This is a genomic window from Telluria antibiotica (genome assembly GCF_011682055.1).
Taxonomy (GTDB): Bacteria; Pseudomonadota; Gammaproteobacteria; order Burkholderiales; family Burkholderiaceae_D; genus Telluria; species Telluria antibiotica.
In genome coordinates this window covers 114,917-172,587 of sequence record NZ_JAAQOM010000006.1, presented here as the reverse complement: position 1 = coordinate 172,587, position 57,671 = coordinate 114,917, and the positions used below count along the sequence as shown (strand labels likewise).

Genomic DNA, 57,671 nt, shown 5'->3' with positions numbered 1-57,671 from the left:
ACGCGGGCACGCTGCGCGCGCAGAAGCTGCTCGTGGACGTCGTCGACAAGCCCGCCGTGCAGCGTGCGTTCAACAAGCTGAAAGGCTCGATCCCGGTGCGCCTGGATGCGGACGACAGCGGCTTCGACGCCTGCGCGCGCCAGGGCATGGCGATCCTGCGCGATCCGCGGCGGCCCGTGGGCGTGCCCGAAATCTATCTGTCGCCCGACCAGAACGGCGCGTTGCAGGACGTGCTCACGGCGTTCTGGAACACGGACATGCCCGTCGAGCGGGCCCAGAACAGCATCGCCTCGGCGCTGCGCTACTGACATGGCGCGCCGCTCTCTGTCCCGTGCCACGCCGTACGCCGCGCTGCTGCCGATGGCCGCCGTCGCGGCGCTCGGCTACCTCGGCGCCGGCCTGTGGACCTTCTATATTTCGCTGACCGGATCGCGTACGTTCCCGTCCGGGCACTTCATCGGTTTCGCCCAATACCACCGGCTGTTCGACAACGAGCGCTGGATGCTGTCGCTGCACAACCTGGCCGCGTACGGCGTGCTGTTCGTGCTGGCGAGCCTCGTCATCGGCTTCCTGCTCGCGGTGTTCGTCGACCAGAACGTGAAAGGCGAGGGCGTGTTCCGCACGATCTTCCTGTATCCGTATGCGATGTCGTTCGTCGCGACGGGCCTCGTGTGGCAATGGTTGCTCACGCCGGGCGACGGCGTCGACGGCGCGTTGCGCGCGCTCGGGTTCGCGCACGTGCGCTTCGACTGGATCGTGTCGCAGGATTACGCAATCTACACCGTCGTCGCCGCGACCGTGTGGCAGGCGTCCGGCCTCGTGATGGCGTTGATGCTTGCCGGATTGCGCGGCATCGATCCGGAAATCTGGAAGGCCGCGCGGCTGGACGGCATTCCCGCCTGGCGCGTGTACGCACAGATCGTGCTGCCGATGCTGTGGCCGACCATCGCCACGGTCCTGCTGTTGCTGGCGACGGCCGTGGCGAAACTGTACGACGCCGTCGTCGCCATGACGCAGGGCGGGCCGGGCATCGCCAGCGAAGTCCCCGCGAAGTTCATCATGGACCATCTGTTCCTGCGCTCGAACGTGGGCCTCGCCTCGGCCGGCGCGATCGTGCTGCTCATGCCGGTGCTGGCGCTGCTCGCGCCGTACGCGTATGCCCGCAGCCGGTACGCCCGCAGCAGCAAGGAGGCCGCATGAATCCGCACACGACCGCACCGCCGTTGGCGGCGCCGGCACCGGCCGCGCACGACCAGCCGGCGCCTGTCGTGCGCCGTGCGCGCCTGCGCCTCACGCCTGCACGCATCGGGCTGTACGTCTTCCTGTTCGGCGCCGCATTGTTCTTCCTGCTGCCGCTGTACGTGATGGTGGTGACGTCGCTGAAGACGATGGACGAGATCCGCCAGGGCGGCATCTTCGCGCTGCCGCACGCGGCCACGCTCGAGCCGTGGCGCCTCGCGTGGAGTGGCGTGTGCACGGGCGCCGCGTGCGAAGGCGTGCGCACGGGTTTCTGGAATTCCGTCGCCATCACCGTGCCGTCGACGTTGCTGCCTATCCTGCTCGGTGCCGTAAACGGCTACGCGCTGTCGTTCTGGCGTCCGCGCGGCGCGAACGTGCTGTTCGGAATCCTGATGGCGGGCGCTTTCGTGCCCGTGCAGGTGATGATCTACCCGCTCGTGCGCGTGCTGGCGCTGGCCGGCATCTTCGGCAGCCTCCCGGCGATCGTCCTCGTGCACCTCGTCTTCGGCATGCCTGTGATGACGCTGCTGTTCCGGAATTACTACTGCGGCGTTCCGCACGAGCTGTTCCACGCGGCGCGCATCGACGGCGGCGGCTTCTGGCGCATCTTCCTGCAGGTGATGCTGCCGATGTCGCTGCCTGTCGTCGTCGTCGCCGCGATCATGCAGGTGACCGGCGTGTGGAACGATTACATCCTCGGCCTCGTGTTCGCGGGACGCGACCACATGCCGATGATGGTCCAGCTGAACAATGTGATCAACACGACGACGGGCACCCGGCAGTACAACGTGAACATGGCGGCGACGATCCTCACGGGCCTCGTGCCGCTGGCGCTGTACTTCGTCTCGGGCCGCTGGTTCGTACGCGGCATTGCCGCGGGTGCCGTGAAAGGATAAGGGATGGCCAACGTCTCGCTGCGCAAACTGAACATCGTCCTGGGCGGCAAGCCCATCATCCGCGACCTCGACCTCGTCGTCGAACCTGGCGAATTCCTCGTGCTGCTGGGGCCTTCCGGCTGCGGCAAGTCGACGCTGCTGCACAGCATCGCGGGCCTGGTCGACACGGATTCCGGCGCCGTCGAGATCGGCGGACGCGACATGACGGATGCGGACCCCAGCGAGCGGGGGATCGGCATGGTGTTCCAATCGTACGCGCTGTATCCGACGATGACGGTGGAAGACAATATGTCGTTCGGCCTGCGCATCGCGGGCACGCCGAAGGCCGAGATCCGCCGCCGCGTGGACCGCGCCGCCGCCATGCTGCAGCTGGATGCGCTGTTGCGCCGCAAGCCCGCGCAGCTGTCCGGCGGGCAGCGCCAGCGCGTCGCGATCGGGCGCGCGCTCGTGCGCGAGGCGCAGGTTTTCCTGTTCGACGAGCCGCTGTCGAACCTGGACGCCAAGCTGCGGGCCGAACTGCGGCGCGAACTGAAGCTGCTGCACCGGACATTGGGTTCGACGATGATCTACGTGACGCACGACCAGGTCGAGGCGATGACGCTTGCGAGCCGCATCGTCGTCATGCAGGCCGGAGAGATACAGCAGATCGGCACGCCGCTGGACGTATACGAGCGCCCCGCGAACCGCTTCGTCGCCGGCTTCCTCGGCGCGCCGGCGATGGCGTTCGTCGACGGCGTGCTCGATGGCGCCGGACGTTTCAGGGGAGACGGTATCGAACTCGCATGCGTGCCGGGGAGCGCCGCGCAGGCGGCCGTACTGGGTGTGCGCCCCGAGCACGTGACCATCCGCGCCGACGGCCCCATGACGGCTGATGTGACCCTGGTCGAACCGATGGGCAACCACCACGTCGTGTGGCTGCGCTGTGGCGCCGCGACGCTCGCGTCGCTCGTGCATGACGGGTGCCGCCACGAGCCGGGCGACCGCGTGGCCTTCGCCATCGATGCGGCGCGGGTATCGCTGTTCGATCCGCAGACGGGAAATCGGCTGTGATGGGCACGGATGCAGTATCCTTCGGGTGCGCCGCGTCGGCGGCCCGTGAAACGTAAGCATTGAGGAAGAGTTTGTGGCGACTATCAAGGACGTAGCGAAGCTGGCCGGCGTCGGCCTCGGCACCGCGTCGCGCGTGGTGAGCGGGAAGGGATCGGTGTCGCCGGCGACGTTGGCCCGCGTGAAGAAAGCGATCGACGAGCTGGGCTTCCGTCCGTCGCACGCGGCGCGCGCGCTGCTGTCGGGTACGAGCCGCATGGTCGGCGTGTACATCCCGGTGCTGAGCGGAACGTTCTACACTCCGATCCTGCAGATCATCGACACGGAGTTGCGCACGGCCGGTGTCCACATGGTGCTCGCGTTCGGCGTGGGTCTCGGCGACGAGCGCCGCCAGGCCGTCGAGGGCATCGAGTTCCTCGTCGAGCGGGGCTGCGACGGTCTCGTCGTGATGACGAGCGCGCTGCAGGAGGAGGACGTCGCCGCGCTGGGCGCGAAGGCGGGCCAGCTCGTCGCGTTGAACCACAGCTTCGATTCGATGCCGGACCAGTGCTTCACCGTCGACCACACGCTGGGCGGCCGCCTCGCCGCGCGCGCGCTGCTGGACCACAAGCACCGCAAGATCGCCGTCGTCGAAGGCCCGCGCCAACTGGAGGACAACCGCGCCCGCATCGCCGGCTTCATGAGCGAGCTGCGCGACAACGGCATCGACCCGGACAAGGTATGGCGCCTTGAGAGCGACTTTTCGCCCGCGGGCGGCTGGTCCGCGGCCAAGCAGTTGCTCGATTCCGGCTATCCGTGCACGGCGCTGTTCTGCGCGAACGACGAGATGGCCGTGGGCGCGCTGTCGTACTTCCAGGAGGCCGGCATCCGCGTGCCGCACGACCTGTCCGTGCTGGGCTACGACGACACGCCCAGCGCCGAATTTTCCGCGCCGCGCCTGACGTCCGTGCACATGCCGTGGCGCGAGATGACGCAGAACGGCATCAACGCCTTGCTCAACCTGTGCTACGACATGCGCCGGCCCGTCACGCGCGAATTCCCCGTGAGCCTGACGTTGCGGGCGTCGCTGGCCACGGCGCCGAGCGGGAGGCGCAAGGCCGCGTGACACCGCGGCCGCAGCCAGGGCGCGCGTTCGCTTGCGCGCTTTTTTTTGGCGCTTGCATGGAAAGCTTTCCAAATACAATCACAATACACCGACTACGATGACCAACGACGATCTGCTGCAGGGTGCCGCCGGCCCCGAACCCCATGCGCCCCGGCGCGCCAACTTCGGCGCCGATTTCCTGTGGGGCTGCGCCACGTCCTCGTACCAGATCGAGGGCGCGGGTGCCGAAGACGGCCGCGTCGAATCGATCTGGGACCGGTTCGCGGCGACACCCGGCGCGATCCGGGACGGGTCGTCCGGCCACGTCGCGTGCGACCACTACCACCGTTGGCCCGAGGACCTGGACATCGGCCGCGACCTGGGGCTGAACGCCTACCGCTTCTCGATCGCGTGGCCGCGGATCTTCGACGGCACGGGCGGCAGGCCGAACGAAAAAGGCCTCGATTTCTACTCGCGCCTCGTCGACGGCATGCTGGAGCGCGGGCTGCAGCCGTGGGCCACACTGTACCACTGGGACTTGCCGCAATGGCTGCAGGACCGGGGCGGCTGGGCCGCGCGCACCACGGTCGACGCGTTTCTCGACTTCGCCGACGCGATGACGCGCCGGTTGGGCGACCGCGTGTCCCACTGGATCACGCACAACGAGCCATGGTGCACGGCGATCCTCGGCAATTACGAAGGCTGGCACGCGCCAGGGCTCACGGACTTCGGCACGGCGCTGCAGGTGGCACACCACGTGCTGCTATCGCACGGCAAAGCGGTCCCGCTGGTCCGGGCGAATGTGCCCGATGCGAAGGTCGGCATCGCACTGAGCCTCCACCCGCTGCGCCCCGCGAGCACCAGTCCGCGCGACGTCGCGGCGATGGAACGCCACGACGGCCTGCGCTACCGCTGGTTCCTCGACCCGCTGTACGGGCGCGGCTACCCGGCCGCCACGCTCGCGCAAGTGGGCGACGCGGCGCCCGTCGTGCTGCCCGGCGACATGGACGCTATCGCCGCGCCGACGGACTTCCTTGGCGTGAACTACTATTTTCCCGAGACGGTCGCCGACGCGCCCGGCCACGGCCCCCTGGGCACGCGCCTGCTGCCGGCGGAAGGGGAGACGACGGCGCTGGGTTGGCCCGTGGCGCCGCAAGGCCTTGCGGAATTGCTGGCCCGCGTCGACCGCGACTACCGTCCCGGCCCGATGTACGTGACGGAGAACGGGGCGTGCTACGACGACGTCGTCGGTGCTGACGGCGCCGTGCGCGACACCCAGCGGCGGCGCTACCTGATGCGCCACCTGGCTGCGCTGCGCCAGGCCGTCGCGGACGGTGTGCCGGTGAAAGGCTATTTCGCCTGGAGCCTGCTCGACAACTTCGAGTGGTCGGAAGGCTATCTGCGCCGTTTCGGCCTCGTGCACGTGGACTATGCGACGCAACAGCGCCGGCTGAAGGACAGCGCGAAGTGGTATCGCGCGTTCCTGGGGCACGACTGATCCGACCTCCTTTCGCAACGGGTGATTGACAGCGCGGGTGTTTGCATTGAATAATCTGCGAAGGGATTGGAATCGTTTCCAATCGTGACCGCAGATCCATAACGACACCACTGGAGACACCCGCATGACCATCCACCGCACCCGGGCGGCGCACACGCGCATCCCGCTCCGCCTCGCCGCCGCGTGCGCACTGGCGCTGGCCGCCTACGGCACTGCCGCCGCGCCGGCCGCGCCGGCGCTGACCGACTGGCCGCGCCTGCACAGCGCCATCCGTCCGAACGCCGCGCTCGAGGCGCGCGTGCGCGAGATCGTCGCCCACATGACGCTCGCGCAGAAGATCGGCCAGATGACGCAGGCGGAAATCAAGAGCGTGACGCCGGACGACGTCCGCACGTACTACCTCGGATCCGTGCTGAATGGCGGCGGCAGCTGGCCCGGCAACGACAAGCACGCGCACGCCGCCGACTGGTTGAAGCTGGCGGATGCGTACTACGACGCATCGATGGCGACGGACATGGCGATCAATGTGCCGATGATCTGGGGTACCGATGCCGTCCACGGCCACAACAACGTCTACGGCGCCACCATGTTCCCCCACAATATCGGCCTCGGCGCCACGCGCGACGCGGAGCTCGTGAAGGCGATCGGCGCCGCGACGGGCAAGGCCGTGCGCGCGACGGGCATCGCCTGGGCGTTCGGCCCGACCGTCGCCGTCGTGCGCGACGACCGCTGGGGGCGCACGTACGAAAGCTATTCGGAAGACCCGCAGCTCGTGAAGCGTCTGGCCGGGCCATACGTGACAGGGCTGCAGGACACGTTCAAGAGCGACGCCAACGTCATCGCCAGCATCAAGCACTTCATGGCGGACGGCGGCACGGAATTCGGCGTGAACACGGGCGTCGCGAAGGTCGGCGAGCGCGACATGATGAACATCCACGCGCAGGGTTATTACGCCGGTATCGAGGCGGGCGCACAGACCGTCATGGCCTCGTTCAATTCGTGGAACGACGTGGCGGCGGGACGTGACCACGGCAAGGTGCACGGCAGCCGCTACATGCTGACGGACATCCTGAAGGACAAGATGGGCTTCGACGGCTTCGTGGTCACCGACTGGAACGGCATCGGCGAAGTGCCCGGCTGCCGCAACGACAGCTGTGCCCAGGCCATCAACGCCGGCGTCGACATGGTGATGGCGCCCACCGACTGGAAGGCGTTCATCGCCAACACGGTCAAGGACGTCGAGGCCGGACGCATTCCCATGGCGCGTATCGACGACGCCGTCAGCCGCATCGTGCGCGTGAAGCTGCGCGCCGGTGTGTTCGCCAAGCGTCCATCGCAGTCCGCGTGGGCCGGCCGTGACGACGCGCTGCTCGCCAAGGACCTGGGCCGCCGTGCCGTGCGCGAATCGCTGGTGCTGCTGAAAAACGAAGGCCCGGTGCTGCCGCTGGCCGCCGGCAAGCGTGTGCTCGTCGTCGGCAAGGCTGCCGACAGCATGGCCAACCAGACGGGCGGCTGGGCGTTGACGTGGCAGGGCACGGCGAACACGAATGCCGATTTCCCGAAAGCCGACACGATCCTGGCGGGCCTGAAGGCGGCCGGAGCGGACGTCACGTACAGCGCCGACGGCGCGGACGTCGATCCTGCACGGTTCGATGCCGTCATCGCTGTGATCGGCGAAGCGCCGTACGCGGAAGGCGACGGCGACATCGTACCTTCCGGCACGCTGCGCCACACGAGCCGGTACCCGGATGACCTGGCCGTGCTGCAGAAAGTGCACGGCAAGGGCAAGCCGGTGGTGACCGTGTTCCTGTCCGGCCGCCCGCTGTGGGTCAACGACTTGCTGAACTTGTCCGACACGTTCATCGCGGCGTGGCTGCCGGGCACGGAAGGCAAGGGCGTGTCCGACCTGCTCGTCGCGGGCAAGGACGCGAAACCCCATGAATTCACGGGCAAGCTGTCGTTCTCGTGGCCGAAGGGCGTGTGCCAGACGCCGCTGAACGTGGGCGATGTCGGCTATGCCCCGCTGTTCGCCTACGGCTATGGATTGAAGCGCGGCGAGCGCTCGCACCTTGGAATGCTCGACGCCACGTACGCGGCCGGCGGTTGCAGCAGCGCCGATACGTATCCCGTGTTCGGCCCGGCCGACCGCGCCAGCTTCCCGCTGCGCATCGTCAGCGGCACGCAAGCCGCGCCGCTCGGTGCAGACCTGAACGCGGGGGCCAGCCTGCCGGGCATCGCCGTGGCCATCGCGCAGATCAAGACGCAGCAGGATGCGAAGCTCGTCACGTGGACTGCACCGGCGACGTTCGAGGCGCACGGCGCCAAGCCGCTCGCCTTGCCGGCCGCGCTGGCGGACAAAGGTGTGCTGCGCTTCGACACGCTCGTGCAAGGCGCCCCCGCGGCCAAGGTGACGATCGCGATGGCCTGCGGCGGCACGCCTTGTGGCACGCCGCTCGACGCAACCCGCCTGTTCACGCGGCTGGCCGGCAAGGGCCGCCAATCCGTCGCCATTCCGCTGGCCTGCTTCCGCGCGCACGGCGTCGACCTGGCGCGCGTCGACACGCCGCTGCGCGTGACGAGCGAGGGCCCGTTCGCGGCCGCCTTCGGCAACGTCGACGTGACGACGGCGACGGATGCCGTGGCTTGCGAGGACCTGCAATGACCGCGTTCCGCCTGCTGGCCGACATCGGCGGCACGAATGCCCGTTTCGCGCTGCAGGCGCCGGGCGACGGATGCGCCGACATCGAGGTGCTGGCGTGCCGCGACTACGAGCACGTCAAGGACGCGATCGATGCCTACCTCGCCCGCGCCGCCGCGCGCGGGCACGCGACTGACGGCATCCGCCATGCCGCGATCGCCATCGCGAATCCGGTCGAGGGCGACATGGTGAGCATGACGAACCACCACTGGCACTTTTCCATCGTGGCATTGCGGGAGGCCTGCGGGCTCGCCACGCTGCTCGTCGTGAACGATTTCGCGGCGCTGGCGCAAGCCTTGCCGCACCTGGATGCCCGTGGACGCGAACGCATCGGCGGGCTGGATGCCGCAGTGGTCGAAGAGCGTCCGCTGGGCCTCATCGGGCCGGGCACGGGGCTGGGCGTGTCCGGCGTCATGCCTGCGGGCGGCGGGCGCTGGATCGCACTGGCGGGCGAGGGCGGGCACGCGAGCTTCGCGCCCGTCACGCGTACCGAGATGCGCCTGCTGGACGCGCTGTGGGAAGAACACGGCCATGTGTCGGCCGAGCGCCTGCTGTCCGGACCGGGCCTGGAAGCGATCCACCGCGTGCTTGCCGGCGAACGTCTGGCCGCCGCGGACATCTCGGCGCGTGCGCTCGACGGCAGCTGCGCCGCATGCCGCGCGACGGTCGACGCATTCTGCGCGATCCTCGGCAGCGTTGCAGGCAACGTCGCGCTCACGTTGGGCGCGACGGGCGGCATGTACATCGGCGGCGGCGTCGTGCCCCGGCTCGGTCCGCTGTTCCACGCGTCCGCGTTCCGTGAACGCTTCGAAGGCAAGGGCAGGCTGCAGCCTTATCTGGCGCGCATCCCGACCTGGCTCGTCACCGAACCGTATCCCGCACTGCGCGGCGTGGCCGCGCTGCTCGACACCGCAACACGATAACCACAACAAGGAGATTCCATGGCAGCTACCCCCAACCCGTCCGCGACCGTGACGGCGGCACCCACCGCCGGCGCGACGAATACCGGACCACTCGTGATCGTCACGATCCTCTTCTTCATGTGGGGCCTGCTCACGTCGCTGAACGACGTGCTGATTCCGCACCTGAAGGCGATCTACACGCTGAACTACCTGCAGGCGATGCTCGTGCAGTTCTGCTTCTTCGGCGCCTACTTCATCGTGTCGCTCCCGGCTGGCGCCCTCATTCGCCGCCTCGGCTATCAGAAAGGCGCCGTCACGGGCCTGCTGATCGCGGCAGGTGGCTGCGGACTTTTCTACCCGGCCGCGCAGGGCGGCTACGGCCTGTTCCTGTTCGCGTTCTTCGTGCTGGCGGCGGGCATCACGATCCTGCAGGTCGCGGCGAACCCGTACGTGACGGTGCTCGGACCGGCCGCGACGGCATCGAGCCGCCTCACGCTCACGCAGGCCTTCAATTCGCTGGGCACGACGGTGGGCCCGGCGCTGGGCGGCATGCTGATCCTCGCGGGCGCCAGCGCGCTGACGGCGGACCAGGTCGCGGCGCTGGACGCGGCCGGCCAGGCGGCGCACCGCGCGCATGAAGCGGCCACCGTGCAGGGCCCGTACCTCGCGCTGGCGGCGGCGCTCGCGATCCTCGCCGCGCTGTTCGCGCTGGCGCGGCTGCCGCGCATCGACCACGCGGCCGCGGACGACACAGTCGCCGCATCGGCCGGTTCGGCCTTGCAGTACCGCCACCTCGTGCTGGGCGCCGTCGCCATCTTCCTGTACGTGGGCGGTGAAGTCAGCATCGGCAGTTTCCTCGTCAACTTCCTCGGCGAGCCGAACGTGGCCGGGATGACGGCGGCGCGGGCTGCAAGCTACGTCAGCGTGTACTGGGGCGGGGCGCTCATCGGCCGCTTCATCGGCTTTGCCGTGATGCGTGTCGTCAGCCCGGGCAAGGCGCTCGCGTGCAACGCGGTCGCCGCGATCGTGCTCGTGCTGTGCGCCATCCTCGGTCATGGACAGGCAGCGATGTGGGCGATTCTCGCCGTCGGCCTGTGCAACTCCATCATGTTCCCGACGATCTTCAGCATGGCGCTGCACGGCCTCGGACGCCACACGGGCCAGGGTTCCGGCATCCTGTGCATGGCCATCGTGGGCGGCGCCATCGTGCCGTTCGCACAGGGCTGGCTCGCCGACCACGTGGGCGTGCAGCCGTCGTTCTTCATCCCCGTCGCGTGCTACGGCTTCATCCTGTTCTTCGGCCTGAAGTATGCGAACCTGCACCGGCAGGGCGCGACGACCGCTTGACGGTGGCGATGCCGGCGGCTTTGCAGTAAAATGCCGGCATCCCATTGGGGAGTAGCCTGCTTCCGCACCCGGCGGAAGCGCCCGTATCAACATACTCGCCGGCATACAGCCGACGTGGTGCGGGCAGCCGTTTCGGTTGGCAAGACCTTTGGTATGCCTGCGCGTTCATCGGGCCGCGCCGGCATGCCATCGTCATTGCCCGACTGGAACCACAATGAATTTCCTCGCCACCGCCGCACTCGCCCTCGCCATGTCCACGGACGCATTCGCCGTCGCCGTCGGCAAGGGCGCCGCGCTGCAACGTCCCCATCTCCGCGAAGCCCTGCGCACGGGCGCCATCTTCGGCGTCATCGAAGGCCTCACGCCCGTCATCGGCTGGGCGCTGGGGCATTGGGCCGCGCCCTACGTCGAGGCGTGGGATCACTGGATCGCGTTCACCCTGCTCGTGATCCTTGGCCTGCGCATGATCCGCGAGGGCTTGTCCGGCGCGGATGACGAGGACGCGAAACCGACGTCGCATTCTTTCTGGCTGCTCGCGGTGACGGGGTTCGCGACGAGTATCGACGCGCTCGCGGTCGGCGTCGGCCTCGCGTTCATCGACGCGAACATCGTGACGGTGGCCGGTGCCATCGGCTTCTCGACGTTCGTCATGGTCACGCTGGGCGTGATGGTGGGCCGCGGCCTCGGCAAGCTGGTGGGCAAGCGCGCGGAACTCGTGGGCGGCCTCGTTCTGATCGCGATCGGTGCTGCGATCCTCTACGAGCACATCGGACGCGCTTGATCAGCTGTTGGCGGCCGGCGCGGCGAGCGCCGGCTTGCGCTCCATCCAGCGCTGCGTGAGCCAGGCCCGCACCGGTTCGTCGTAGTATTTCAGCAGCAGCCACGCCAGCGCGACGCACGCGGCGAAGGTTGCGGCCGCGACGGGCAGGCCGTCGCGCAAGGAGACGTGGTGTTCGTTGGTCCACGCGGTGTAGGTGTACACGAATGGATAGTGGACGATGTACAGCGGGTACGACAGCCCGCCCAGCGCGGCGCATGCGCGGCCCGTGTGCGCACCCGCGCGTGCGCTCGCGCCCAGCCACACGACGAGCGGGAACAAGACCACGATGCACACCGCCTCGTACAGGCCGTTCATCCACAGGGTCGCCGGGCCACCGATGCGCGGCAACGCCATCGTGGCAAGCAGGATCGCGGCGGCGAGCGGGAAGCCGTAGGCGATGTGGCCCGGACGCACGACGCGCGACAACAGCAGCCCCGCGCAGAACGGATACGCCAGGCGGGTGAAGCCGAGCCGGAACTGGACGGGCTCCAGCGACCAGCCGCCGATGACGTCGCCGTTCGGCCCCGCCACGAGGTAGTGGACGAGCACCGCGCCAGCCAGCAGCGCGAGCACGGCGAGCATGCGGTTCGGCAGGCGGCGCAGCACGAGTGCGTACACCACGTTCGCCACGTATTCGAAGAACAGCGACCACGCGGGCCCGTTCAGCGGATGCATCTCGCCCCAGCCGCGCAGGTCCAGCGCCGGTGGCACCGGCAGCAGCGTCATGCCGACGACCATGATCAGCAATACGCGCCACAGCGGCGTGTCGGCGATCATCGGGAACAGCGTCCCGCCCTGGACGTAGAAGGCGAGGGCGCCGACCAGCATCGCGACGACGATCATCGGATGCAGGCGGATCAGCCTGCGCTGGAAGAATTCGCCCAACGACATGCGCCGCCAGCGGTCGTCGTAGGCATAGCCGATGACGAAGCCGGACAGCAGGAAGAAGAAGTCCACGGCCAGGTAGCCGTGGTTGATCACCTGGGCGAAGCGGTTCGGCGCATGCGCTTCGCACAGGTGGAAGGCGACGACCGTCAGCGCCGCGAAGCCGCGCAGCCCGTCGAGCACGGGATAGTGGCGCCTCGTGTCGGCGAATCCGGCCGCCGCCCCGCTCACGGCTTGCCCGCCGGGCAGTAGCGCTCCACGTACTGCTGGTGCGGCGGCAGCTGGGACGCGGTGCGGCGGACGCCGTTGCGGATGCCGTCCAAAAAGCCGCGCAGCTCGTCGTCGCCCATCAGGTCCGCGCTCGGGTGCCACCGTGAAGGCAGCATGCCCTGGCCCAGCATCACCTGCACCCACGAGTTTTCCGCGAACAGCTCGTTCCCTTCGCGGAACACGCGTCCGCTGTCGCCGAACAGGTCGATGCGGTGCTGCAGGCTCGCGGGCACGGGCATCGTCGCGGCGTCGTGCCAGTACGGCGTGTCGCGGCGGTTCGTGACCTTGTAGTGCAGGATGATGAAGTCGCGGATCGTGCGCAGGTCGTCCTCGGTCTGCGCGTTGAACTCGTCGACGTCGGACTGCTGGATGCCGTGCGTCGGGAACGTCTGCAACAGGCGCACGATGCCGCGCTGGATCAGGTGGATGCTCGTCGATTCGATCGGCTCCAGGAAGCCTGCCGCGAGGCCGAGGCCGATGCAGTTGCCGGCCCAGACGCGCTGGCGCTGGCCCGGCTTGAAGCGGATCACGCGCGGCTCCGTCAACGCCTTGCCCTCGATATTGCCCAGCAGCGCGGCGCGCGCAGTGGCTTCGTCGACGTGGCGACTGGAGAACACGATGCCGTTACCCGTGCGGTGCTGCAGCGGGATGCGCCACTGCCAGCCCCAGTCATGCGCGATCGAGCGCGTCAGGGGCACGGCGGGACCCGTCGATTCCGTCTGCACGGCGATCGCCGTGTCGTTGAACAGCCATTGCGACCAGTCGTCGTACGCGACGCCCATCGTCTGGCCCAGCAGCAGCGAGCGGAAACCCGTGCAGTCGATGAACAGGTCGCCGTCGACGCGCGTGCCGGAGTCCAGCACGAGCGCCGCGATGTGGCCCGTAGCCGGATCCGTGTCGACGCTGGCGATCTTCGCCTCGATGCGCTCGGCGCCGAAGTGCTCGGCGAAGCGGCGCAGGTAGCGCGCGTAACGCGTCGCGTCCAGGTGGTAGGCGTAGTTGATGCCCTGGTTCGGCAGGTGACCGAAACGCTTTTCCTGCGCCGCGACGAGCTCCAGGCAATAGTCGCCGTAGTCGCTCGCGAGGCCGCGGTCGCGGCCCTTCAGCCAGAAATGCTGGAAGCCCGCGGTCCAGTGGTCGGTGCCCGTCATGCCGAACGAGTGGATGTAATCCTCGCCCCGCGCGCGCCAGCCCTCGAAGCTGATGCCCAGCTTGAAGGTGGCCTGCGTGGCGGCCATGAATTCCTGCTCGCCGATGTCGAGCAGGCGGTGGAAATGCACGAGGCTGGGGATCGTCGCCTCGCCCACGCCCACGGTGCCGATGTCGTCCGATTCGACGAGCTTGATGTCGATGACCTTGCCCAGCGTGCGCGCCAGCGCCGCCGCGGCCATCCAGCCTGCGGTGCCGCCGCCCGCGATGACGACGCGGCGGATCGGGCGTCCAAGGCCCGTTTGCTTGTTATTGTCCATGTCTCCTCCTGGCTTTACCTGTTGATGCGACGCAGCAGCTGCCCGCGCAGCACGCGTGCGCCATCCTCGTCGAGCGGCGACAGCGCGTAGCGCGCGTCTTCCGGCAGGTGCGCGAGGGTCGCGGCATCGGGTTCGAAGATGTAGTGGCGGAAGATCTCCTGCCACGCGCGCCGCTGCGCCGGCGGCAGGTCGCGCATCGTCAGCAGCGCGAGCATCAGGGCGTTCGTCGGCGTGTCCATCCAGTCCGGCGACTGGCGCCACCAGTAGTTCACGAGCACGTTGAACGCGGACAGCGCTTCCACGTGGTGCCACCACATCGACGGCACGAACAGCGCGTCGCCCGGGCCCATCTGCGCGACCTGCGCGTGTTCGAGCGCCTCCGCGTAGCGCGGGAAGCGTTCGAAGTCGGGTTCGCGGACGTCGACGAGGCTGATCGCCTGGCCGGCCGGGTTGAAATCGAGTGGCCCGACGTACAGGTTCTTCAGCTGGTCCGGCGGGAACAGCGTGAAGCGACGCTCGCCGACCGCGACGACGGCCAGGTTGTCCGGCAGGTCGTAGTGCGTGGCGACGACGGTGCGGTTGCCGATCCAGATGCTGGCCAGCGCATCGCGCCCGCCCAGGTCGACGTCGTTCGCGGCACGCAGGCCGGGCAGGGCGGTGTCGACCGACGTCGAGCCCACATAGACCGCGCCCGGTTCGGCGCGTCCGCGTTGCACGGCGAGTTCGTCCAGCACCTGGTCGAGCCGCGCCCGCACGCTCTGGAAGTTGAAGCCGGTAATGCCCTCGTTGTAGAAGAAGCGGCCGTCGATCTGCGGCGGGCCGAGCATCGCATTCACGGTCGCGTCACGATAAAACTCGCGCAGGTAGGCGTCCGCCGCTTCCGGAGACTCCCGCCCGGCGCGCACAAGTGGCCAGTCGGTGGCGAGGCCGCGCACGATGTACGGCGCCGTCGCGCGCAGCATCTCGTCCGGCAGGCGGCCGTCGACGGCCGCGACCTCGCGGACGGGTTTAGCGCAGGCTGCCATTGGCGCGGTTCTTCCGTTGGATCAGCGCGCGGAACTGGGCCAGCGACGCGACGGCCATGTAGATCGCCTGCAGATAGCCTTTGGCGTGCAGGGCCGCCAGCTGGTCGGCCGACAGTTGCGCGAGGCGGTCCTCGTTGATCGTGTAGAAGCCGGCCAGGCGGTTCTGCGAGCCGTCGTCCAGTTCCACGTCCAGCACGAACGATTCGATCAGTTCCAGTTCGACGAGCGCGGTGACGAAGGCACGCGATGCGGCCAGGCCGTCGTGGATCGTGCGCAGCACGGAGCTGATGCGCTCCATGTATTCGCTCGTCCCGCCATAGGTCAGGAACAGCGCCTCGCCCTCGATGCCGCCGTCGCGCACGCGCGGGCTGTCCAGGTCGATGTGGACGGACAACTCGTCGCCGCGCCCGATCATGAACGGCTGGCGCTCGACGGTCAGCGGGATCGCGGGGGCGTCCCAGCCGTTCGGGCCGAGGAACAGGTTCTCGCCCTGCTCGAAGCCCAGCAGGGCGATCGCGTCGTAGCTGCCGTTGCCGTCCTGGGCGAAGACGATCGGGTAGCAGGCTTGCAGGTCGCGGAATTCGGCGGGGAAGGTCAGCGCCGACATCACGGCGTCGCCGTATTGCGCGCCGCGGGTGGTCACCACACGCAGGTTCTTGTGGTCGACGTTGTTCAGGGGTGCATGGTTGGCCATCGTTCGTAGTCTCTTCGTTGTCGTTATCGTGGTGGTGCCGGGCGCGGTCGCTAGCCCGCCGGCATGCCGTATTGGCGGATGTGGTCGAGCATCGCGCGGTTCGGGGGAAGCTGCGGCAGCATGCGGGCGGTGAGCCGCGCGGCGTCGCGGAAAAACTGCTCGGCGCGTTCCGGCAGGTCGGACGCACGCTCCGGCAATTCGGGCCGGAAGCCCATCCCGTACAGCACATACTGCCAGCTGGCGGAAGGGAAGATCTCCTCGATGCGCGGGAAGTCGCGCCACGCCGGCGCGCGCGTGCGCCACAGCGCAAGCAATTCGGTCAGGCGCGGCGACCGCGTGCGCCCGCTGCGGTGATCCGTCCAGTAGGCGGAATCCGTGCGCTTCGACAGCACGTAGTGCAGCTTCAGGAAATCGATGATGCGCTCCCACCGATACGTGAACGCATCGTTGAAGCGGGCGGCGACGGCATCCATCTGCGCACGCGTGGCAGGCAGGTCGTCCGCGAGCCAGCCGGCCGACAATTCCACGAGCGCGAGCGCGGACGCTTCCAGCGGCTCGATGAATCCGGCGGACAGGCCCACGGCCACGACGTTGCGCTCCCAGAAGCGCGCGCGGTAGCCCGGGTCGAACGCGATGCGGCGCGGGGCCGGGATGTCGCCGTCGACGCCGGTCGCGGCGAGGTAGGCGCGCACCGTGCGCTCGGCCTCGTCGTCGCCGCAGTGGACGCTGGAATACACATAGCCGACGCCGCGCCGCGTGGGCAGGCCGATGTCCCAGATCCAGCCGCAGGCCTGCGCCGTGGACGTGGTCTGCGACGCGATCGGCGTGTCGGGCGTCGGGTAGGCGACTTGCACGGCGAGCGCGCGGTCGTTGAACAGCACGTCGCGCTGCGACACGAGCGGCACGCCATAATGGCGGCCCAGCAGCAGCGACGCCATGCCCGTGCAGTCGATGAACAGGTCGCCCTCGATGGCGCCCGCTTCGCGCGTGCGCAGCGCGGCGATGTCGCCGTTGTCGAGCGAAACGATGTCGGTGACGTGCGCCTGCACGTGGCGCACGCGCAGCTCGTCGACGCAGTGACGCTGCAGGAACAGGCCGAACTTGCCGGCGTCCAGGTGGTAGCCGTAGTTGGCGACACCTGCGAATTCCGGCGTCTGCGGCTGTTTCGGCGCGCAGCCGGCGCGGCACAGGTGCGGCTGGTAGCTCACGAGGTCCGCGAACGGCGTGTCGCGGTGCGCCCGCTGCCATGCGGCCGCGAGGTTCGCGTCGCCGTGGCCCTGGGGCAGGGAAAAAGGGTGGAAATAGGTATCGTCGGAGCTGCCGTCGACCCAGCCGTCGAAGCGCGAGCCCTGCTTGAACGCAGCGTCGCATTCGCGGAAGAACGCGGCTTCGGAGACGCCGATGCGCTGCAGTGTCTCCCGCATCGACGGCCATGTGCCCTCGCCGACGCCGATCGGGGCCACACCGGGGGACTCCACCAGCGTGACGGACAGGCGCGGATGCTCGGCCGCGAGGACGGCCGCCGTCAGCCAGCCGGCGGACCCGCCGCCGACCACCACGACGTGTTCGATGGGTTTACTCATCACAGCTTCCTTATCTCCGGTGGGCCGCATGAGTCTACCTGAAAATGCTGTATTTGGAACAACTTTTTATACGCTGAAACCGATTGCGGTAGGCTACTCGTCCGCCACGGGACTGCGGCTGCCCCGTGGCGGAACGAAGTACAGGGTACGCTACATCAGAACTTGTAGCGCGCCCCCACCATGTAGCGCGGACCCGACTGCGTCACGTACAGCGCCTGGTGCTGGTCGCGGCCGTGGACGCGATTCGTCGAGTTCGTCAGGTTGATGCCTTCGAACTGCAGGCTCAACTTCGACGTCAGATTGTAGCCCACTGAGAGGTCGAACTGGCCGTACGGTTCCACGTAGTTCGGATTCGGACCGGCGCCGTCGAACGTCGACGACAGGAACTCGCCGCGCCAGTTGTACGCCGCACGCACGTTCCACTTGTCGTTCTCATAGATGCCGACGAGGTTGGCGGAGTTCGACAGGCCGACCAGCGCGAACTGCTCGCCCGTGCTGCCGTTGTCGTAGCGCAGGCCCGAGTGCACGTACGTGTAGTTCGCCGAGACACCGAAGCCGGTGTTGCCGAACATGTGCTGGAGGTTGAATTCCAGGCCGTTCAGGCTCGCCTTCTTCTGGTTCGAGAACGTCGTGATCTGGAAGTGCGCGACCGGATCGCCCGGCTGGCCGACGATGTTGCCGGACGGGTTGCCGCTGCTGTCCACGCCCGTCACCGTCACGCCCGGCGCCGTCGGGTGGTGCGTGAAGATGTAGTTGCGGATGCAGACCGTGTCCGCGCCGCAGCCCGAGGCCGACGCTTCGTTCCACAGCGCGCCGCCGACCGGCGTGTGCAGGTTGAAGGGCGTGGCGTCGACCTTAGACTGGCCTGCGTAGTTCTCCAGGTCCTTGTAGAACGCGTTGACGGAGAAGAAGCTGTTCTGCGCGTAATACCATTCCCACGACAGGTCGAAGTTCTTCGACTTGACGGGCTTCAGCGCCGGGTTGCCCTGCGAACCCGTGCCGCCGTCGATGCGTGCCAGCGTATTCAGGATCTGGCCGCCGGCGATCTGGTCGTAGCGCGGACGGCCGATCGTCTCGCCGTAGCTCGCACGCACCTTCATGTCGTCGCGCAGGTCCATGTCCCAGTCGATCGACGGCAGCAGGTTGTGGTACTTGCCGGTCAAGGTGGTGAACGAGGGCGCGCCGAATTGCACGGGGAATTCGTTCGCGGAGACCATCGTGATCGACGTCGCCGTCGGCACGAGGGCGGTCGAGACGACGTCCGTCTTCTCGTAGCGCACGCCGATCGCCGTGTGCATCGGCAGCGCGGTATCCCAGTCCGAGTTCAGCTGGAGGAACAGGTTCTTCGACTTTTCCTCGGTGCGCTGGTCGGTGTCGAACGTATTCTTCGGCAGGTACTTCTCGGGCATGCCGGACGCTTTCGCCACGGTGTCGCGCACCTGCGCGAAGTTGAAGGTGTAGAACGTGTTGAACAGGTTCGGGTTGCGGCTGCCGGACAACTGGTCGAAGTATTGGCGGACGCTGTCGGCGTGCCACAGGCTGCTCGGGTAGTCGGACGGCTTCGTCGCGCCGCCCCACGAGTCGCGCTGCTGGTTCGAGAACGCGGAGCGGTTCTTGACGTTGACGGCACCGACACCGAAGTTCAGGTTCGATGCTTCCAGCACGCGCAAGCGGCCCTTGAACTGGACCTGGCTCACGTCGCCCTTCATGTAGCCATTCTGGAACACGGAGCCCGTGACCTGCTGCGGCGCGTTGACGAAGTCGGCGCCCTTGATCGACAGGACGGGGAAGTCTTCCGTGAAGTCGGCCGTCGTGTCGCCGCGCGAGAAGCTCGCCGTGCCCAGCGTGTTGTTGGAGCCGAACGGGCTGTCCGCCTTCGATTCCGCGGTCGAGTGGTGCGCGTCCAGTTCCAGCTTCAGGTCGCGCGTGGCGCGCCACTGCGTGTTGAAGCCGAGCGACTTGTTCTGCGTCTTGGTGGCGAAGTTCGCGCCGCCCATCGCGATGTCGCTGTTCCCGGACGGGATGAATTCCGTGTAGACGAGCGGCGCGGCGACCGGGCCATTGGTCCACGTCGACGCGGACGGGCCGAAGTTGAACCACGCGGAGACGTCGTTGCGCTTCGTCTGCAGCTTGTTTTCCGAGTACGTGTAGTCGAGGGTCGTCGTCAGCTCTTTCACCGGCTGCCATTGCAAAGTGAGCTGGCCGTTGGTGCGCTGGCGCTTCACGCCCGTCATGCTGTAGTTGAGGTTCTGCGGCACCTCGTAGATGTCGGTCGGCTTCGGATGGTTGACGACGTTCTGCGAACCCGGCGCGCCGGCGTTCGGAATCGTGCCCCAGTTGTTCTCGTCGCCGCGGAACGGACCGCGCCACCCGTTGCTCACGGACGCCTGGTTGAAGCCCAGGTTGCGCTCCTGGTAGCTGGCGGAGACGCCCAGGCCCCAGTGGCCATCTTTCGACGTCGTCGAATAGATGCCCGAGAATTCAGGCGTCGTCGATGAGCTGGCCTTCTCGTCGCCCGGCAGCTTGTTGTTCGACGTGTCGTGCACGGCCTTGATGCCGATGCTCGAGTAGGTGCCAAGCTTGTCCAGCGGACGCGCCGTGATCACGTTGACGGTGGCGCCGATGCCGCCTGCCGGGTTCTCGGCACGGCTCGTCTTGTAGACCTGCAGCTGCGAGATCGCTTCCGACGCCAGGTTCGAGAAGTCGAACGAGCGGCCGTTCAGGTCGCCGAGGTTCGACGTCGGCATCTGGCGGCCGTTCAGCAGCACCATGTTGAAGTCGGGACCCACGCCGCGCACCGTGATCTTCTGGCCTTCACCGTTCACGCGGTCGATCGACACGCCCGAGATGCGCTGCAGCGATTCGGCGAGGTTCGTGTCGGGGAATTTGCCGATGTCCTCGGCGACGATGCCGTCGACGATGCCGTCCGACTGGCGCTTCAGGTTCAACGACGAGGCCATCGACTGGCGCAGGCCCGTCACGACGACTTGCTGGACGGCCGTGGTGGGGATGTCGCCGCCGCGGCTGTCCTCGGTGGTCGCTTGCTGGGCGTAGGCGGGGATGAAGGCGGCGCAGGCGCTCGCCACGGCCAGAGTGATCAGTTTTGGGTGTGCCTTGGGGTAATGCATGGGGTCTCCTGTGTTTTTATCTGTGTGTACTTCGGCGCTCGCGCACGGGTCGTTCTCAAATCCGTCTTTCCTCCTCGTTATTTCCGCTTCCAATCACATGGAAACGTTTCCATATCGTGCTTGAATCTTATGGTCAGAAGAAACTATTGTCAACGGATTGTTCTGTTGTCCGCCACTGCGATGCGCGCAGCGCGTGCCGTCCGCGCAACACCTGTCACCGCAGGCGCCCTCGCGAATGACGACGCCGGAGTCGGGCACAGGGCGGGCGTCCCGTTTGACACCGAAAAAATGGCGATGCTATATTGGAAACGGATTGGTAGCGTTTCCATTTTCAAGCCGTCTCGCGCCAGGTCCGCAAAGGAGAAAAAATGACAACGCGCAGGATCGCGGCCGTGCTAGCCGCGGCATGGATGTCCGTGGCGGGTGCGGCCCAGGTGTCCCCAGCGCCGGCGGCGCCGCCCGGCTGGGTGCTCGATTGGAGCGACGAATTCGAAGGCCATGTGCTGGACCGCACGACATGGGTGCCGGAGACCGGAGGCAACGGCTGGGGCAACGACGAACTGGAGTTCTACACGACGCGGCCGGAAAACCTGCGCGTGGACGGCGGCAACCTCGTCATCGAAGCGCGCCGCGAGGACTATGGCGGCCGTCATTACACGTCGGCCCGCATCAAGACGGCCGGCAAGGTCGAGCGCACGTTCGGCCGCTACGAGGCGCGCATCAGGATTCCGCGCGGGCAGGGCATCTGGCCCGCGTTCTGGCTGCTCGGCGCGAACGTCGACAAGGCCGGCTGGCCCCGCTGCGGCGAGATCGACGTCATGGAAAACATCGGGCGCGAGCCGGGCACCATCCACGGGACCATCCACGGCCCGGGCTACAGCGGCGACCACGGCATCGGCAAGCCGTCCGTCCTGGAGCGGGGCACGTATGCCGACGGCTTCCATGTCTATGCCGTCGAATGGGAACCGCGCGAGATCCGCTGGTACCGCGACGGCATCCTGTACCACACGGCGCGGGCCGATAGCGTCAAAGGCGACTGGGTGTTCGAACACCCGTTCTTCGTGATCCTGAACCTGGCCGTCGGCGGTGGGTGGCCCGGCAATCCGGACGCCACGACCGCGTTCCCGCAGCAGATGCTCGTCGACTACGTGCGCGTGTACCGCCGCGCGCAATGACGGGCGCGCCCGGCGCTTTTTGCGCAGGCATGGCATCATGACGGGTTGTGGCGCCGCGCGGGGCGGTGCCGGCGGGTCGTGGAGGATGCATGCGGTTGGGGAGATGGTGGGCGCTGGGCGTGGCGGCTTGGACGATGGCGGGCTGCGCGCCCCCGCTGCGACCCCTGCAATCGCTGTCCGACCCCGAGGTGCAGCGCGTCATGCGGCGCGAGCAGGTACAGGGCCTGGCGCTGGCGACGATCGAGAATGGCCAGGTCGCGCGCGTGCGCGTGTTCGGCACGCGCAACGCGGCGCTTGGCCAGCCACTGACGCCTGACACGGTGATGTCCGGCGCGTCGCTCACGAAGACCGCGTTCGCGTACATGGTGCTGCAGCTGGCCGACGAGGGCAAACTCGATCTCGATGCGCCCGTCACGAAGCTGCTGCCGCAACCCCTGCCCGCGTACCACGTGCGCCCGTTCGACTTTTCCGACCTCGCCGGCGACCCGCGCTGGCAGGCGCTCACGCCGCGCATGCTGCTCGCGCACAGCGGCGGCTTCGCGAACTTCCGGTGGCTCGAACCGGACGGCCGCCTGCACATCCACTTCGATCCCGGCTCGCGCTATGCGTATTCGGGCGAGGGCTACTCGCTGCTGCAGCTGATCGTCGAGCGGGGCCTGGGCCTGGACGTGGGCCAGGAGATGCAGCACCGCGTCTTCGACCGCTTCGGCATGCGCAACACGAGCATGCACTGGCGGCCCGACTTTGCCGAGAACGTGGCGGACGGCTACGGCTTCGACGGCGCCATGCAGCCGCACGAGCGGCGCTACCGCGTGCGCGCGGCCGGGTCGATGGACACGACGATCGCCGACCAGGCCAAGCTGTGGGCGGGCATCATGCGCGGCGACGGCCTGCGCCCGGACACGCGCGCCGCCCTCGCGACGGGCTGGCTCCCCATCACCTCGCGCCACCAGTTCCCCACCTTGGCCGGCGGCGACGTCGCGTGGCCCCAGAAGCTGGCGGCGGGCCTGGGTGTCGTCACGTTCGAGGACCGCTCGGGGACGGGTTGGTTCAAGGGCGGCCATGACGACACGACGGCCAACTTCGTGTTGTGCATGGAGACGGGCCAGCGCTGCGTCGTGATGCTGTCGAACGACGTGCGCGCCGAGCGCCTGTACCCGGAACTGGGCCGGCAGGCGCTGGGTCCCGACGACATGCCGTGGAGCTGGGAATACGACTGGATGGACGCGCCCTGACGGCAGGCGAACCGCGCGCGGGCCGGCAGGAATCGGCAGCGCGCGTTACACTTGCTGTTTTGCCCGGAGCGCAGGATTGACTTCACCGCCTTTGCCCAGCCCAGTGCTCGACCGTTCCCGCCTTGACGTCGCGGCGCACCCCGCGATGCCCACGTGGCTGATGCTCCTGATCGCCGCCGCATGCGGCCTGATCGTCGCGAACCTGTATTACGTGCAGCCGCTCGTTGGCCCGATTCGCGAAGCTCTCGGCCTGCCGGCCGGCGCCGCGGGGCTGCTCGTCACGCTCACGCAGATCGGCTATTGCGCGGGTCTGCTGCTCGTCGTGCCGCTGGGCGACCTGCTGGAAAACCGCCGCCTCGTGCTGGCCCTCGTGGGCCTGCTCGTGCTGGCGCTCGTGGCGGCGCCGTTCGTTCCGCTGCTCGCCCATCCGGCGCCCGTATTCCTCGCCTGCGCCTTGTTGATCGGCTTCGGCGCCGTCGCCGTGCAGGTGCTCGTGCCGTATGCGTCGCACATGGCGCCCGAACACGTGCGCGGACGCGTCGTCGGCAACGTCGTCAGCGGGCTGATGTTCGGGATCATGCTGGCCCGCCCCGTCGCCAGCTTCGTCACGCACATGTGGTCGTGGCAGGCCGTGTACTGGCTGTCGGCCGTGTTGATGGTGGGGCTCGCGCTCGTGCTGCGCGTGCTGCTGCCGCCGCGCCGGCCGCATTCGGCGCTCGCGTATCCCGCGCTGCTCGCATCGATGCGGGGCCTCGTACGCGACCTGCCCGTGCTGCGCCGGCGCGCCATCTACCAGGCCGGCATGTTCGGCGCGTTCAGCGTGTTCTGGACCGTGACGCCGTTGCTGCTCGCGAGCCCGGCCTACGGCATGAACCAGCGCGACATCGCTTGGTTCGCGCTGGCCGGCGTCGCGGGCGCGATCGCGGCGCCGATCTCCGGCCGCGTGGCGGACCGCGGCTGGACCCGTCCGGCGACGGCGTTCTGCATGGCGCTCGGCCTGTTGTCGTTCGTGCCGACGTTGCACGCGGCCGCGGGCGGCACGACTAACCTGTGCCTGCTCGTGGCGGCGGCCGTCGCGCTGGACTTCGCGGTATCGGGCAACCTCGTGCTGGGGCAGCGAGCGATCTATGCGCTGGGCGCGGAAGTGCGCGGGCGCGTCAACGGCTTGTACATGGCGACCTTCTTCCTGGGCGGCGCGACGGGATCGGCGCTCGGGGCGTGGAGTTTCGCGCACGGCGGCTGGCAGGCCGCGTGCGCCGTGGGGATGGGATTGATCGGGGCGGTGCTGCTCGTCTTCCTGACCGAGCGGCGCGCCTGATCAGTGCGACGTCTTGAGCATCGCCGGATACCCGACGTCCTCGGTTGCCTTCTTGAGGTCGGCAAGGGTGGCACGCGCGTCGTCGTAGACGATGATGGCTTCGCGCTTCGCGTAGCTGACCTGGACCTTCGACACACCCGGCACTTTCGACAGCGCCGTCTTGATGGTGATGGGACAGGTGGCGCAGTCCATCGTCGGCACGGTGAGCTGCACGGTCTGCTGCTTGGCCGCGGCGAACGGGGCGGCGGCGAGCAGCGCGAGGAGGGCGAGGGTGCGGGTTGGAGTCATGATGGCGGTCCTCAATAGAACAACGGGGCGATCAGCGGAAAGCCCAGCAACAGCGCGACGAACAGTACGCAGGCGATGAACACGCGGCGCAGCAGGGGACGGGTCGTCGCGCAAGCGCCGTCCGCGATGTCGCAGGCCCGCGCCGGGCGGAACACGAGCCAGCCCGCCCACGCCAGCGCGCCGAGCGTCAGGGCGATGGCATAGGGCGTGACGGGCTTCATGGCCTGCAGGTTGGCCATCCACGCCCCCGTCACGCCGGCCAGCACGAGCGCGAGCGGCAGCACGCAGCAGGTGGACGCGAGCAGCGACGCCAGTACGGCGACGGCGATCAGCCTGCCGGCCTTGCGGTCGGTACTATCGACGGGTTGACGGGCGAGCGTGGGCATGACGGATCGGCGGGTCAGATGGCGCGCGACGTGATCGTGTACTTGAACGAATCCGGAGCGAGCGGGTCGTACGTTTCGCCGCCGCTCTGCGCCTGCGGGTACATCAGGAAGCCGACCTTGCCGGCCGTGAAGCCGGGCAGGCGCACGTCGTGGGCGAAGTTATAGCCCATCCAGTTGCCTTCCCAGCCGCCGAACAGCGCATGCTTGACGGGCGCGACGACGGGATTGTCCGGGTCCTTGATCCAGTCCGGGGTTTCCTGGCGCATGACCTTGGCCACGTCGGCCGGGTCCATCGCAACCCAGCCATGGCGCTTCAGGTACACCTCGGAACGGCAGTGCTGCGCGCCCTGCAGCGCGGCCGGCTTGCCGCCCAGTTCCTTGTAGCCGAACGCGCTCGGCGCGATGCGGATGCCGTACACGTCGCGTGCCGGCACGCCCGACGCGCGGGCGAGGCCGACGAACAGGCCGTTCAGGTCCGCGCACTTGCCGCCGAAGTTGCCCGTCTCGAGCATCGTCTTGATGTCGCCCGTGCCGCAGCCCTTGACCTTCGGCTCGCGGAACGTGTTCAGCACGATCCAGTCGTACAGGCGCTGGACTTTTTCCTCGTCCGTGCGCGCGCCCTTCGTGATCGTCAGCGCAGTCTTCTTGACGATGCCGTCCAGCGGCATCAGGTCGGTCGGCTGCAGCCACAGGCGCAGGTCCTCGGCGGTCTCCGTGCCCCGCGCCTGGCGTTTCCAGTCGACGGCGCGGTCGCGCGTCTGTACGCGCGAGACGACTTCCAGCGCCGGCGGCACGCGCCCGTCGAATTCGGCGACGAGGAAGCGCGCGCCGTAGTGCGGGTCGGTCTGCACGTGCGTCCTGGCCGCGTTGCCCGTCCAGTTGCTGGAGAGGCTGCGCTGCCATTCCGTGTCGATCGACGGCAGCGGAATCCACACGGTCGACGGGCCGGACGCATGCTGCAGGCTCACCTTCGTCACCACCTCATAGCTCTTCCAGTCGCCCGGGCGCGGGTCGAAATGGCGTTCCTGCTCTGGCGCGGCCAGCACGGTGCGCGGCAGGCCCGCTGCGAGGGCGATGCCGCCGGCCGCTTTCAGCAGCGCACGGCGGATGGGGTTCAGGTCGGAGTCTTGCATTGTCGTTTTCCCTTGTTCTCTGTTTCTATTTTTGGTTGTGTGATCGTTGCGCTGCCGGCTCGGCCAGCAGCGCGTCGATGGCGGCGCGCAGCTGCGTGTCGTCCGGCGGAATCTCGCCCACCGTGCGCCAGCGCGCACGCCCGCGCCGGTCCACGACGATCGTCGTCGGCATCACGCCGGGCGTCCAGCGCTTGAACGCGTCGCCCGTGCGGTCGCGCAGCACGAGGTACGGTAGCGGATGCGCGGCGGTGAACTTCTGGATGCTCGTCAGCGGTTCCTTGTAGTTGACGCCCGCGACCACCACGCCGTCGCGTGCCGCCAGCGCGCCCAGCACGGGCAGCTCGTCGACGCATGGACCGCACCAGGCGGCCCAGAAGTTCACGACGACGACCTTCCCGCGCAACGCGGCGAGGTTCCATGTCTTGCCGTCGAGGCCCGTCACCTGCAGCGCGGGCGTCGGCTGGCCGGCAGGCCAGGGACGCAGTTGCGTGTCCTTCGCCGCGGCGGCACCCGCGCCGGCGCCCAGCAGTATCGCGAACAGCAAGCGGGCGGCCATGCGGGGAAACATCGTGGTGGGCATCGTTGGCGTGCGAAATCGAAGCGGAAACAGGCGCCATGATACCAGAGCGCACGTTTCGGCGCCCGCCGCGGCGGCCCCATTTCGCAACCGTGCAACCTGCCGCGGCGGCTTGGGATAAGCTCGCGCCAACTCAAGGAGGGGCGATGGTATCGTTCGGACATCTCGCGGCTTGGATCATGGCGTTCGCGCTGGCCATCCCGGCCTGGGCCGCGCCGGCCGCCACGTACCGCAATCCGTTGCCCGTGCGCCTGGCGAATGGCGACGCCGCGCAGAACTGCGCCGACCCGGCCGTGCTGCGCGATCCGCGCGCCAAGGCGCCGACGTGGTATCTGTACTGCACGAGCGACCCGGTCAGCAAGACGGAGCGCCCGCAACACGGCGAATCCGGTCCTTGGCATTTTCACATGATCGCCATCTATCGCTCGACGGACCTCGTGCACTGGAACTACGTCGGGGACGCGTTCGCGGACCGTCCGGCAGGACTGGCGGCGCCGACGTCCGGCCTGTGGGCGCCGGAACCGGAATACCTGAACGGCAGTTATTTCCTCTATTTCACCGTGACGGACGTGGCGGACGCGCGCAGTCCGCAGCCGGGCTGCGACAAGGACAGCGCCATCGGCGTCGCCATCGCGGAGAACGCGGCCGGCCCGTGGGTGCCGGCGGCCGCGCCCGTCGTGCCGCCGCGCCGCGCGGGCCCCGGTTGCGATTTCCAGTGGACGTTCGATCCGAAGGTCGTCGAGGACGGCGGTCGCAAGTGGATCTATTACGGCAGCTACGGGGGCGGCATCTTCGTGCAGCCGCTGCGTGGGGACGGTCTCGTGGCAGAAGGCGAACCGAAACGCGTGGGTGCCGCGTGGCGCTACGAGGGCGCCGAGGTCGTGCAGCACGACGGCTGGTGGTATCTGTTCGCGTCGACAACAGATTGCTGCAACGGCCCGCTGACCGGGTATGCCGTCTACGTGGGCCGGGCGCGCACGCCGGCCGGGCCGTTCGTCGACAGTCTCGGGCAGGACCTGGCCGCGCCCCGCGCTGGCGGCACCCCGGTCCTGTTTCAGAACGGCAACCGCTGGGTGGGCGTCGGCCACAACACCGTCTTTCCCGACGCGGCCGGGCAGTGGTGGACGATCTACCACGGCATCGACCTGGGCGAGCCGTTCTTCAGTGCGCGCGACAATCTGACGCGGCGCGTCGCGCTGCTCGACCGTATCGACTGGGTGGGCGGCTGGCCCGTCGCGCGGGGGGCGCCCAGCGATGCGCCGCGCGCCGCACCCGCCGTCACGCCGGGCGCACGCCCGCGCGCAGCCGCGCCCGCGCAGGCGCCGGCGGAACGCGCGCTGCCGCTGTGGGCGGACACGTTCCGGGGCCCCAAGCTCGACGGACGCTGGACCTGGTTGCGCGCACCCGCCGAGGACAGCTGGTCGCTCGGCAACGAGGGCCTGGCGCTGGCGACCGGGGCGACCGATCTCCACGCGGACACGAACACGGCGAGCGTCCTGCAAACGCCGCTGCCCGACGGCGATTACCGCATCGAGGCCGAGTTCACGCTGGACACGCCCGACGCGTGCTGCGCGACCGCGGTGCAGGCCGGCTTCGTCGTCATGCGCGACGACGACAACTACGTCAAGCTCGTCGAGATGGCGCACGGCGGGCTGCACCAGGTCGAGTTCGCGAAAGAGCTGGCGCCCGCGCCGGCGCACTATCCCCGCTACGGCAACACGGTCGTCGGCACGCCCGCGCCGACGACGTGGCTGCGCCTCGATGTCCACCGGATGGGTGGGGAAGAACGTTATACGGCGTATTCGAGCCGCGACGGCAGCACGTGGGTCGGCGGCGCGACGTGGACGCACCGGCTCGGGCCGCAGGCCCGGCTGGGCCTCGTCGCGATGGGCGGCGCCGGCCACCGCGCCGTGTTTGCGCGCGTGTCCGTGGCCCGTCTGTCTCGCTGATACGACGCCTTTACAACCTCTTTGTAACCGTGCGTGAAAGGGCTTGCCAGCGCGGGGCGCAGCTCATTAGAGTAGGTTGAACAGAAGACGAAGGAGCGCAAACGTGGAATATCCCCGCCCACAATTGCGGCGCGCCGCCTGGCGCAGCCTCGACGGCCCCTGGCAGGCCATGTTCGACGATACGGCCCAGCATGTCGACCCCGCGGACGTGCCGTTCGACCGCACGATCGTCGTCCCGTATCCACCCGAAGCGCGCGCCAGCGGCGTGCACGACCTCGGCTACCGCCGGCGCGTGTGGTACCGGCGCCAGATCTCGCTCGACCCCGGCCTCGTGCCCGGGCCGGACGAGCGGCTGATGCTGCACTTCGGTGCCGTCAACTACCGGGCGCGCGTGTGGGTCAACGGCCGTTTCGCCGTCGAGCACCGCGGCGGCCACAGCCCGTTCTCGCTCGACGTCACGCGCCACCTCGACGGTTCCATCCTCGACGTGGCCGTGCAGGCCGAGGACGATCCGAAGGACATGAACAAGCCGCGCGGCAAGATGGACTGGGAGCCGGAGCCGCACAAGATCTGGTATCCGCGCACGAGCGGCATCTGGCGCACCGTCTGGATCGAAAAGGTGCCGCGCGCCCACGTGGCGCAGCTGCGCTGGACGGCGGACGTGGCCAGGTGGCAGATCCGCCTCGATGCCGACATCGCCCATGTTCCCGAAGGCGGCATGGCCAACGTCACGCTCAAGCTGGGCGACCGGCTGCTCGTCAACGACCGTTGCCTGCTGACGGGGCCGCGCCTGTCGCGTATCTTCCAGCTGCCGGACCCCGGCATCGACGATGCGCGCGGCCTGTGGATGTGGAGCCCGGAAAGCCCGCAGCTGATCGATGCCGAGATCGAGATCCGCGCGGCGGACGGGAGCCTCATCGACAGCGTGCAGAGCTACACGGCGCTGCGCACCGTCAGCGTGGAAGGCGACCGCTTCGTGCTGAACAGCCGCCCATACTTCCTGCGTATGGTGCTCGACCAGGGCTACTGGCCCGACAGCCTGATGGTGGCGTCGAGCGACCAGCTCCGCCACGACGTCCTGCTCATCAAGCGGCTCGGCTTCAACGGCGTGCGCAAGCACCAGAAATCCGAAGACCCGCGCTGGCTGTATTGGTGCGACGTGCTGGGGTTGTGCGTGTGGGGCGAGATGCCGTCCGCCTACGGCTTCTCCAGCGCGACCGTGCACGGCGTGATGGAAGAGTGGAAGGAACTCGTCGAGCGCGACATCTCGCACCCGTGCATCGTCGCGTGGGTCCCGACGAACGAATCGTGGGGCGTGCCGGAGCTCATGAACGATCGGCGCCAGGTCGACTTCGTGCGCGCGCTGTACCACATGACGCGGGCGCTGGACGGCACGCGTCCCGTCGTCGGCAACGACGGCTGGGAGATGCCGTGCGGCGACCTCGTGTGCGTGCACGACTACGAACAGGACCCGGCCGTGCTGCTGGAACGCTACGGTACCCGCGAAGCCGTCGCCTACACGCTGGAACACGTCCAGCCCGACCGGCGCAAGCTGGTCATCGATGGCTTCACGGGGCTGGGGCGCCCGCTGTTCCTCTCCGAATTCGGCGGCATCGCCATGTCGACTCCGGGCGACGAAGCCGGCTGGGGCTATTCGGTCGCGAAGGACAGCAAGGAATTGCTGGCCCGTTACCAGCAATCGATGGCGGCGATCCACAAATGCCGGCCGCTGTCCGGCTTCTGCTATACGCAGCTCACCGACACCTTCCTGGAAAAGAACGGCCTGCTGACCGCGGAGCGCGTGCCGAAGGCCCCGATCGACGCGCTGGCGCAGGCGACGCGCGGCCCCCAGGCGCACCTGCAGGACTGGGTGCTCGACCCGCTCGGCCACAGCCAGCGCTGGCGCGCGCGGCGGGGGCCCGATTTCCCCGTCGAGTGGACGCGCGTCGGAGAAACGGCGGAAGTGTTAGCCTATCCGGGAGAGCGCCAGCCCCCGCAGGCCGCCCAGCCGGACGGGCCGCCCACGGAGCCCACGCCGGCACCGGGACCGTCCGGGCGTCCGCCGGGCTTCGAACGCCGCGGGCGTGGCGCTCCCGGAGCGCGCGCGCGGCGGAAGGTGGCCTGACCATCGCCGCCCGGCGCAGACCGTAGGGTGGGCACCCCGTGCCCACCGTGCATCACCGCGGCGCGTGCGTTTGGTAGGCAGGCACTAACAAGGAGACGACGTGGCGCGACGCGGATTCCCGCGCGCCGCCGCGCTGCTTGCGACCCTGTTCCTCGTGCTGGCGGGCGGTAGCGCCCCCGCGCGGGCGCAGGTCGAAGTCAGGATGTGGACGCTGCTCTCGGGCGGCGACGGCGCGCGCATGCGGGCGCTGGTCGACGACTTCAACGCCAGCCAGCGCGACGTGCGCGTGGTCAGCACGACCCTGCGATGGGGCGAACCCTTTTATACGAAACTGATCACCGCGTCCGTCGTGGGCGCCGGGCCGGACGTGGCGACGATCCACCTGTCGCGCATCGTCAATCTCGCGGGCGGCGGCGTGCTGCGGCCCATTTCCCCGGCCGAGCTGGCGTCCGTTGGCCTGCGCGGCCAGGACTACCTGCCGCGCCAGTGGGCCAAGTCGCAGTACGAGGGCCGCACGTACGCCGTGCCGCTCGACGTGCACCCGCTCGTCCTGTATTACAACACGACGCTCGCCGGCCAGGCCGGCCTGCTGGACGCCGCGGGCAACCTGAGGCCGATCGATGGCGTCGCCGCACTGACGGCCGCGTTCCGCGCCGCCACGGAGCGCACGGGACGGCGCGGTCTGACGATGGAAAGCAGCCAGAGTTCGTACGCCATCTGGCGCCTGTGGCTGTCCATGCTCGCGCAGCAGAACGTGACCATCATCGCGAACGGCCGCTTCACGTACGGCCCGGCGGGGGCGGCGACCCTGGCGCAAATCAGCGACTGGTTCACGCGCGGCTATGCGCAGGCGGGCCTCGACTACCCCGCGTCGACGAGCCAGTTCATGGGCGGCAATGCCGCATTCATGCTGAACGGCGTATGGGAAGTGCCGGAACTGGTGCGGGCGACCAAGGCAGGCACGCTGGGCTTCGAGTACGGCATCGTGCCACTGCCGAAAATGTATGCGAACGCCTCCACGTGGGCCGATTCGCACGCGTTCGCGCTGCCGGCGAACCCCGGCCACGAACCCACGCCGGCGAAAGTGCAGGCCATCCTGCGCTTCGTCGCCTACGTCAGCCAGCACTCGCTGGGATGGGCGCAGGGTGGCCACATCCCCGCGTACGCGCCCGTCGCGGAATCGGCCGCCGCGAAGAGCCTGATGCCGAACGCGCTGTACGCGCAGGCCGCGAACGACGCCGTATACGACCCGGACGGCTGGTACATGGGGGCCGCGGGGCCGCTGGAAGCCATCGCATCGAAATTCCTGCCGGCTGCGCTGTACGGCTACATGACACCCGCGCAGGCCGTGCACCGGTTCGAGACGGAAGCGGCACGCCTCGTGCGCAAGCGTCCGCCCCGTTATTGAGGTCCGCATGCGCCGCGACGACACGACGCTCGCCCCGCACACCGGCCCCACGACGGCACGGCGCGACACCTTGCCCGCCTGGCTGCTGCTGGCGCCATTCCTCGCCGCGTTCGGCCTGTTCTTCTTCGTGCCGGCGCTGGAGACGCTCTGGCTCAGCCTCACGGAAAGCAGCCTGACGCGCACGAATGCCTTCGTCGGCCTGGACAACTATCACACCCTGCTCAATGACCCGTCGTTCTGGGATTCCGTCGGCAACACGTTCTATTTCGCGCTGCTGACCGTGATTCCACTGTGCGCCCTCGGCCTGTTGATGGCGCTTCTCGTCGACCGCTTTGCGCGTGTACAGGGCTGGCTGCAGGGCGCGTTCTTCCTGCCGTTCGTGCTGCCGATCTCCGTGATGACCCTCATCGCCGACTGGATGCTGCAGCCGTCGTCCGGCGTCGTCAACCACGTCCTCGGCGGCGAGCGCGCGTGGCTCGCCGACCCGCACTGGGCGCTGCCGGCCGTCGCCATCGGCACCATCTGGTGGACGGTCGGCTTCAACGTGCTGCTGTTCCTCGCCGGCCTGCGCAACATCCCGGCCGAGTTGTACGAGGCGGCGGCACTGGATGGCGCGCGGGGCTTCACGCTGTTCCGCACGATCACGTGGCCGGCGCTGCGCCCCGTCGTATCCACCGCCGTGATCCTGCAGCTGATCGCGTCGCTGAAGGTGTTCGGCCAGACCTACATCCTGACGAGCGGCGGCCCGTTCAACACGACGCGCGTCGCGCTGCACTATATGTACGAGACCGCGTTCACGCAGAGCGACGCCGGATATGCGGCAGCGATCGCGATGGCGTTCGTCGCGATCGTCGTCCTGCTGTCGCTGGTGCAAGCCTGGATCGTCAAGTGTCTCGCGCGGAGAGACGCATGAAGCGGACGCCGTTCTGGACCGTCGCGGGCGCGCTGTGCGCCGTCGTGCTCGCGGCGCTGTGGGCGTTTCCGCTGCTGTGGGCGCTGTCCACGTCGCTGCGCCCGGAACTGGAGACGGTGGCCACACGCTTCCACTGGCTGCCGCAGACGTGGACCCTGGACGCTTACCGCAAGACGCTCGGCGCGGGCAACGTCGTGCGCTGGCTGCTGAACAGTTTCGCCGTCGCGCTGCTGGTGACCGTCGTGACGATGGCGATCAGCCTGATGGCCGCGTACTCCTTCTCGCAGCTGCGCTTCAAGGGCCGCGGCATCGTGTTCGGCATCGCGATGCTGGGCTTCCTGCTGCCGTTCGAGGCGCTGCTCGTGCCGCTGTTCCGCACGATGCACCAGCTGGGTCTCATCAATTCGTACGCCGGCATCGTGCTGCCGCAGGTCGTGGCGCCGGTCGTGATCTATGTGTTCAGGCAGTTCTTCGACGCGATCCCCGCCGATTTCCGCGAGGCCGCCGTGATGGACGGCGCCGGGCCGCTGCGGGTGCTGTGGAGCGTCTACCTCCCGATTTCGGGCAACATCGTCTGGGCGATGGCGATCGTCACGTTCATCGCCGCGTGGAACAACTTCCTGTGGCCCTTCATCATCGTCACGTCCAACGATATGATGACGATACCGCTGGGCCTCACGCAGACGTACGACGCGTTCGGCGTGCGCTATGCCCAGCTGATGGCAGCCGCGCTGCTGGGCGCGTTGCCCGTGGCGCTCGCGTACGTGCTGTTCCAGCGCCGCGTGACGCAGGGCTTCCTCGCGGCGAGCGGCTTGAAAGGATAAGGAGCAGGGTGATCATATGGCATCGGTGAGGCTGCGCGGCATCCGCAAGAGCTACGGCGACAACCCCGTCATCAAGGGCGTCGACCTCGACATCGACGACGGCCAGTTCGTCGTCTTCGTGGGGCCGTCCGGCTGCGGCAAGTCGACCTTGCTGCGCATGGTCGCGGGCCTGGAAGACATCACGGGCGGCACGCTGGAGCTGGGCGGCGTCGTCAGCAACACGATCGAGCCGGCGCGGCGCGGCATCGCGATGGTGTTCCAGAGCTACGCGCTGTACCCCCATATGACCGTCGCGGAGAACATGGCATTCGCGTTGAAGCTGGCGAATGTGCCGAAGCCGGAGATCCAGGAGCGCGTGCGGCATGCGGCGGAGATCCTGCAGATCGCGCACCTGCTGGACCGCAAGCCGAAGGCCCTGTCCGGCGGGCAGCGGCAGCGCGTCGCGATCGGCCGCGCCATCGTGCGCAAGCCGGAAGTGTTCCTGTTCGACGAACCGCTGTCGAATCTGGACGCGGCGCTGCGCGCGCAGACGCGCGTGGAGCTCGCGCGCCTGCACAAGGAACTGGGCGCGACGATGATCTACGTGACGCACGACCAGGTTGAGGCGATGACACTGGGCCAGAAGATCGTCGTGTTCAACGGCGGCCGCATCGAGCAGGCGGGCACGCCGGTGGAATTGTACGAGCGGCCCGCGAACCTGTTCGTGGCAGGCTTTCTCGGCTCGCCGCGCATGAATGCGTTTCCAGCGACCTTGGCTGGGCAGGCCGGCGGCCTTGCGACCGTGCGCGTGCCGGGAGGCGGAGTTGCTCAGGTGGCGGCCGACGCAAGCGAGGTCCAACCTGGTGCGGCGCTCACGCTCGGTGTGCGGCCCGAACACCTGCGGCTGGACACCTCCGGCGGTGCGGGCATTCCGGGCCGCCTCGCGCTGGCCGAATACCTGGGCGACGTCACGCTGGCGTACGTCCAGGTCGACGGCGTCGAAGGCATGGTGGCCGCGAAATGTCCGCCGGACGTCCCGCTGCCGGCGCCGGGGTCGCCCGTCCACCTGCGCTTCGACCCGGCCCGCGCGTGGCTGTTCGACGGGCAGGGCGCTGCGCTGCCCATGCTGCGCGAGCTCGCCACCACCGGGTCCTGACCGTCAGATCGGGCGCGGCTCGCCCGGCTGGGCAAACGTCTGCGGCACGACGCCGATCTGCTGCAGCACGCCAAGGCGGTCCGCCTGCAGCCAGGCGCGGACGATCCGGCCGTCACGCAGCTGGTAGATCACGTTGCCTTCCTGCGTGACCTCCGCCCGGCTCGGCGGCAGGCCGGCGAAGCGGCCGCCGTGCACGGCGCGGAACGTCCACCGTGCGGCAACCTTGTCGGCCTCCCCGAACAGGTCGTGCACCTCGAAGCGCACGCCGGGAAACCCGGTCAGCACGGCTTCGATCGTCGCGCGGAATTCGCGCGGGCCCCGTTCGCCGCGGGCCCCGACGAAATCGGCGCCGACCAGCGTATCCAGCCGGTCCAGGTCGCGCCCGTTGATGCAGTCCTCGTACAGCGCGCGGACCAGGGCCTTGTTCATGTCGACGGTCGTCATGGCTTCGTTCATGCGGTTCTCCTCGTAGTTGCGTAGCGATGGAAAGCAGTGTAAAACCTCGAGTTAACTTGAGGTCAAGGAGATAATGTGGGAAAGATCGATCCGGCCGACGTCGGGCGGCCATTGACGGTGGGCGAGGTGGCGCGGCGCAGCGGCCTGGCCGTGTCGGCCCTGCATTTCTACGAGTCGAAGGGCCTGATCCGCAGCGTGCGCAGCATGGGTGGACAGCGGCGTTATGGACGCGACGTGTTGCGGCGCGTGGCCATCATCAAGGTGGCGCAGCGCATCGGCATCCCGCTCGCCGCGATCAGCGCCGCGCTGGCGTCGCTGCCGGAAGAACGCACGCCGACGAAGGCGGACTGGAGCCGCCTGTCGCGGTTGTGGCGGGCCGAACTCGACGACCGCATCGCGCAGCTCACGCGCTTGCGCGACCAGCTGGACGACTGTATCGGCTGCGGGTGCCTGTCGATCGACGCGTGCAAGCTGCGCAATCCGCTGGACCAGTTGTCGGAGCACGGGAGCGGACCGCAACGGTTATGAGATCAAGAGACGGGTGCGACGGGGCTTTCGTCGTACAGTTTTCGGGTCGCCGCTTTTAACTCGGCATGTGGCAAGAATTGATCCGACAGGGTCAGAATCGAATGGAGGTTATTTTTCAGCTGATCCAACTCGATGGGGCCCGGTTTCAGTACGGTCTGCAGCAAATGGATCGCCATATCCGCCAGAAGCAAACGCTGTTTTTCCTTCCATTCAGCGGGGACATTCCGGGTGGCCGGGTGGCTCAGGTAAGCGCTTTCGACGGCGCCGTGGATTGCCCATCCCATTTGTACGAGCTCGCTTCGCTGTTTCTCATCCATGCTTGTCCTTGTTCCCACCGACATTGCACGCTGTGTCAGCATCCACGGGCCCTCCCTTGATGTCGGCATCGCACGAGTATAAGTGATTGAATAACGTTGTGCTTCTCGGCATGATCGCGTTATATGATGTCCTGAACCGTACCTTGATGACTTAACTCGGACCACTCACGGGGGATACATGTTGCACATTCCACGCGCGCACAGTCTCGTACGCCACAACGTCGTCGATCGGGCAAAGAGACCGTTCGACCACGTGGCGCATCGGCTGCGCTGACCATGGACGTCCGACGCTTCGACGTGTTCAATGGCGACGCCGACGGCATCTGCGCGCAGCACCAGTGGCGTCTCGCGTATCCGGCCGAGAGCACGCTCGTCACCGGCGTCAAGCGCGACGTGGCGCTGCTCCGCCGGGTCGATGCGGCGGCGGACGCGGAGGTGATGGTGTTCGACATCGCCATCGATGCGAATGCGGCGGCCCTGCGCGCCGTCCTCGACGCCGGCGCGCACGTGACGTGGTTCGACCACCATTCGGCGCGGCACGCGTTCGCGCATCCGTGCCTGCATCTGTTCTGGGACGACGATCCCGCCGTGTGCACGAGCCTCCTCGTCGACCGCCACCTCGGAGGACGCTACCGGGCCTGGGCCGTCGCGGCGGCGTTCGGCGACAACCTGGCCGGTCCGGCACGCATGCTGGCGGCCGGCATGGGCTTGTCCACTACGCAGGCCGATGCGCTCGCGGATCTGGGCACGGTCTTGAATTACAACGCGTACGGCGAGTGCGTCGACGACCTTCACTTCGCGCCGCAAGCCCTGTACCGGGCGCTCCATCCGTACGCCGATCCGTTCGCGTTCATCGCCGCGTCGGCCGAATACCGCATGCTGGCCGAGGGGTATCGCGACGATTGCTCGCGCATGAGCGGCCTGCAGCCGCAATGGGAATGGGATTACGGCGCCGTGTACGTGCTGCCCGATGCCTGCTGGGCGCGGCGCGTGTCCGGCGTGCTGGCCAACCGCGTCGCGGCCGCCGAGTCTACATGCGCCTTTGCCGTGCTCACGCCGTGTCCGGACGGCGCGTTCGTCGTCAGCGTGCGTTCGGGCGCACCGGGCACGCATCCCGCCAACGTGTTGTGCGAGGCGTTTCCCGGCGGCGGCGGCAGGCGCGCGGCGGCGGGCATCAACCTGCTTCCCGCCGCCGACGTCGAGCGGTTCGTGCGCGCATTCTCCGATTATTTCGCCGGCTGCGGGGATGGTTCGCATGCGCGATGACGGGGCGCCCGTGGCACGCTGGCGCCAGGTAATAATTAGTGATACTGTTGTGCGAATGATGTTCTTTTGCCAATGCGATCACCCATGACCAGGCCGCCGCGTCCCCGTCGCCCCACGATGACCGACATCGCCAAGCTGGCGGGCGTCTCGCAGTCGACGGTGTCGCTGGTCATCAACCACATGAGCGGCGCGAAAGTGTCGAAGGTCACGCGCGACGCCGTGCTGCGCATCGCGCGCGAGCTCGGTTATCCGGTCGAACGGCATGCGCACGCCGCCGCGGAAACCACGGCCCGCAACCTGATCGTGTACCTCACGGACGAGCTGACGACGAGCCCGCACGCCATGCAGACCATCGACGGCGCGAAGGAAGCCGCGTGGGAGCACGACTGCCTCGTCGCCGTGTTCGCCACGCGGGGCGACCCGGAGCGGGAAGGGGCCGTGTTCGCCCGCATGCTGGGCCATCCCGCGTTGCTGGGCGTGATCTATTCGACGATCTTCACCCGCGCCGTGACGGTGCCGGCGGCGCTGGCCGACACGCCGACCGTCCTGCTGAACTGCCACGCGCGCGAACGTACGCGCTCGTCCGTCGTGCCGGGCGAGCTGCTGGGCGGGTATGCCGCGACGATGCACCTGATCGAGGCCGGCCACCGGCGCATCGGCTTCATCAACGGCGAGCAGTGGATCGAGGCGGCGGCCGAGCGGTTGAAGGGCTATCGCCAGGCGCTGTCGTCGGCCGATATCCCGTACGACCCCGCCCTCGTGCGCGCCGGCGACTGGCAGGTGGCCGACGGCTACGCCCGCGCACTCGACCTGCTGGCCTTGCCGCAACGGCCGACTGCATTGTTCTGCGCCAACGACCTGATGGCGATCGGCGCACTGGACGCTGCGCGCGAGCGCAAGCTCGCGGTGCCGCGCGACCTGTCCATCGTCGGGTATGACGACCAGGACATCGCGCGCTACACGCATCCACCGCTGAGCACAGTGTTGTTACCAAACTACGAAATGGGCCGCTGGGCGGCCGATTCCCTCATCGCGCAAGTGCGCGCGAACCACGCCGCCAAGGCCCACATCAAGATGGAATGCCCTCTGGTGGCACGCGATTCCGTGGCGCCGCCGACGGCCTGATACCCCCTGTCGACCGTGTTCAAGCGTGCGTCGCCGCGACTGCGTTTGCGTTAGCTTCGAGATAATAATTATTACTAATAATCGAGAGGAGAATCGCATGACCACGTTCCAGAGACGGCCCGTGTACGCGGCCATCCTTGCGCTGTGCGCCCACGCGGCCGGCGCCCAGACCAACGGCAACCAAGTGACGACGGAGACGTCCAGCGCGCCTGCGGAAGTCCCCCCGCAAGCGCCCGTGACGCCGGCCGCGTCGTCGCAACCCGCCCCTGCACCGGGCGCACAAATTCAGCAAGTGACCATCACCGGCCTGCGCAGCAGTATCCGCAGCGCCGAGACGATCAAGCGCGATTCCGTGCAGGTCGTCGACTCGGTCAACGCGGATGACATCGGCAAATTCCCGGACCGCGCCGCCGGCGACGCCCTGCAGCGCATCGCCGGTGTGCAGGTCGGGCGCGACCGCGGCGAGACGAGCCAGGTCATCATCCGCGGCCTGCCGGACGTCACGACGACCTTGAACGGCATGGAATACTTCACCGGGAACGGCCGCCGCCTGCAATACCAGGACCTTCCCGTGCAATCGATCGGCGGCCTGGATGTGTACAAGACGGCGACGCCGAACCAGCTCGAGGGTGGCATCGCGGGCGGCATCGACGTCCGGCTGCGCCAGCCGTTCGACTTGAAGGGCTTGAGCGTCACGGGCTACGTCGAGGACCGCCGGCAGAAGGTGACGGGGTCCAGCGCGACGCCGACGAAGAACAATCCGGGCATCGGCTTCTCGGCCAGCAACCGCTGGAAGACGAGCTATGGCGAGATCGGCGCGCTGTTCGACGTCGCGTTCAACCGCGAGCACTGGGGCTATCCCGTGCAGTGGGTGGACCGGCCGGTGAACGTCCATTCCGTCGACGCGAACGGCGTGGGCACGCGGCTGGGGGGTGGTCCGCCCGCGCCGCTGACGCCCGACGCACGGCTGGGCGAATTGCCGAACGTGGGCGGCATCTACAACGCGGGCGATCGCGACCGCGGCAGCATCCACGGCGCCTTCCAGTGGAAAGTCAACCCCAACCTGGAAGCCAACGTGCAATACCTCGGCACGGGCTACCGCGCGCGCAGCGCCGTCGACTACATCCTCGCCATCACGACGTGGACGCCCACCTTGACCGACGTGCAGCTGGCGCCGCAGGGCGGCTACTGCAACACGCCGGAAGGGGTCATCTGCCCGATCCAGTCCGCGTATGCGCAGGCCAAGCAGTTCGGCGGACCGTACGACTGGGACCCTTACACGGCCACGTCGACGTGGGGCGTGAAGGAACACACGACGTCGCACTTCCTGAACGTGGGCCTGAATTACCACGACGGTCCGTGGAAGGGCAGCACGAACTTCGGCTGGACCAAGTCGACGTTCGTGAACGACACGGTGATCGTCGACCAGCAGATTCCCGGCGCCAGCGTCGGCGTCTACACGTACGGCGCGGACGGCCACGGCGGCTACAACAGCGTGAGCACGCCGACGAGCCCCGTCGCGCTGCGCGACCCGCGCGCGTTCGTGCTGCGCGGGATGGTGCAGAACTGGGGCGTCTCGAAAGGCGAGCAGGCGCAGTGGCGCGGGGACGTGTCGTACCGCATGGGCGACGGCTTCATTTCCGGCGTCGACGCGGGCCTGCGCCTGTCGACGCACCGGGCCAGCTTCCAGGGCGCCGAAGGCCACAGCGACATCACGGGCGACGTGCGGGCCAACCCGGTCGACGCGTTCGGCCCGGGGTTCGAAGCCCTGGTGCCGGGCCTCGACCGCCTCGGCGGACCGTGGCTGACGCCGTCGCGCGACTTCCTGATCGACCAGGCCGATGCCGTCCGCGCGTTCTACGGCGCCGCGCCGGGCCGCGTGGCCGAAGATCCGACCCGCGCTTTCGGCCAGCGCGAAAGCACGAACACGGTGTATCTCGCGGCGCGCTGGAAGACGAAGGCGGGCGACATCGATTTGTCCGGCACGGTGGGTGCGCGTTACGTGCACGTCGCGCGCAACCTGAACGGCAACAGCCGCATCGGCGACGTCGTGACGCCCATCGACGTGAATTCGTCCGAGAACAACTTCCTGCCGAGTTTCGCGGCCGTCGTCGGCTGGCGCGAGAACCTGCAGTCGCACCTCTCGGTCGGCAAGACGATCACGCGGCCGGACTTCGCGTCGCTGAACCCCGCGCTCTCGCTGATTCCACCGACCGTCAACGCGCCGGGCACGGGATCGGCCGGCAATCCGAACCTGCGGCCGACGCGCTCCGTGAACACGGACGCCACGCTCGAATACTACTTCCCGAAGAACGGCTATGCGCAGATCGCGCTGTTCCACCGCGACATCAACGGCTATCTGCAGAACATGGAGTCGGACGAGATCATCGGTGGCCAGACCTATCGCGTGACGCGTCCGCAAAATTCCGGCACGGGCACGTTGCGCGGCGCGGAACTCGGCATCCAGAAGTTCTTCGACTTCCTGCCGGCCCCGTGGAGCAATTTCGGCGCGCAGTTCAACTACACATGGATCGACGGCGACAACCAGACACTCGTCTCGCCGACGAGCACTGAATTCCGCACGACGGCGCTGACGAACGTCGCGAAGAAGAACTACAACTTTGCGCTGCTGTACGAGGGCAACGGCATCACGGGCCGGCTGGCGGCCACGCACCGCGGCAGCTTCGTGGAGCAGATTGCCGAGCCGCGCTTCAACATGGACCGCATCGTGAAGGCGGCCACGTACGTCGACCTCACCGTCTCGTACGCGATCAACAAGAACGTGTCCGTGCAATTCGACGCCGTCAACCTGACGCACGAGAAGTACGAGAGCTATCTGGGCTCGCCGATGATCCCGCGCGACATCCGCTACAACCCGACGACGTACGGGCTCGGACTGCGCTTCTCGCTGTGAGGCCGGCATGGCGACGACGTACCGCAACCCGGTGTATCCCGACGTGATGGCCGACCCGTTCGTGCTGCACCACGACGGTGTCTACTACGCGTACGGGACGGCGCCGGGCGCGCCGGACGGCCGCCAGGTGCCGGTACTGCGCTCGACGGACCTCGTGGCCTGGCAACCGGTCGGCCACGCGTTGCTGCCGATCGGCGAGACGCACTACTGGGCGCCGGAAGTCGCGAGCCACGCCGGCCGCTTCTACATGTACTACTCGGCGGGATCGCAGGCGGAAGGTACGGACCAGAAGCTGCGCGTGGCGGTGGCCGACCATCCGGCCGGGCCGTTCGTCGACAGCGGCAAGCTGCTCGTCCCAAGCCAGGCGTTCGCCATCGACGGACACCCGTTCCGGGCAAGCGATGGCCAGTGGTATCTGTTCTATTGCGTCGACTTTCTCGATGCGACGGACGACGACCGCGTGGGCACGGGCATCGTCGTCGACCGCCTCGTGGACATGATCACGTTGGCTGGCGAGCCGCGCGTCGTCGTCCGTCCGCACGAGGACTGGCACGTGTTCCGCAGGAGCCGCTCGATGTATGGCGCCGTGTACGACTGGCACACGGTGGAGGGCGCGGCCGTGTTGTGCCACGACGGCCGCTATTACTGCTTCTACAGCGGCGGCGCGTGGGAGCGCGACAACTATGGCGTCAGCTGGGTGGTGGCCGATCATCCGCTCGGGCCGTACACGCGGCCGGTGGGGGGCCACGAGGCGCTGCTGATGCGCACGCCGAAAGGCGGCGACCTGTTGGGGCCGGGGCACAACTCGTTCACGACGGGGCCGGACGGGCAGAGCACGTGGATCGTGTACCACGCGTGGGACCGGGCGCAGACGGCGCGGCGCATGTGCATCGACCGGCTGGACTGGGTCGGCGGCAGACCGACGACGCCGGGCCCCACTTGGACCGAGCAGCCGACGCCGTAGGGTGGGCTCCCTGAGCCCACGCGGACGTTAGCATTACGCAGGCGTTACGCGTGGGCACGGGGTGCCCACCCTACCGGCTCGCAGGCACTCAGTCCCAATCGCTGCCGGCCTCCTCGTCGAACGCCTTGCGATCGCGCGACATCATCGCCTCCAGTTCCTCGCGCGCCTGCTTGGCCACCGACACGGCCGTCTCGCGGTCCTTGTAATACGGGTAGACGGTATCGAGCGTCTGCTTGTTGTACCGCCTGAATTTCACCGCCGCCTGGCGCGTGGCATACGCGCTGTGGCCGAGACCCGATGTCAGCACGGTGCGGCCCAGCCGCAGCGCCGACTCGAACGTCTCCCGCTCGATCATCTGCACGCCGCGGTCCATCAGCTGGTAGTAGTGCGTGACGTTGCGGGCGCGCGCGAACACGGGCAGGTCGGGGTACTCGCGGCGGACGGCGTCGACGAGCTGCAGGCTGTCCTCGATGTCGTCGATGGCGACGACGACGGCGCGCGCTTTCGCGGCACCCGCCGCGCGCAGCAGGTCGGGCCGCGTCGCGTCGCCGTAGAACACCTTGAAGCCGAAATGGCGCAGCACCTCGATCTGGTCCGGGTCGTGGTCGAGCACCGTCAGCCGCACGTGGTTCGCATTCAGGAAGCGGCCGACGATCTGGCCGAAGCGGCCGAAGCCGGCGACGATGACGTGGTCCTCGTTCGGCTCGATACGGTCGGCCTCGCGCTGGCTGGCGCCGCATTCGCGCCGGGCTGCGATGCCGTCGTACGCCATCAGCGCGAGCGGCGTGGCGACCATCGACAGCGCGACGACCACGACGAGGATCGACCCCACCTCGGGCGAGAACACGCGCGCCGTCGCCGCCGCGCCAAACACGACGAACGCGAATTCGCCGCCCTGCGCGAGCAGCAGCGCGAACTGCAGGTGCTGGCCGCGCGCGATGCGGAGTGTACGCGACAGGCCGTACAGCACGGCGACCTTGATGACGAGGAAGCCGGCGACGAGGCCCAGCACGAGCCCCGGCTGTGCGAGGAACACGGCGAAGTCGACGGACATGCCGACGGCAATGAAGAACAGCCCAAGGAGCAGGCCCTTGAACGGTTCCAGGTCCGTCTCGAGCGCATGGCGGTATTCGGAATCCGCGAGCAGGACGCCGGCCATGAAGGCGCCCAGGGCCATCGACATGCCGACCCATTGCATCAGCAGCGAGATCGCGATGACGAGCAGCAGCGCGAACGCCGTGAAGATCTCGCGCGCGTCCGTCTTTGCGATGATGCGCAGCAGCGGCCGGAGGAGGAAACGGCCGGCGACGACGAGGCCCGCGAGCACGGCCACCACCTTCAGCGCGGCGATCCACGCATTGCCGCCGCCGCCCGCCGATTCCGGCACGCCCAGCAGCGGCACGATGGCGATCATCGGGATCGCGGCAATGTCCTGGAACAGCAGGATCGCGAAGCCGGCCTGGCCGGCCGGTGTCGACATCAGGTTGCGTTCTTCCAGCGACGCGAGCGCGATCGCCGTGGACGACAGCGACAGCCCGAGGCCCGCGATCAGCGCGATCTTCCAGTCGATGCCGGCCAAGAGAGCTGCGCCGAACAGGCCCGCCGTGACGCCGGCGACTTGCGCACCGCCCCAGCCGAAGATCGGGCGGCGCAGCGCCCACAGGCGGCTCGGCTCCAGTTCGAGGCCGATCAGGAACAGCAGCAGCACGACGCCGAACTCGGCGAAGTGCAGCGCGTCCTCGCCGTCCGCGATCAGGCGAAGACCGAACGGGCCGATGACGATGCCGGCGACGAGATAACCCAGTACCGCGCCCATGCCGAGGCGTTTCGCCAGCGGCACGACGAGTACGGCGGCGCCCAGGTAGACGAGAGCGTTCTGCAGCAGGTTATGCTCCATGGGCGCGCTCCTGTTGGGTGGCGGCCGCAAGGCCCGCATAGCCTTCGAGCCGGTGGCGGAATTCGGCCGCGAACGCGTCGATCACCTCCGGCGCCGCCTGCGCCGCACCGTGCAGGACGAGCGGCGCGATCCAGTCCATGCCGCACAACGCGGCCGCCGCTTCGTACGGCGGCAGGAAATCGGCGAACGGCCGGCCGTGCAGGCCGCCGGGCCCGTACGCATCGGGGCCGCTGCCCGTCGTCGTGACGAGCCAGAACGTCTTGCCGCGCAGCGCGCATACGCCCTCGTGGTTGTCGTCGTTGTAGGCCCAGCCGGGCTGCAGGACGACGTCCATCCATTCCTTCACGATGGCCGGCATGCCGTACCAGCGGAACGGGTGCAGGAAGACGAGCAGGCGCGCGGCCGCCAGGCGCGCGCGTTCGCGCTCGCCGTCGATGTCGAAGTCGGGATAGGTTTCGTACAGGTCGCACAGGTCCACCCCGGGCAAGGCCCGCGCCGTCTCGGCCAGGCGGCGGTGGATGGGCGAGCGGTGCGGTGCCGGATGGGCGTAGATCACCAGGATGTCGGGTTCGTTCATGCGTCGGGTTCGTCGTTGCGCGTGGCTGGCCGGATTGCTTCTCCGGCAACCCGGTTTTATAGCATATCCTGGCCGCATGTTCGCCCGATATGTCCTACAAGACCGCCGCATGCTTGCCTATAGGGTCCGTCCGCGCCGCGGACTAAGATGAATCAACGCCAACGAATGGAGAACCGCATGTCCATGCAGAGCGAAGGCAAGGACGCCGAAGGGCGTAATTATGACCAGGTGACGAAGGACGGCACGAGCAGCGCCGGCACGTTGGGCACCGGCGGCACGGGCGGCGACATCGGCCGCCAGTCCGGCCAGCGCGGCAACCAGCAGCGGGCCCGCACGGACGACCTCCTGAGCAACGACGCGGACCGCGACAGCGAAGGCTATGTCGGCGAAGAAGCGGGCGAATTGCAGACGGGGCTCGGCGGCATCGGCAGCATGAGTACCGGCAATGCCGGCAGCCGGCAGTCGGACGACGACGCGCAGGACGGCACCGACCGCGCACGGAAGTAGGGTAGCGAGCAAGGCCCGGCGCAGTTCCGGGATCGGGGGCGTGCCAGCGATCTGGTGCGCGGCACGGGCGGAGCGCGTCGGGGTGGCGCGTTCCGGCCCGTGCTTTGTCGTGTCTCCGCCCCTGGCGATGGCGACACGTAGGGTGGGCACCCCGTGCCCACCGATATCAGATGTGCAGCGCGCGCCCCAGCGCCCGCAGCGCCGCCTCCTGCATGGCCTCGCTGAGCGTGGGATGCGCGTGGATGGTGCCCCCGACGTCTTCCAGCAACGCCCCCATCTCGATCGATTGCACGAACGCGGCCGACAGCTCCGACACGGCGCCGCCGACGGCTTGCCAGCCGACGATCACGTGATTGTCGCGCCGGGCAACGACGCGCACGAAGCCGTCCGTCGCCTCCAGGGTCATCGCGCGGCCGTTGGCGGAGAACGGGAAGCTGGCCGTGACGCAGTCGACGCCCAGCGTCGCGGCCTCCTGCGGCGTCATCCCGACGACGACCACTTCCGGGTCCGTGAAGCAGACGGCGGGTATCGCGGCCGGCGTGAAGTGGCGGCGCTTGCCGGCGATGATCTCCGCGACCATCTCGCCTTGCGCCATCGCGCGGTGCGCGAGCATCGGTTCGCCCGTCAGGTCGCCGATGGCCCACACGTTGCGCATCGACGTGCGGCACTGGTTGTCGATGCGGACGTGGCGGCCGTTCATGTCCAGCAGCAGGCTTTCCAGCCCATAGCCGTCCGTGCGTGGGCGCCGTCCAACGGCGACCAGGATGCGGTCTGCGGCGAGCACGGACTCCTCGCCGCCGCCATTCTTCATGCGCACGCCGCGGCCGTCGTCCGCGAGACCCGGCACGCTCGACTCCAGGTGCACGGTGACGCCGAGGCGCTTCAGGCTCGCCGCCACGGGCTTCGCGAGGTCGTCGTCGTATGCGGGCAGCACGCGGCCGGCCGCCTCCACGACCGTCACGCGCGCGCCCAGCTTGCGGTACGCGATGCCCAGCTCCAGGCCGATGTAGCCCGCGCCCACGACGACGAGGTGCTCCGGCAAGCTGGCCGGTGCCAACGCTTCCGTCGACGACACGACGTTGCCGCCGAACGGCAGGAAGGGCAGCTCGACGGGCGTTGACCCCGTGGCCAGCAGCAGGTGTTCGCAGCGGATGCGCAGGGCATCGCCGCCTGTCTCCACTTCGACGGTCTTGCCGTCCAGGATGCGCGCCCAGCCCCGCACGACGGTCGCCCCATTCTTCTTCAGCAGCGCGCCGACGCCGCCCGTCAATCGCTTGACGATGCCGTCCTTCCACGCGACCGTCTGCGTCACGTCGATGGTGGGCGCGCCCGCGCGGATGCCCAGCGGCGACTCGCCCGCATGGCTCGCCGCCTGGTGGAACGCGTCGGCGGCGTGGATCAGCGCCTTGGACGGGATGCAGCCGATGTTCAGGCACGTGCCGCCCAGTTCCCCGCCTTCGACGAGCACGGTCGGGATGCCCAACTGCCCCGCGCGGATGGCGGCCACGTAACCGCCGGGGCCGCCGCCGATGACGAGGAGGGTGGTGCTTTCGGTAGTCACGGCCATGGGTCACTCCACGAACAGCGTTGCCGGCGACTCGAGGTAGCCGCGCACCGCCTGGATGAATTCCGCGGCCACCATGCCGTCGATGACGCGGTGGTCGAACGAGGACGATAAATTCATCAGCTTGCGCGCCACCATGCCGCCGTTCCGGATGACCGGTCGGTCGACGATGCGGTTCACGCCCACGATCGCCACTTCCGGGTGATTGATGACGGGCGTGCTGACGATGCCGCCCAGCGGGCCGAGGCTCGTGATCGTGATCGTCGACCCGGACAGTTCGTCGCGCGCCGCCTTGCCCTGGCGCGCCGCATCGGCCAGGCGGGCGATTTCCGCCGCGCTGGACCACGGGTCGCGCGCTTCCGCGTGGCGCACGACGGGCACCATCAGCCCCGCGTCCGTCTGCGTCGCGATGCCCATGTGGACGGCCTGGTAGCGCGTCACGACGTTCGCCCGGTCGTCGTAGCGGGCGTTCACGTCCGGGAATTTACGGACTGCGAGGACGACGGCGCGCATCAGCAGCGGCAGCAACGTGAGCTTGCCCCGTTCCTCGCCATAGCGCGCGTTCAGCTGCCCGCGCAGCGCTTCCAGTTCCGTCACGTCCACTTCCTCGACGTAGGTGAAATGCGGGATCTGGCGCTTGGCCAGCTGCATCTTCTCGGCGATCTTGCGGCGCAGGCCGATGACGGGGATGGCTTCCTCGCCGTCCAGCTCCGCGTAGCGCGTATCGGACGCGGCGCCGCGGCCCGCCCGGTGGCCGGCCACGTGGGCGTCGAGGTCCGCGTGCGTGATGCGGCCGGCGGGGCCGCTGCCGGCGACGTATTGCAGCTCGATGCCCAGGTCCCACGCGCGCTCGCGCACGGCCGGCGCCGCGAGAGGCTTTTCGCCGGCAGCGCGCAGCGCGGGTGTGGCGGCGGGCGCGCGGGTGGGCGCCGGGCCTGATGGCGGCGATGGTGGCGCCGCCTCTGCAACGGTGGCCGCCGCTTCGGCCACCCGCGCCGGTTCGGGCACGAAGCCGTGCGGAAGGTCGGCAGGTTCGTCGGCAGCCGGGGCAACAGCCTTTGCCGTCGAAGGCGCATTGCCAGCGCCCTCGACCTCGAGCCGGATCAGCTCAGCCCCGACGGCCAGTGATTCGCCCACGTTGCCGCCCAGCGCGACGACGGTGCCGTGCACCGGCGACGGAATCTCCACAGTCGCCTTGTCCGTCATGACGTCGGCCAGGACCTGGTCCTCGACGACGGCGTCGCCCGGCTGGACGCGCCACGCGACGACTTCCACTTCCGCGATGCCTTCGCCGAGGTCCGGCATCTTGATCACATGCGTACCCATCTGCTCAGGCCCCCATCGCTCGCTTGAATGCCGCGCCCACGCGGTCCGGTCCCGGGAAATACGCCCATTCCTGCGCGTGCGGGTAGGGCGTATCCCAGCCGGTCACCCGCTCGATCGGCGCTTCCAGGTGGTAGAAGCAGTGCTCCTGCACGAGCGCGGCCAGTTCCGCACCGAAGCCGCTCGTGCGCGTGGCCTCGTGGACGACGACGCAGCGCCCCGTCTTCCGCACGGATGCGACGACCGTTTCGAGGTCGAGCGGCCACAAGGTGCGCAGGTCGATGATCTCGGCGTCGATGCCCGTCTCCTGCGCGGCTGCTTCCGATACCCACACCATCGTGCCGTACGTGAGCACCGTGAGGTCGGCGCCTTCGCGGAACACGGCCGCCTTGTCCAGAGGGACCGTGTAATAGCCGTCCGGGACTTCGCCCTTCGGATGCTTGGACCATGAGACGACGGGACGGTCGTGGTGCCCGTCGAACGGGCCGTTGTACAGCCGCTTCGGTTCCAGGAAGATGACGGGATCGTCGTTCTCGATCGCCGCGATGAGCAACCCCTTCGCGTCGTACGGGTTCGACGGCATCACGGTGCGCAGCCCGCACACGTGCGTGAAGAACGCTTCCGGGCTCTGGCTGTGCGTCTGCCCGCCGTAGATGCCGCCACCGCACGGCATGCGGATCGTCAGCGGCGCCGTGAAGTCGCCCGCGGAGCGGTAGCGCAGCCGGGCTGCCTCCGACACGATCTGGTCGGTCGCCGGATAAAAATAGTCGGCGAACTGGATCTCGACGACGGGCCGCAGCCCGTACGCCGCCATGCCGACGGCGGTGCCGACGATGCCGCCTTCCGAGATCGGCGCATCGAAGCAGCGGTGCTTGCCGTACTTCGCCTGCAGGCCGTCCGTGACGCGGAATACGCCGCCGAAATAGCCGACGTCCTGGCCGTAGATGACGACGTCGTCGTCGCGCCCAAGCATGACGTCCATGGCCGAACGGAGGGCCTGGATCATCGTCATCGGGGTCGTTTTCAAATCCTTGTCGATGTCGCGCTTCACGTCACACCCCCAGTTGTTGGCGTTGGCGGCGCAGGTGTTCGGGCATCTCTTTGTAGACGTCCTCGAACATCGACGCGGCACTGGGGACGCGGCCGTCGATCAGCGTGCCGTGGCGTTCCGCCTCCTTCTGCGCGGCCACGACTTCCGCTTCCAGCTCGGCCTGCAGCGCGTCGTGTTCCGCGGCGGACCACCAGCCCTTGGCGACCAGGTGGCGGCGCAGGCGGCCTATCGGGTCGCCAAGCGGGAAGTACGTCCATTCGTCGGCGGGGCGGTAGCGCGACGGGTCGTCCGACGTCGAGTGCGGGCCCGCGCGGTACGTCACCCATTCGATCAAGGTGGGGCCGAGGTTCGAGCGCGCCCGTTCCGCGGCCCAGCACGAGGCGGCATACACGGCGAGGAAGTCGTTGCCGTCCACGCGCAGCGACGCGATGCCGGCGCCCACGCCGCGCGCGGCGAAGCTGACGCTCTCGCCGCCGGCGATGGCCTGGAACGTGGAGATCGCCCACTGGTTGTTGACGACGTTCAGGATCACGGGCGCCTGGTACACGTGCGCGAACGTGAGGCCCGTATGGAAATCGCTTTCCGCCGTGGCGCCGTCGCCGATCCAGCCGGACGCGATCTTCGTGTCGCCCTTGATCGCGGACGCCATCGCCCAGCCGACGGCCTGCGGGATCTGCGTGGCCAGGTTGCCGGAGATCGTGAAGAAGCCCTTCGCCTTCACGGAATACATGACCGGGAGCTGGCGGCCCTTCAGCGGATCGGCCTCGTTCGACAGCAGCTGGCACACCATGTCGACGAGCGGATACTCGCGCGCCATCAGGAGGCTTTGCTGGCGGTACGTGGGAAAACACATGTCGCCGTCGCGCAGCGCGAGGGCGTGCGCCGTGCCGATGGCTTCCTCGCCCAGGCACGTCATGTAGAACGACAGCTTTTTCTGGCGCTGGGCGATGACCATGCGCGCGTCGAAGATGCGGGTCTTCATCATCGTGCGCAGGCCGAAGCGCAGGGTGTCGCGGTCCAGCCCCGGGTCCCACGGGCCGACGGCGTTGCCGTCGTCGTCGAGCACACGAATCATGCCGGCGGCAAGTTCGGCCGTGTCCTGGTAACGGACGTCGACGGGAGGCCGGGGCGTGGACCCGGCCGCATGGATGTCGAGATACGAAAAATCGGTCTTGCAACCCGGGCGGCCGGTGGGCTCCGGGACGTGCAGCGACAGAGGTTGACTCTGGCTCATAAACGCTCCCCCTTGGTAAGGTGTGTGCGGCAGCAACATCATAATTCCGGAAAGACAGCGCATGGCGGTTTTCACCGGGAATTTTCGTGCTGCCCCGCAGCATGCCGACGCGGGATCGCCGCGCGGATGCCCGTCGCATCAGCACCGCAACTTAGCACGCGGCGCAACGAAACGGCGCCGGTTCGCGCAAGTGTGCGCCGCCGCGCATATCGTGTTCCCGCTTGCCCGCAAACGCGATTAGAATTGCTGACTTCTCTACACAATGGGCAGATGGACGCGATGTTGACTCAGGCGGCTCCGGTCAAGGCTTTCGGTGCGGGCGGCGGCCTGCTGGGCAGGATCATCGACGACTACGACTGGGCCGGCACGAGCCTGGGCCCAGTCGCCCGCTGGCCCGACGTCGTGCGCACGACGGTGGAACTCATGCTGCGCTCGCCGGTGCCCATCGTCACCTTGTGGGGCGAGGACGGCGTCATGATCTACAACGACGCCTATTCCGGCGTCGCCGGCGGCCGCCATCCGCAGCTGCTCGGGTCCAGGGTGCGCGAGGGCTGGCCCGAGGTGGCCGACTTCAACGACAACGTGATGAAGGTGGGCCTCGCCGGCGGCACCCTGTCGTACCGCGACAAGGAGCTCACCCTGCACCGCAGCGGCCGTCCCGAGCAGGTGTGGATGAACCTCGATTACTCGCCCATCGTCGACGCCGGCGGGACCGTCGTCGGGGTCATCGCGATCGTCGTCGAGACGACGGCCAAGGTCCGTGCCGAGCGCTGGCTCAGCGGCGAGCACGGCCGGCTGCAGACCATGTTCGAGCAGGCGCCCGGCTTCATGGCGCAGTTGGCCGGGGCCGACCACGTGATCCGCTCGGCAAACGCCGCCTATCACGCGCTTGCCGGCCACCGCGACCTCGTCGGCAAGCCGCTACGCGAGGCGCTGCCGGAGACGGTGCCGCAGGGTGTCGTCGCCATCCTCGACCAGGTCTACCTGACCGGCACCGCGTACACGGCGACGGCCAGCCCCCTGTGGCTCGCGGCGCCCGACGGCAACCGCAAGCTGCACTACATCGACTTCGTGTACCAGCCCGTCAAGCGCGAGGACGGCTCCGTGCTGGGCATCTTCGTGCAAGGCAGCGACGTGACGGAGCGGGTCGAGGCCGAGCGCGCGCTGCGCGAGAGCGAGGAAAAATTCCGCACGTTCGCCGAGGCCATGCCGAACCAGGTGTGGACGGCGACGAAGGACGGCAAGCGCGACTGGTTCAATGCACGCGTGTACGCATGCACGGGACGCGACTACGCGGGCCTGGCCGGCATCGGCTGGACGCAAGCCGTGCATCCGGACGACCAGGCGGGCGTGCGGCACCGTTGGGCGACGGCCGTCGCGACGGGCGCCCACTACGAGGCGGAATTCCGCCAGCGGGCCGCGGACGGCACCTATCGCTGGCAACTGGCGCGCGCCGTCGCACTGCGCGACGCGGACGGCGAGGTCGTGCGCTGGATCGGCACGACCGTCGACATCGAGGACCAGAAGCTGAATGCCGAGCGCCTCGCCGCGCTGAACGCGGACCTGGAATCGCAGGTCGCGCAGCGCACGGCGGAACGCGACCGCATGTGGCGCCTGTCGCGCGACATCATGCTCGTCGCCGGCTTCGACGGCATCGTGCAAGCCGTGAGCCCGTCGTTCGGATCACTGCTGGGATGGTCCGAGCACGACATCGTCGGCAAGAACTTCCTGCAATTCGTCCATCCCGACGACCAGGCGGCCACGGTCGCGCAGATGGCGTCGCTGGGCGAGGGCCACTACGTCTACAAGTTCGAGAACCGCTACCGGCGCAAGGACGGCAGTTATTGCGTGCTGTCGTGGACGGCGGCGCCCGACGCGGCGTTCATCCACGCGATCGGGCGCGACATCACGGCCGACCGTGAACAGGCGGAGCAGATCCGCCGCACGGAACTTGCCCTGCAGCAGGCGCAGAAGATGGAGACCATCGGCAAGCTGACGGGCGGCGTCGCGCACGACTTCAACAACCTCCTGCAGATCATCTCCGGTAACCTCCAGCTGCTGGAGATGAACCCGGGCGGTGCGGAAACGCAGCGCTGGATCGGCAACGCGCGCCAGGCGGTAGATAGGGGGGCGAAGCTCGCGAGCTACCTGCTCGCGTTCGGCCGCCGCCAGCCGCTGGAGCCGAAGGTGGTCAAGATCGGCCGCGTCGTGACCGGCATGGAAGACATGCTGCGCCGCGCGCTCGGCGAAGAGATCGAAGTGGAGCTCGTGATTTCGGGCGGCCTGTGGAACACGGCCGTCGACGTGGCGCAAGTCGAGAACGCGGTGCTGAACCTCGCGATCAATGCGCGCGACGCGATGAACGGCGCCGGCAAGCTGACGATCGAGGCGCACAATGCCGTGCTGGACGACCTGTATTGCCGCACGCATGCCGACGTGACGCCGGGCCAGTACGTGATGCTCGCGGTGACGGATACGGGTACGGGCATGACGCCCGACGTGCTGCGCCAGGCGTTCGAGCCCTTCTTCTCGACGAAGGACGAGGGCAAGGGTTCCGGCCTGGGCCTGTCGATGGTGTACGGTTTCGTCAAGCAGTCCGGCGGCCACGTCAAGATCTACAGCGAGCCGGGGCAGGGCACGACGGTGAAATTGTACCTGCCGCGCACGGCGGCGGCCGAGGAACCCCTGGGGCCGCTGGACGTGCAGCAGGCCGCCGTCGGCGGCACGGAAACGATCCTCGTCGCGGAAGACGACGAGGCGGTGCGCACGACCGTCGTCGAGATGCTGACGGCGCTCGGCTACCGCGTGCTGAAGGCGGCCGACGCCGCGAGCGCGCTCGCCGTCGTGGAATCCGGCGTCCCGATCGACGTGCTGTTCACGGACGTCGTCATGCCGGGCACCTTGCGCAGCCCCGACCTGGCGCGCATGGCGCGCGAACGCCTGCCGAACCTCGCGGTGCTGTTCACGTCGGGGTACACGGAAAACGCGATCGTGCACGGCGGCCGGCTCGATCCGGGCGTGGAACTGCTGGGCAAGCCGTACACGCGCGAAAGCCTCGCGCGCCGCATCCGCCAGGTGCTCGCGAACCAGCGCAACCGCGTGCACGTGGACGCCGCGCCGGCTGTCGTGCCCGCGGCCGCGCCGGCGCCGGACCGGCTGCGCATCGTGCTGGTGGAGGACGAGGACGAGATCCGCGCTGCGACGGCCGCGCTGCTGCGCCACCTGGGCCACGAGGTGAGGGAAGCCGTCGACGCGGAACAGGCGCTCGCGCTGATTTCTCCGGCATCCGATCTACTCATCACGGACGTGCAACTGCCCGGCATGACGGGCGATCTGCTGGCCGCGCAAGCCCGCGCGCAGGCACCCGGCATCCGCATCGTGTTCGCGACCGGGAAGGGGGAAGTCAACAACTGGCCGGACGCCGTCGTGCTGCGCAAACCCTACGACCTCGCCGCGCTGACGGCGGCGCTGGCCAGCGCCCGCGCGGCTTCCTGAGCGTCAGCCCTGAGCCGCGACCGCGGCCGCGGGCCGGCCTGTGTGGCATGCGCCGACGGCATCCAGGATGAAGGCAGTCGTCACTTCCGGGTTCGTGAGGGGCAGCATGTGGCCGCCATCGACAAGTTCCAGCCGCGCGCCGCCCACCTTGTCGACCAGGGCCTGGCCGTGCGCCTTCCAGTCGAGGATGCGGTCGTCCTTGCCGTACAGGACGCTCACGGGCAACGCCAGCTCGCCGTAGCGCGTCTCCTGCGTGGGCAGGCAGTCGGGCAGCGCGCGCAGGTCGTCGGACGCGGACAGGAACGCGCCGGGGCGCAGCGCGAGCAGGCCGCCGCCACGCGTGGCGAAATCGTGCGGCACCGGTTCCGGGCCGAACACCTGGTCCAGGGTGGCGCGGGTGTTCTTGATCTGCGCCGGCGTGGCGAGCGTCCACGCGACGATGTTGCGCCACAGCGGCGACAGGATCGTCAGGCCCTCGAACACGGGCGGCACCTTTTCCTGCATGTGCGTCAGCGGCGCGATCAGCGCAAGGCCGCGCACGCGCTCCGGATGGCGCAGCGCGAGCGCGAGCGACAGCGCACCGCCCAGCGAGTGGCCGACGACGAACGGGCGCTCCAGGCCCAGCTTGTCGATCAGCGCCGCGAGCATGTCGGCTTGCGTGTGCAGGTCCGCCGGCGTGCCCGGCGCACGCGTGGAATGGCCGGAGCCGGCGCGGTCGACGGCGATCACGCGGTAGCGCCCGGCCAGGCGGCCCGTGACGCCGAACGTGAAGTGGTCCAGTTGGCCGGCGAGGCCGTGCACGAGCAGGAGGGCCGGCGCATCGGGGTCGGCGCCGGCGAACTCGCGCACGTGCAGGCGCGCGCCGGGCACGTCGACGAAGCGGCCCGTCGGCGGCAGCAGCGCTTCGACCTTGCGCGCCATGTAGACGGTGAACAGGTAGCACAGCAACACGAGCAGGGCCGCGACGGCCAGGAGGGAGAGGACGAGTGTCATCGCTTGATCGCTTTCTTGAGAAGGTTCCAGTAACCGGTGGGGGCCAGGCGTTCCAGCAGCGCGGCCGCCTTGGCGTCGCCGCCGACGAGGATGCGGGGTGCGCGCCGCTCGATGCCGGCGCTCGTGATGACGGCGACGCGATCGACGAGGTTCATGGCATGGCTCCCTTGCGGCCGAAACGGAGGACGCCATCGGCGATGCGGCCGAGGCGGATGGTGAGCATGTCGCGCAGGTAGTTCTGGTGGACCTGCCACGGCCGGCGCGAGCCCTGCCGCGGCAGCTCGTCGCGGGCGCGCTGCACGTAGCCGGACGTGAAGCCGAGGAACGGGGCAGGCTGAACGCCCGGGTCGCGGTGCGCGACGACGATGTCGACGCGCTTGCGCGCCATGTGGCGCAGCAGGCGCACGACCCAGGCCGCCGTCAGGTCGGCCTTCAGGGTCCACGATGCATTCGTGTACCCGAAGGTCATCACGCAGTTCGGCAAGCCGGACAGCATCATGCCCTTGTACGACATCGCATCGTTCCCGTGGAAAGGGCGCCCGTCCACGGTGATCGCGACGCCGCCCATCAGCTTGACCTTGAGGCCCGTCGCCAGCACGACGATGTCGGCAGGGAGCGTTTGCCCCGATTCCAGCAACAGGCCTTCCGGTACGAAGCGCGCGATGCGGTCAGTGGCGACGCTCGCGCGGCCCGCGCGGATGGCGCGGAACAGGTCACCGTCCGGCACGATGCAGACGCGCTGGTCCCACGGCTTGTAGTCCGGCGTGAAATGGGTGTCGACGTCGCAGCCGGGGCCCAGCTGGCGGCGCGCCATCTCGATGATCTTGCGTTTTGCGACATCGGGCTTGGTGCGCGCCACGCGGTACAGCAGCATGCTTTCGACGATCACGCGCCAGCGCGTGAGCGCATACGCCGCGCGCGCGGGCAGCCAGCGGCGCAGGCGCCGCGCGAAACCGTATTCGGACGGCCGGCTCACGACGTAGCTCGGGGAGCGTTGCAGCATCGTCACGTGCGCGGCGTCCTGCGCCATCGCGGGCACCAGGGTGACTGCGGTCGCGCCGCTGCCGACGACGACCACGCGCCGCCCGCCGTAATCGAGGCCGGCGGGCCAGAACTGCGGCTGCACGATGCGGCCCGCGAACGTCTCCTCGCCGTCGAAACGGGGCCGGTACGCCTCGTCGTAACTGTAGTAGCCGCTGCACATGTAGAGGAAGCGGGTGCGCAACGGCACGCGCCGCCCCCCATGCTCCGCTTCCACGAGCCAGCAGGCGCCGCCGCTGTCCCAGTGCGCCGCGACGACGCGGTGGCCATAGCGGACATGGCGGTCGATGCCGGCATCGACCGCCGTCTGCGCGATGTAGCGGCGGATCGACGGGCCGTCCGCGATCGCGTGGCCGTCGAGCCACGGGCGGAACCCGTAGCCGAGCGTGTACATGTCGGAATCGGAGCGCACGCCGGGGTAGCGGAACAGGTCCCACGTGCCGCCCATCGCCGCGCGCGCTTCCAGGATCGCATACGTCATGCCGGGACAGCCCCGCTGCAGATGCCAGGCCGCGCCGATGCCGGACAGGCCTGCGCCGACGATCAGCACGTCGAAATACGCGCCGCCCGGCGGCGTGCCGGCGGCCCTGCTGGCGTCCTGGTCGGCGTGGAGCGTGTCTGGCATGGTGTCCCGTGTTGTTTTGTTTTTATCTTGACACTTAATATTGTCACATTTTTGCTCACAATATTCTGTGAGAAAATAGAAGGATGCCTCCAGAATCTTTACAAACCGCCCGGCCGTATCGCGGCGTCCCACAGGACGAACGGCGCGCCCAGCGGCGTTCGCAATTGATCGGCGCCGCCGTCGCCGTGTACGGCGAGCGCGGCTACCGCCACTCGACCGTCAAGTCCGTCTGCGAAGCGGCCGGACTCACCGAACGGTATTTTTACGAATCCTTCGCGAACAGCGAAGAGTTGTTGATCGCGTCGTTCAATGCCGTCACGTACAGCGTGCTCGGCGAAATCACGGAAGCGGCGCGCCAGGCGGGCCGAAGCCGGATCGCGCGGGCGCGCGCGATGCTGCACACGTATTTCGCGGCGCTGCAGCGGGAACCCCGCTCGGCGCGCGTGTTCCTCGTGGAGATCCGCGGCGTCAGCCGGGCCGTCGACAAGGCGTTCGATGCCGCGCTGCGCGCCATCGGCGAACAGGTCGGCCGCTTCGTCGTGCCGCCCGGCGTGCCGGCCGACCCGTTGCTGGAAGCGGGCATCGTCGGCGGCGTGATCCACATTGCGCTGCGCTGGATCGAGGACGATTACACGCCCGGCATCGACGTCGTCACCGACAGTGCGCTGCGCCTGGGCATGGTGCTGGGAAGACCGCCGCTGCGGCGGACGGCCGCGGCCTGACCGTCACCCGATCTTCGGCCA

49 protein-coding genes and 1 riboswitch (2 of these 50 running past the window's edge) are annotated in these 57,671 nt (G+C 68.5%); of the genes, 27 read left to right on the top strand and 22 right to left on the bottom strand.

The genetic code is table 11. The annotated features are described in order from the left end of the window. From HAV22_RS11855 to mntP, 10 genes are all read left to right on the top strand, one after another. Positions 1–308, top strand: partial view of an ABC transporter substrate-binding protein gene (locus tag HAV22_RS11855; RefSeq protein ID WP_166859280.1) — the end only. Its footprint begins 925 nt before the window's first position; only the last 308 of its 1,233 coding nucleotides appear in the window; its start codon lies beyond the left edge, outside the window; its stop codon occupies positions 306–308. Position 309: 1 nt separating this feature from the next. Further along, positions 310–1,200 (top strand): carbohydrate ABC transporter permease, encoded by an 891-nt coding sequence (locus tag HAV22_RS11850; RefSeq protein WP_166859279.1) that lies wholly within the window; start codon positions 310–312, stop codon positions 1,198–1,200. Then, on the top strand, positions 1,197–2,135 hold the full coding sequence (locus HAV22_RS11845) for a carbohydrate ABC transporter permease (RefSeq protein WP_166859278.1): 939 nt from the start codon (positions 1,197–1,199) through the stop codon (positions 2,133–2,135). Before HAV22_RS11850 ends, HAV22_RS11845 begins: the two co-directional genes overlap by 4 nt. Positions 2,136–2,138: 3 nt before the next feature. Beyond that, positions 2,139–3,185 (top strand): ABC transporter ATP-binding protein, encoded by a 1,047-nt coding sequence (locus HAV22_RS11840; protein WP_166859277.1) that lies wholly within the window; start codon positions 2,139–2,141, stop codon positions 3,183–3,185. A gap of 73 nt (positions 3,186–3,258) precedes the next feature. Next, a complete protein-coding gene (locus HAV22_RS11835; protein WP_166859276.1) occupies positions 3,259–4,287 on the top strand; it encodes a LacI family DNA-binding transcriptional regulator in 1,029 nt (342 codons plus the stop codon). A gap of 97 nt (positions 4,288–4,384) precedes the next feature. Then, positions 4,385–5,764 carry a GH1 family beta-glucosidase gene (locus tag HAV22_RS11830; RefSeq protein ID WP_166859275.1) on the top strand — a complete coding sequence of 460 codons (1,380 nt, stop codon included), beginning with the start codon at positions 4,385–4,387 and terminating at the stop codon, positions 5,762–5,764. Between the two features lie 124 nt (positions 5,765–5,888). Further along, positions 5,889–8,426 carry a glycoside hydrolase family 3 protein gene (locus HAV22_RS11825; protein ID WP_166859274.1) on the top strand — a complete coding sequence of 846 codons (2,538 nt, stop codon included), beginning with the start codon at positions 5,889–5,891 and terminating at the stop codon, positions 8,424–8,426. Further along, positions 8,423–9,385, top strand: coding sequence for a glucokinase (locus HAV22_RS11820; protein ID WP_166859273.1), 963 nt, complete (start codon positions 8,423–8,425; stop codon positions 9,383–9,385). Before HAV22_RS11825 ends, HAV22_RS11820 begins: the two co-directional genes overlap by 4 nt. A gap of 18 nt (positions 9,386–9,403) precedes the next feature. After that, positions 9,404–10,711 carry a sugar MFS transporter gene (locus HAV22_RS11815; RefSeq protein ID WP_166859272.1) on the top strand — a complete coding sequence of 436 codons (1,308 nt, stop codon included), beginning with the start codon at positions 9,404–9,406 and terminating at the stop codon, positions 10,709–10,711. Positions 10,712–10,744: 33 nt separating this feature from the next. Then, positions 10,745–10,921: riboswitch (yybP-ykoY riboswitch) on the top strand. A 4-nt stretch (positions 10,922–10,925) separates the two neighbouring features. Next, the gene (gene mntP, locus HAV22_RS11810; RefSeq protein ID WP_166859271.1) at positions 10,926–11,492 is read left to right on the top strand and encodes a manganese efflux pump MntP; all 567 of its coding nucleotides are present in this window, start codon (positions 10,926–10,928) and stop codon (positions 11,490–11,492) included. Here the strand turns inward: mntP and HAV22_RS11805 are convergent, their stop codons facing one another. The 6 genes from HAV22_RS11805 to HAV22_RS11780 form a co-directional block, all read right to left on the bottom strand. Then, positions 11,493–12,647 (bottom strand): acyltransferase family protein, encoded by a 1,155-nt coding sequence (locus HAV22_RS11805; protein WP_166859270.1) that lies wholly within the window; start codon positions 12,645–12,647, stop codon positions 11,493–11,495. Next, positions 12,644–14,155, bottom strand: a complete 1,512-nt coding sequence (locus HAV22_RS11800) for a tryptophan halogenase family protein (protein WP_166859269.1) — start codon at positions 14,153–14,155, stop codon at positions 12,644–12,646. The genes HAV22_RS11805 and HAV22_RS11800 overlap by 4 nt, the downstream gene beginning before the upstream one ends. Positions 14,156–14,169: 14 nt before the next feature. Continuing rightward, positions 14,170–15,180: a cupin-like domain-containing protein gene (locus HAV22_RS11795; protein WP_166859268.1), complete on the bottom strand. Its 1,011-nt coding sequence runs from the start codon at positions 15,178–15,180 to the stop codon at positions 14,170–14,172. Continuing rightward, positions 15,164–15,874 carry a SapC family protein gene (locus HAV22_RS11790; RefSeq protein ID WP_166859267.1) on the bottom strand — a complete coding sequence of 237 codons (711 nt, stop codon included), beginning with the start codon at positions 15,872–15,874 and terminating at the stop codon, positions 15,164–15,166. Before HAV22_RS11790 ends, HAV22_RS11795 begins: the two co-directional genes overlap by 17 nt. Positions 15,875–15,924: 50 nt before the next feature. Further along, on the bottom strand, positions 15,925–17,457 hold the full coding sequence (locus HAV22_RS11785; RefSeq protein WP_208296155.1) for a tryptophan halogenase family protein: 1,533 nt from the start codon (positions 17,455–17,457) through the stop codon (positions 15,925–15,927). A 155-nt stretch (positions 17,458–17,612) separates the two neighbouring features. Continuing rightward, on the bottom strand, positions 17,613–20,585 hold the full coding sequence (locus HAV22_RS11780; protein ID WP_166859265.1) for a TonB-dependent receptor: 2,973 nt from the start codon (positions 20,583–20,585) through the stop codon (positions 17,613–17,615). Between the two features lie 368 nt (positions 20,586–20,953). Between HAV22_RS11780 and HAV22_RS11775 the strand changes: the two genes are divergently transcribed. From HAV22_RS11775 to HAV22_RS11765, 3 genes are all read left to right on the top strand, one after another. After that, complete coding sequence (locus HAV22_RS11775; RefSeq protein ID WP_166859264.1) at positions 20,954–21,760, top strand: glycoside hydrolase family 16 protein; 807 nt, start codon at positions 20,954–20,956, stop codon at positions 21,758–21,760. 89 nt (positions 21,761–21,849) lie between these two features. Beyond that, positions 21,850–22,995 (top strand): serine hydrolase domain-containing protein, encoded by a 1,146-nt coding sequence (locus tag HAV22_RS11770; protein WP_166859263.1) that lies wholly within the window; start codon positions 21,850–21,852, stop codon positions 22,993–22,995. 103 nt (positions 22,996–23,098) lie between these two features. Continuing rightward, a complete protein-coding gene (locus tag HAV22_RS11765) occupies positions 23,099–24,313 on the top strand; it encodes an MFS transporter (protein WP_371869617.1) in 1,215 nt (404 codons plus the stop codon). Here the strand turns inward: HAV22_RS11765 and merP are convergent, their stop codons facing one another. From merP to HAV22_RS11745, 4 genes are read right to left on the bottom strand one after another with little or no spacing between them, the layout of a single operon-like run. Continuing rightward, entirely contained in the window at positions 24,314–24,601 is a 288-nt protein-coding gene (gene merP, locus HAV22_RS11760; protein ID WP_166859262.1) for a mercury resistance system periplasmic binding protein MerP, read from the bottom strand. It lies immediately after the preceding gene. Positions 24,602–24,612: 11 nt separating this feature from the next. After that, positions 24,613–24,987: a mercuric transporter MerT family protein gene (locus HAV22_RS11755; RefSeq protein WP_166859261.1), complete on the bottom strand. Its 375-nt coding sequence runs from the start codon at positions 24,985–24,987 to the stop codon at positions 24,613–24,615. A gap of 14 nt (positions 24,988–25,001) precedes the next feature. Beyond that, positions 25,002–26,120 (bottom strand): transglutaminase-like domain-containing protein, encoded by a 1,119-nt coding sequence (locus HAV22_RS11750; protein ID WP_166859260.1) that lies wholly within the window; start codon positions 26,118–26,120, stop codon positions 25,002–25,004. A gap of 25 nt (positions 26,121–26,145) precedes the next feature. Beyond that, positions 26,146–26,700 (bottom strand): TlpA family protein disulfide reductase, encoded by a 555-nt coding sequence (locus HAV22_RS11745; protein WP_166859259.1) that lies wholly within the window; start codon positions 26,698–26,700, stop codon positions 26,146–26,148. A 143-nt stretch (positions 26,701–26,843) separates the two neighbouring features. On the opposite strand from HAV22_RS11745, the gene HAV22_RS11740 reads away from it, so the two are divergent. The 6 genes from HAV22_RS11740 (at position 26,844) to HAV22_RS11715 (ending at position 35,051) form a co-directional block, all read left to right on the top strand. Then, positions 26,844–28,646, top strand: a complete 1,803-nt coding sequence (locus tag HAV22_RS11740) for a family 43 glycosylhydrolase (RefSeq protein ID WP_166859258.1) — start codon at positions 26,844–26,846, stop codon at positions 28,644–28,646. A gap of 103 nt (positions 28,647–28,749) precedes the next feature. Beyond that, positions 28,750–30,771 (top strand): glycoside hydrolase family 2 protein, encoded by a 2,022-nt coding sequence (locus HAV22_RS11735; protein ID WP_371869616.1) that lies wholly within the window; start codon positions 28,750–28,752, stop codon positions 30,769–30,771. A 100-nt stretch (positions 30,772–30,871) separates the two neighbouring features. Next, the gene (locus HAV22_RS11730; protein ID WP_371869615.1) at positions 30,872–32,179 is read left to right on the top strand and encodes an extracellular solute-binding protein; all 1,308 of its coding nucleotides are present in this window, start codon (positions 30,872–30,874) and stop codon (positions 32,177–32,179) included. Positions 32,180–32,186: 7 nt separating this feature from the next. After that, positions 32,187–33,092, top strand: coding sequence for a carbohydrate ABC transporter permease (locus tag HAV22_RS11725; RefSeq protein ID WP_166859257.1), 906 nt, complete (start codon positions 32,187–32,189; stop codon positions 33,090–33,092). Beyond that, complete coding sequence (locus tag HAV22_RS11720; RefSeq protein WP_166859256.1) at positions 33,089–33,916, top strand: carbohydrate ABC transporter permease; 828 nt, start codon at positions 33,089–33,091, stop codon at positions 33,914–33,916. Before HAV22_RS11725 ends, HAV22_RS11720 begins: the two co-directional genes overlap by 4 nt. A 16-nt stretch (positions 33,917–33,932) precedes the next feature. Beyond that, positions 33,933–35,051, top strand: a complete 1,119-nt coding sequence (locus HAV22_RS11715; protein ID WP_166859255.1) for an ABC transporter ATP-binding protein — start codon at positions 33,933–33,935, stop codon at positions 35,049–35,051. A gap of 3 nt (positions 35,052–35,054) precedes the next feature. Here the strand turns inward: HAV22_RS11715 and HAV22_RS11710 are convergent, their stop codons facing one another. After that, positions 35,055–35,507, bottom strand: coding sequence for an ester cyclase (locus HAV22_RS11710; RefSeq protein ID WP_166859254.1), 453 nt, complete (start codon positions 35,505–35,507; stop codon positions 35,055–35,057). Between the two features lie 75 nt (positions 35,508–35,582). Here HAV22_RS11710 and soxR point away from each other — a divergent pair, with 75 nt between their 5' ends. Next, a complete protein-coding gene (gene soxR / locus HAV22_RS11705; RefSeq protein WP_166859253.1) occupies positions 35,583–36,035 on the top strand; it encodes a redox-sensitive transcriptional activator SoxR in 453 nt (150 codons plus the stop codon). Positions 36,036–36,037: 2 nt separating this feature from the next. On the opposite strand, the gene HAV22_RS11700 is transcribed toward soxR, so the two are convergent. After that, positions 36,038–36,352: a hypothetical protein gene (locus tag HAV22_RS11700; protein WP_166859252.1), complete on the bottom strand. Its 315-nt coding sequence runs from the start codon at positions 36,350–36,352 to the stop codon at positions 36,038–36,040. Between the two features lie 276 nt (positions 36,353–36,628). Here HAV22_RS11700 and HAV22_RS11695 point away from each other — a divergent pair, with 276 nt between their 5' ends. From HAV22_RS11695 to HAV22_RS11680, 4 genes are all read left to right on the top strand, one after another. Continuing rightward, positions 36,629–37,618, top strand: coding sequence for a hypothetical protein (locus HAV22_RS11695; protein ID WP_166859251.1), 990 nt, complete (start codon positions 36,629–36,631; stop codon positions 37,616–37,618). 84 nt (positions 37,619–37,702) lie between these two features. Further along, positions 37,703–38,743 carry a LacI family DNA-binding transcriptional regulator gene (locus HAV22_RS11690; protein ID WP_229421191.1) on the top strand — a complete coding sequence of 347 codons (1,041 nt, stop codon included), beginning with the start codon at positions 37,703–37,705 and terminating at the stop codon, positions 38,741–38,743. A 97-nt stretch (positions 38,744–38,840) separates the two neighbouring features. Further along, positions 38,841–41,657: a TonB-dependent receptor gene (locus HAV22_RS11685; protein WP_166859250.1), complete on the top strand. Its 2,817-nt coding sequence runs from the start codon at positions 38,841–38,843 to the stop codon at positions 41,655–41,657. Positions 41,658–41,664: 7 nt separating this feature from the next. After that, positions 41,665–42,621 carry a glycoside hydrolase family 43 protein gene (locus HAV22_RS11680; RefSeq protein WP_166859249.1) on the top strand — a complete coding sequence of 319 codons (957 nt, stop codon included), beginning with the start codon at positions 41,665–41,667 and terminating at the stop codon, positions 42,619–42,621. Positions 42,622–42,709: 88 nt separating this feature from the next. Here the strand turns inward: HAV22_RS11680 and kefC are convergent, their stop codons facing one another. Next, positions 42,710–44,518, bottom strand: coding sequence for a glutathione-regulated potassium-efflux system protein KefC (gene kefC / locus HAV22_RS11675; protein ID WP_166859248.1), 1,809 nt, complete (start codon positions 44,516–44,518; stop codon positions 42,710–42,712). Next, positions 44,508–45,095, bottom strand: coding sequence for a glutathione-regulated potassium-efflux system oxidoreductase KefF (gene kefF / locus HAV22_RS11670; protein WP_166859247.1), 588 nt, complete (start codon positions 45,093–45,095; stop codon positions 44,508–44,510). The genes kefC and kefF overlap by 11 nt, the downstream gene beginning before the upstream one ends. Positions 45,096–45,272: 177 nt before the next feature. Here kefF and HAV22_RS11665 point away from each other — a divergent pair, with 177 nt between their 5' ends. Further along, entirely contained in the window at positions 45,273–45,602 is a 330-nt protein-coding gene (locus HAV22_RS11665) for a hypothetical protein (protein WP_166859246.1), read from the top strand. Between the two features lie 166 nt (positions 45,603–45,768). Here the strand turns inward: HAV22_RS11665 and lpdA are convergent, their stop codons facing one another. The 4 genes from lpdA to HAV22_RS11645 are packed head-to-tail and all read right to left on the bottom strand — an operon-like array spanning position 45,769 to position 50,774. After that, on the bottom strand, positions 45,769–47,169 hold the full coding sequence (lpdA, locus tag HAV22_RS11660) for a dihydrolipoyl dehydrogenase (RefSeq protein WP_166859245.1): 1,401 nt from the start codon (positions 47,167–47,169) through the stop codon (positions 45,769–45,771). Positions 47,170–47,172: 3 nt separating this feature from the next. Further along, a complete protein-coding gene (locus HAV22_RS11655) occupies positions 47,173–48,492 on the bottom strand; it encodes a dihydrolipoamide acetyltransferase family protein (protein WP_166859244.1) in 1,320 nt (439 codons plus the stop codon). Between the two features lie 4 nt (positions 48,493–48,496). Continuing rightward, positions 48,497–49,501 (bottom strand): alpha-ketoacid dehydrogenase subunit beta, encoded by a 1,005-nt coding sequence (locus HAV22_RS11650; protein WP_166859417.1) that lies wholly within the window; start codon positions 49,499–49,501, stop codon positions 48,497–48,499. Positions 49,502–49,541: 40 nt separating this feature from the next. After that, complete coding sequence (locus HAV22_RS11645) at positions 49,542–50,774, bottom strand: 3-methyl-2-oxobutanoate dehydrogenase (2-methylpropanoyl-transferring) subunit alpha (RefSeq protein WP_166859243.1); 1,233 nt, start codon at positions 50,772–50,774, stop codon at positions 49,542–49,544. Between the two features lie 279 nt (positions 50,775–51,053). Between HAV22_RS11645 and HAV22_RS11640 the strand changes: the two genes are divergently transcribed. Next, complete coding sequence (locus HAV22_RS11640) at positions 51,054–54,269, top strand: PAS domain S-box protein (RefSeq protein ID WP_208296154.1); 3,216 nt, start codon at positions 51,054–51,056, stop codon at positions 54,267–54,269. A 3-nt stretch (positions 54,270–54,272) separates the two neighbouring features. Here the strand turns inward: HAV22_RS11640 and HAV22_RS11635 are convergent, their stop codons facing one another. From HAV22_RS11635 to HAV22_RS11625, 3 genes are read right to left on the bottom strand one after another with little or no spacing between them, the layout of a single operon-like run. Next, a complete protein-coding gene (locus tag HAV22_RS11635) occupies positions 54,273–55,262 on the bottom strand; it encodes an alpha/beta fold hydrolase (RefSeq protein WP_166859241.1) in 990 nt (329 codons plus the stop codon). Further along, entirely contained in the window at positions 55,259–55,417 is a 159-nt protein-coding gene (locus tag HAV22_RS11630; RefSeq protein WP_208296153.1) for a hypothetical protein, read from the bottom strand. Before HAV22_RS11630 ends, HAV22_RS11635 begins: the two co-directional genes overlap by 4 nt. Continuing rightward, the gene (locus tag HAV22_RS11625) at positions 55,414–56,928 is read right to left on the bottom strand and encodes a flavin-containing monooxygenase (RefSeq protein WP_166859240.1); all 1,515 of its coding nucleotides are present in this window, start codon (positions 56,926–56,928) and stop codon (positions 55,414–55,416) included. Before HAV22_RS11625 ends, HAV22_RS11630 begins: the two co-directional genes overlap by 4 nt. A gap of 83 nt (positions 56,929–57,011) precedes the next feature. Here HAV22_RS11625 and HAV22_RS11620 point away from each other — a divergent pair, with 83 nt between their 5' ends. Then, positions 57,012–57,650, top strand: a complete 639-nt coding sequence (locus HAV22_RS11620; protein ID WP_166859239.1) for a TetR/AcrR family transcriptional regulator — start codon at positions 57,012–57,014, stop codon at positions 57,648–57,650. A gap of 3 nt (positions 57,651–57,653) precedes the next feature. On the opposite strand, the gene xth is transcribed toward HAV22_RS11620, so the two are convergent. Further along, on the bottom strand, positions 57,654–57,671 hold the 3' end of the coding sequence (gene xth, locus HAV22_RS11615) for an exodeoxyribonuclease III (RefSeq protein ID WP_166859238.1). 768 nt of this gene lie beyond the right edge of the window; the window shows 18 of its 786 coding nt (coding positions 769–786); the start codon falls outside the window, past its right edge; it ends in the stop codon at positions 57,654–57,656.

Bases quoted from the DNA above. Each gene is read 5' to 3' on its own strand.
- HAV22_RS11690 (WP_229421191.1), top strand. From the start codon at position 37,703: ATGACCAGGCCGCCGCGTCCCCGTCGCCCCACGATGACCGACATCGCC.
- HAV22_RS11785 (WP_208296155.1), bottom strand. From the start codon at position 17,457: ATGAGTAAACCCATCGAACACGTCGTGGTGGTCGGCGGCGGGTCCGCC.
- HAV22_RS11695 (WP_166859251.1), top strand. From the start codon at position 36,629: ATGGACGTCCGACGCTTCGACGTGTTCAATGGCGACGCCGACGGCATC.
- HAV22_RS11800 (WP_166859269.1), bottom strand. From the start codon at position 14,155: ATGGACAATAACAAGCAAACGGGCCTTGGACGCCCGATCCGCCGCGTC.
- HAV22_RS11645 (WP_166859243.1), bottom strand. From the start codon at position 50,774: ATGAGCCAGAGTCAACCTCTGTCGCTGCACGTCCCGGAGCCCACCGGC.
- HAV22_RS11840 (WP_166859277.1), top strand. From the start codon at position 2,139: ATGGCCAACGTCTCGCTGCGCAAACTGAACATCGTCCTGGGCGGCAAG.
- HAV22_RS11630 (WP_208296153.1), bottom strand. From the start codon at position 55,417: ATGAACCTCGTCGATCGCGTCGCCGTCATCACGAGCGCCGGCATCGAG.
- HAV22_RS11715 (WP_166859255.1), top strand. From the start codon at position 33,933: ATGGCATCGGTGAGGCTGCGCGGCATCCGCAAGAGCTACGGCGACAAC.
- HAV22_RS11775 (WP_166859264.1), top strand. From the start codon at position 20,954: ATGACAACGCGCAGGATCGCGGCCGTGCTAGCCGCGGCATGGATGTCC.
- HAV22_RS11850 (WP_166859279.1), top strand. From the start codon at position 310: ATGGCGCGCCGCTCTCTGTCCCGTGCCACGCCGTACGCCGCGCTGCTG.
- HAV22_RS11620 (WP_166859239.1), top strand. From the start codon at position 57,012: ATGCCTCCAGAATCTTTACAAACCGCCCGGCCGTATCGCGGCGTCCCA.
- kefF (WP_166859247.1), bottom strand. From the start codon at position 45,095: ATGAACGAACCCGACATCCTGGTGATCTACGCCCATCCGGCACCGCAC.
- HAV22_RS11780 (WP_166859265.1), bottom strand. From the start codon at position 20,585: ATGCATTACCCCAAGGCACACCCAAAACTGATCACTCTGGCCGTGGCG.
- HAV22_RS11650 (WP_166859417.1), bottom strand. From the start codon at position 49,501: ATGACGATGATCCAGGCCCTCCGTTCGGCCATGGACGTCATGCTTGGG.
- HAV22_RS11770 (WP_166859263.1), top strand. From the start codon at position 21,850: ATGCGGTTGGGGAGATGGTGGGCGCTGGGCGTGGCGGCTTGGACGATG.
- HAV22_RS11755 (WP_166859261.1), bottom strand. From the start codon at position 24,987: ATGCCCACGCTCGCCCGTCAACCCGTCGATAGTACCGACCGCAAGGCC.
- HAV22_RS11700 (WP_166859252.1), bottom strand. From the start codon at position 36,352: ATGGATGAGAAACAGCGAAGCGAGCTCGTACAAATGGGATGGGCAATC.
- HAV22_RS11820 (WP_166859273.1), top strand. From the start codon at position 8,423: ATGACCGCGTTCCGCCTGCTGGCCGACATCGGCGGCACGAATGCCCGT.
- merP (WP_166859262.1), bottom strand. From the start codon at position 24,601: ATGACTCCAACCCGCACCCTCGCCCTCCTCGCGCTGCTCGCCGCCGCC.
- HAV22_RS11720 (WP_166859256.1), top strand. From the start codon at position 33,089: ATGAAGCGGACGCCGTTCTGGACCGTCGCGGGCGCGCTGTGCGCCGTC.
- HAV22_RS11625 (WP_166859240.1), bottom strand. From the start codon at position 56,928: ATGCCAGACACGCTCCACGCCGACCAGGACGCCAGCAGGGCCGCCGGC.
- HAV22_RS11830 (WP_166859275.1), top strand. From the start codon at position 4,385: ATGACCAACGACGATCTGCTGCAGGGTGCCGCCGGCCCCGAACCCCAT.
- HAV22_RS11745 (WP_166859259.1), bottom strand. From the start codon at position 26,700: ATGCCCACCACGATGTTTCCCCGCATGGCCGCCCGCTTGCTGTTCGCG.
- HAV22_RS11665 (WP_166859246.1), top strand. From the start codon at position 45,273: ATGTCCATGCAGAGCGAAGGCAAGGACGCCGAAGGGCGTAATTATGAC.
- HAV22_RS11825 (WP_166859274.1), top strand. From the start codon at position 5,889: ATGACCATCCACCGCACCCGGGCGGCGCACACGCGCATCCCGCTCCGC.
- HAV22_RS11710 (WP_166859254.1), bottom strand. From the start codon at position 35,507: ATGAACGAAGCCATGACGACCGTCGACATGAACAAGGCCCTGGTCCGC.
- kefC (WP_166859248.1), bottom strand. From the start codon at position 44,518: ATGGAGCATAACCTGCTGCAGAACGCTCTCGTCTACCTGGGCGCCGCC.
- HAV22_RS11655 (WP_166859244.1), bottom strand. From the start codon at position 48,492: ATGGGTACGCATGTGATCAAGATGCCGGACCTCGGCGAAGGCATCGCG.
- lpdA (WP_166859245.1), bottom strand. From the start codon at position 47,169: ATGGCCGTGACTACCGAAAGCACCACCCTCCTCGTCATCGGCGGCGGC.
- HAV22_RS11680 (WP_166859249.1), top strand. From the start codon at position 41,665: ATGGCGACGACGTACCGCAACCCGGTGTATCCCGACGTGATGGCCGAC.
- HAV22_RS11815 (WP_166859272.1), top strand. From the start codon at position 9,404: ATGGCAGCTACCCCCAACCCGTCCGCGACCGTGACGGCGGCACCCACC.
- HAV22_RS11725 (WP_166859257.1), top strand. From the start codon at position 32,187: ATGCGCCGCGACGACACGACGCTCGCCCCGCACACCGGCCCCACGACG.
- HAV22_RS11795 (WP_166859268.1), bottom strand. From the start codon at position 15,180: ATGGCAGCCTGCGCTAAACCCGTCCGCGAGGTCGCGGCCGTCGACGGC.
- HAV22_RS11750 (WP_166859260.1), bottom strand. From the start codon at position 26,120: ATGCAAGACTCCGACCTGAACCCCATCCGCCGTGCGCTGCTGAAAGCG.
- HAV22_RS11740 (WP_166859258.1), top strand. From the start codon at position 26,844: ATGGTATCGTTCGGACATCTCGCGGCTTGGATCATGGCGTTCGCGCTG.
- mntP (WP_166859271.1), top strand. From the start codon at position 10,926: ATGAATTTCCTCGCCACCGCCGCACTCGCCCTCGCCATGTCCACGGAC.
- HAV22_RS11640 (WP_208296154.1), top strand. From the start codon at position 51,054: ATGTTGACTCAGGCGGCTCCGGTCAAGGCTTTCGGTGCGGGCGGCGGC.
- HAV22_RS11685 (WP_166859250.1), top strand. From the start codon at position 38,841: ATGACCACGTTCCAGAGACGGCCCGTGTACGCGGCCATCCTTGCGCTG.
- HAV22_RS11790 (WP_166859267.1), bottom strand. From the start codon at position 15,874: ATGGCCAACCATGCACCCCTGAACAACGTCGACCACAAGAACCTGCGT.
- HAV22_RS11845 (WP_166859278.1), top strand. From the start codon at position 1,197: ATGAATCCGCACACGACCGCACCGCCGTTGGCGGCGCCGGCACCGGCC.
- HAV22_RS11635 (WP_166859241.1), bottom strand. From the start codon at position 55,262: ATGACACTCGTCCTCTCCCTCCTGGCCGTCGCGGCCCTGCTCGTGTTG.